The sequence below is a fragment of the Lysobacter solisilvae genome (genome assembly GCF_016613535.2).
GTDB classification, from domain to species: domain Bacteria; phylum Pseudomonadota; class Gammaproteobacteria; order Xanthomonadales; family Xanthomonadaceae; genus Agrilutibacter; species Agrilutibacter solisilvae.
On sequence record NZ_CP071518.1, the window covers coordinates 345,195 to 400,789 of the forward strand.

Annotated in this window: 52 protein-coding genes and 3 pseudogenes (2 of these 55 cut by a window edge); 24 read left to right on the plus strand and 31 right to left on the minus strand. The window is 70.6% G+C overall.

What is annotated here, in order from left to right:
* The 3 genes in view from I8J32_RS01535 to I8J32_RS01545 are tightly spaced (at most 45 nt apart) and all read right to left on the minus strand, a layout consistent with a single transcriptional unit that may run on beyond the window.
* Positions 1-783, minus strand: the 5' portion of a protein-coding gene (locus I8J32_RS01535) for a TonB-dependent receptor (protein WP_207526723.1). 753 nt of this gene lie to the left of the window's left edge; only the first 783 of its 1,536 coding nucleotides appear in the window; the start codon lies at positions 781-783; its stop codon lies off the left edge, out of view.
* 45 nt (positions 784-828) lie between these two features.
* On the minus strand, positions 829-2,046 hold the full coding sequence (locus tag I8J32_RS01540) for an SO2930 family diheme c-type cytochrome (RefSeq protein WP_200614365.1): 1,218 nt from the start codon (positions 2,044-2,046) through the stop codon (positions 829-831).
* Entirely contained in the window at positions 2,043-3,281 is a 1,239-nt protein-coding gene (locus I8J32_RS01545) for a parallel beta-helix domain-containing protein (RefSeq protein ID WP_245156385.1), read from the minus strand. The genes I8J32_RS01540 and I8J32_RS01545 overlap by 4 nt, the downstream gene beginning before the upstream one ends.
* 116 nt (positions 3,282-3,397) lie before the next feature.
* Between I8J32_RS01545 and I8J32_RS01550 the strand changes: the two genes are divergently transcribed.
* A complete protein-coding gene (locus tag I8J32_RS01550; RefSeq protein WP_200614368.1) occupies positions 3,398-4,504 on the plus strand; it encodes an AraC family transcriptional regulator in 1,107 nt (368 codons plus the stop codon).
* A gap of 63 nt (positions 4,505-4,567) precedes the next feature.
* On the opposite strand, the gene I8J32_RS01555 is transcribed toward I8J32_RS01550, so the two are convergent.
* The 5 genes from I8J32_RS01555 to I8J32_RS01575 all read right to left on the minus strand — a co-directional run bounded on the left by I8J32_RS01555 (position 4,568) and on the right by I8J32_RS01575 (position 9,682).
* Positions 4,568-4,951 carry a RidA family protein gene (locus I8J32_RS01555; RefSeq protein WP_200614370.1) on the minus strand — a complete coding sequence of 128 codons (384 nt, stop codon included), beginning with the start codon at positions 4,949-4,951 and terminating at the stop codon, positions 4,568-4,570.
* A gap of 83 nt (positions 4,952-5,034) precedes the next feature.
* Positions 5,035-7,215 carry a RelA/SpoT family protein gene (locus tag I8J32_RS01560; protein ID WP_200614371.1) on the minus strand — a complete coding sequence of 727 codons (2,181 nt, stop codon included), beginning with the start codon at positions 7,213-7,215 and terminating at the stop codon, positions 5,035-5,037.
* Between the two features lie 341 nt (positions 7,216-7,556).
* A complete protein-coding gene (gene rpoZ, locus I8J32_RS01565; protein WP_200614372.1) occupies positions 7,557-7,856 on the minus strand; it encodes a DNA-directed RNA polymerase subunit omega in 300 nt (99 codons plus the stop codon).
* A gap of 219 nt (positions 7,857-8,075) precedes the next feature.
* A complete protein-coding gene (gene gmk, locus I8J32_RS01570) occupies positions 8,076-8,693 on the minus strand; it encodes a guanylate kinase (RefSeq protein WP_200614373.1) in 618 nt (205 codons plus the stop codon).
* A gap of 128 nt (positions 8,694-8,821) precedes the next feature.
* Positions 8,822-9,682 carry a YicC/YloC family endoribonuclease gene (locus tag I8J32_RS01575; RefSeq protein WP_207526724.1) on the minus strand — a complete coding sequence of 287 codons (861 nt, stop codon included), beginning with the start codon at positions 9,680-9,682 and terminating at the stop codon, positions 8,822-8,824.
* 120 nt (positions 9,683-9,802) lie between these two features.
* Between I8J32_RS01575 and rph the strand changes: the two genes are divergently transcribed.
* From rph to pepQ, 8 genes are all read left to right on the plus strand, one after another.
* Complete coding sequence (gene rph, locus I8J32_RS01580) at positions 9,803-10,531, plus strand: ribonuclease PH (protein WP_200614375.1); 729 nt, start codon at positions 9,803-9,805, stop codon at positions 10,529-10,531.
* A gap of 133 nt (positions 10,532-10,664) precedes the next feature.
* On the plus strand, positions 10,665-11,057 hold the full coding sequence (locus I8J32_RS01585) for a VOC family protein (RefSeq protein WP_200614376.1): 393 nt from the start codon (positions 10,665-10,667) through the stop codon (positions 11,055-11,057).
* Between the two features lie 2 nt (positions 11,058-11,059).
* A complete protein-coding gene (gene rdgB / locus I8J32_RS01590; protein WP_200614377.1) occupies positions 11,060-11,656 on the plus strand; it encodes an RdgB/HAM1 family non-canonical purine NTP pyrophosphatase in 597 nt (198 codons plus the stop codon).
* Between the two features lies 1 nt (position 11,657).
* Positions 11,658-11,963: an antibiotic biosynthesis monooxygenase family protein gene (locus I8J32_RS01595; protein ID WP_200614378.1), complete on the plus strand. Its 306-nt coding sequence runs from the start codon at positions 11,658-11,660 to the stop codon at positions 11,961-11,963.
* Between the two features lie 110 nt (positions 11,964-12,073).
* A complete protein-coding gene (gene hemW / locus I8J32_RS01600) occupies positions 12,074-13,186 on the plus strand; it encodes a radical SAM family heme chaperone HemW (protein ID WP_245156467.1) in 1,113 nt (370 codons plus the stop codon).
* A 211-nt stretch (positions 13,187-13,397) separates the two neighbouring features.
* Positions 13,398-15,854 carry a DUF1631 family protein gene (locus I8J32_RS01605; RefSeq protein ID WP_200614381.1) on the plus strand — a complete coding sequence of 819 codons (2,457 nt, stop codon included), beginning with the start codon at positions 13,398-13,400 and terminating at the stop codon, positions 15,852-15,854.
* Complete coding sequence (locus I8J32_RS01610; RefSeq protein ID WP_200614383.1) at positions 15,851-16,207, plus strand: PilZ domain-containing protein; 357 nt, start codon at positions 15,851-15,853, stop codon at positions 16,205-16,207. The genes I8J32_RS01605 and I8J32_RS01610 overlap by 4 nt, the downstream gene beginning before the upstream one ends.
* A gap of 143 nt (positions 16,208-16,350) precedes the next feature.
* On the plus strand, positions 16,351-17,709 hold the full coding sequence (pepQ, locus tag I8J32_RS01615; RefSeq protein WP_200614384.1) for a Xaa-Pro dipeptidase: 1,359 nt from the start codon (positions 16,351-16,353) through the stop codon (positions 17,707-17,709).
* A gap of 59 nt (positions 17,710-17,768) precedes the next feature.
* Here the strand turns inward: pepQ and I8J32_RS01620 are convergent, their stop codons facing one another.
* The 3 genes from I8J32_RS01620 to I8J32_RS01630 form a co-directional block, all read right to left on the minus strand.
* A complete protein-coding gene (locus I8J32_RS01620) occupies positions 17,769-18,206 on the minus strand; it encodes a hypothetical protein (protein WP_207526726.1) in 438 nt (145 codons plus the stop codon).
* 184 nt (positions 18,207-18,390) lie between these two features.
* Positions 18,391-18,828, minus strand: coding sequence for a hypothetical protein (locus I8J32_RS01625; protein ID WP_200614388.1), 438 nt, complete (start codon positions 18,826-18,828; stop codon positions 18,391-18,393).
* A gap of 116 nt (positions 18,829-18,944) precedes the next feature.
* Positions 18,945-19,616 (minus strand): hypothetical protein, encoded by a 672-nt coding sequence (locus I8J32_RS01630; protein ID WP_207526727.1) that lies wholly within the window; start codon positions 19,614-19,616, stop codon positions 18,945-18,947.
* 275 nt (positions 19,617-19,891) lie between these two features.
* On the opposite strand from I8J32_RS01630, the gene I8J32_RS01635 reads away from it, so the two are divergent.
* The 5 genes from I8J32_RS01635 (at position 19,892) to pdeM (ending at position 26,175) form a co-directional block, all read left to right on the plus strand.
* Positions 19,892-20,212, plus strand: a complete 321-nt coding sequence (locus I8J32_RS01635; protein WP_245156386.1) for a hypothetical protein — start codon at positions 19,892-19,894, stop codon at positions 20,210-20,212.
* Positions 20,213-20,407: 195 nt separating this feature from the next.
* Positions 20,408-21,430, plus strand: coding sequence for a ligase-associated DNA damage response exonuclease (locus I8J32_RS01640; protein WP_200614391.1), 1,023 nt, complete (start codon positions 20,408-20,410; stop codon positions 21,428-21,430).
* Positions 21,430-23,028 carry an ATP-dependent DNA ligase gene (locus I8J32_RS01645; RefSeq protein WP_200614393.1) on the plus strand — a complete coding sequence of 533 codons (1,599 nt, stop codon included), beginning with the start codon at positions 21,430-21,432 and terminating at the stop codon, positions 23,026-23,028. Before I8J32_RS01640 ends, I8J32_RS01645 begins: the two co-directional genes overlap by 1 nt.
* A complete protein-coding gene (locus I8J32_RS01650) occupies positions 23,025-25,547 on the plus strand; it encodes a ligase-associated DNA damage response DEXH box helicase (protein ID WP_200614394.1) in 2,523 nt (840 codons plus the stop codon). Before I8J32_RS01645 ends, I8J32_RS01650 begins: the two co-directional genes overlap by 4 nt.
* The gene (gene pdeM / locus I8J32_RS01655; RefSeq protein ID WP_200614396.1) at positions 25,540-26,175 is read left to right on the plus strand and encodes a ligase-associated DNA damage response endonuclease PdeM; all 636 of its coding nucleotides are present in this window, start codon (positions 25,540-25,542) and stop codon (positions 26,173-26,175) included. Before I8J32_RS01650 ends, pdeM begins: the two co-directional genes overlap by 8 nt.
* A 56-nt stretch (positions 26,176-26,231) precedes the next feature.
* On the opposite strand, the gene I8J32_RS01660 is transcribed toward pdeM, so the two are convergent.
* Positions 26,232-26,561, minus strand: a complete 330-nt coding sequence (locus I8J32_RS01660) for a thioredoxin family protein (RefSeq protein ID WP_200614398.1) — start codon at positions 26,559-26,561, stop codon at positions 26,232-26,234.
* Positions 26,562-26,694: 133 nt separating this feature from the next.
* On the opposite strand from I8J32_RS01660, the gene I8J32_RS01665 reads away from it, so the two are divergent.
* Together I8J32_RS01665 and I8J32_RS01670 are read left to right on the plus strand one after the other, a co-directional pair.
* Entirely contained in the window at positions 26,695-26,994 is a 300-nt protein-coding gene (locus tag I8J32_RS01665; RefSeq protein ID WP_200614400.1) for a hypothetical protein, read from the plus strand.
* Between the two features lie 4 nt (positions 26,995-26,998).
* Positions 26,999-27,220, plus strand: a complete 222-nt coding sequence (locus tag I8J32_RS01670; protein WP_200614401.1) for a hypothetical protein — start codon at positions 26,999-27,001, stop codon at positions 27,218-27,220.
* Positions 27,221-27,260: 40 nt separating this feature from the next.
* Here I8J32_RS01670 and I8J32_RS01675 read toward each other — a convergent pair whose 3' ends face one another.
* From I8J32_RS01675 to I8J32_RS01700, 6 genes are all read right to left on the minus strand, one after another.
* Positions 27,261-28,673 (minus strand): EAL domain-containing protein, encoded by a 1,413-nt coding sequence (locus tag I8J32_RS01675; protein WP_200614403.1) that lies wholly within the window; start codon positions 28,671-28,673, stop codon positions 27,261-27,263.
* Positions 28,619-28,897, minus strand: coding sequence for a hypothetical protein (locus I8J32_RS01680; RefSeq protein ID WP_200614405.1), 279 nt, complete (start codon positions 28,895-28,897; stop codon positions 28,619-28,621). The genes I8J32_RS01675 and I8J32_RS01680 overlap by 55 nt, the downstream gene beginning before the upstream one ends.
* Positions 28,898-29,013: 116 nt before the next feature.
* A complete protein-coding gene (locus tag I8J32_RS01685; protein WP_200614406.1) occupies positions 29,014-29,163 on the minus strand; it encodes a hypothetical protein in 150 nt (49 codons plus the stop codon).
* A 307-nt stretch (positions 29,164-29,470) separates the two neighbouring features.
* The gene (locus I8J32_RS01690; protein WP_200614408.1) at positions 29,471-30,532 is read right to left on the minus strand and encodes a hypothetical protein; all 1,062 of its coding nucleotides are present in this window, start codon (positions 30,530-30,532) and stop codon (positions 29,471-29,473) included.
* Between the two features lie 38 nt (positions 30,533-30,570).
* A complete protein-coding gene (locus I8J32_RS01695; protein WP_200614410.1) occupies positions 30,571-31,278 on the minus strand; it encodes a helix-turn-helix domain-containing protein in 708 nt (235 codons plus the stop codon).
* Positions 31,279-31,345: 67 nt separating this feature from the next.
* Complete coding sequence (locus tag I8J32_RS01700) at positions 31,346-31,813, minus strand: FUSC family protein (protein ID WP_200614411.1); 468 nt, start codon at positions 31,811-31,813, stop codon at positions 31,346-31,348.
* Between the two features lie 132 nt (positions 31,814-31,945).
* Between I8J32_RS01700 and I8J32_RS01705 the strand changes: the two genes are divergently transcribed.
* Positions 31,946-32,449 (plus strand): hypothetical protein, encoded by a 504-nt coding sequence (locus tag I8J32_RS01705; protein WP_200614413.1) that lies wholly within the window; start codon positions 31,946-31,948, stop codon positions 32,447-32,449.
* A 456-nt stretch (positions 32,450-32,905) separates the two neighbouring features.
* Here the strand turns inward: I8J32_RS01705 and I8J32_RS01710 are convergent, their stop codons facing one another.
* Entirely contained in the window at positions 32,906-35,122 is a 2,217-nt protein-coding gene (locus I8J32_RS01710; RefSeq protein ID WP_207526728.1) for an NEW3 domain-containing protein, read from the minus strand.
* 545 nt (positions 35,123-35,667) lie between these two features.
* Between I8J32_RS01710 and I8J32_RS01715 the strand changes: the two genes are divergently transcribed.
* Both I8J32_RS01715 and I8J32_RS01720 read left to right on the plus strand, forming a co-directional pair.
* Positions 35,668-36,549, plus strand: a complete 882-nt coding sequence (locus I8J32_RS01715) for an ABC transporter ATP-binding protein (RefSeq protein WP_200615569.1) — start codon at positions 35,668-35,670, stop codon at positions 36,547-36,549.
* Positions 36,546-38,213 (plus strand): ABC transporter permease, encoded by a 1,668-nt coding sequence (locus I8J32_RS01720; protein ID WP_200615568.1) that lies wholly within the window; start codon positions 36,546-36,548, stop codon positions 38,211-38,213. Before I8J32_RS01715 ends, I8J32_RS01720 begins: the two co-directional genes overlap by 4 nt.
* A gap of 31 nt (positions 38,214-38,244) precedes the next feature.
* Here the strand turns inward: I8J32_RS01720 and I8J32_RS01725 are convergent, their stop codons facing one another.
* The 5 genes from I8J32_RS01725 to I8J32_RS01745 form a co-directional block, all read right to left on the minus strand.
* Complete coding sequence (locus I8J32_RS01725) at positions 38,245-39,396, minus strand: serine hydrolase domain-containing protein (protein ID WP_200615567.1); 1,152 nt, start codon at positions 39,394-39,396, stop codon at positions 38,245-38,247.
* A gap of 81 nt (positions 39,397-39,477) precedes the next feature.
* A complete protein-coding gene (locus tag I8J32_RS01730) occupies positions 39,478-40,131 on the minus strand; it encodes a glutathione S-transferase family protein (RefSeq protein WP_200615566.1) in 654 nt (217 codons plus the stop codon).
* Between the two features lie 200 nt (positions 40,132-40,331).
* Complete coding sequence (locus I8J32_RS01735; RefSeq protein ID WP_200615565.1) at positions 40,332-40,724, minus strand: DUF3574 domain-containing protein; 393 nt, start codon at positions 40,722-40,724, stop codon at positions 40,332-40,334.
* A gap of 70 nt (positions 40,725-40,794) precedes the next feature.
* The gene (locus I8J32_RS01740; protein ID WP_207526729.1) at positions 40,795-41,166 is read right to left on the minus strand and encodes a hypothetical protein; all 372 of its coding nucleotides are present in this window, start codon (positions 41,164-41,166) and stop codon (positions 40,795-40,797) included.
* Positions 41,167-41,447: 281 nt separating this feature from the next.
* Entirely contained in the window at positions 41,448-42,524 is a 1,077-nt protein-coding gene (locus tag I8J32_RS01745; RefSeq protein ID WP_200615563.1) for a DUF2268 domain-containing putative Zn-dependent protease, read from the minus strand.
* A gap of 99 nt (positions 42,525-42,623) precedes the next feature.
* Between I8J32_RS01745 and I8J32_RS01750 the strand changes: the two genes are divergently transcribed.
* Complete coding sequence (locus I8J32_RS01750; protein ID WP_200615562.1) at positions 42,624-44,099, plus strand: FGGY family carbohydrate kinase; 1,476 nt, start codon at positions 42,624-42,626, stop codon at positions 44,097-44,099.
* Between the two features lie 579 nt (positions 44,100-44,678).
* On the opposite strand, the pseudogene I8J32_RS18010 reads toward I8J32_RS01750, so the two are convergent.
* Positions 44,679-44,990: pseudogene (locus I8J32_RS18010) on the minus strand (GIY-YIG nuclease family protein); the annotation flags it as partial.
* Between the two features lie 412 nt (positions 44,991-45,402).
* On the opposite strand from I8J32_RS18010, the gene I8J32_RS01760 reads away from it, so the two are divergent.
* Positions 45,403-46,572: an alpha/beta hydrolase family protein gene (locus I8J32_RS01760; protein ID WP_245156387.1), complete on the plus strand. Its 1,170-nt coding sequence runs from the start codon at positions 45,403-45,405 to the stop codon at positions 46,570-46,572.
* Positions 46,573-46,747: 175 nt separating this feature from the next.
* Here the strand turns inward: I8J32_RS01760 and I8J32_RS01765 are convergent, their stop codons facing one another.
* The 6 genes and pseudogenes from I8J32_RS01765 to I8J32_RS01790 form a co-directional block, all read right to left on the minus strand.
* Positions 46,748-47,323 (minus strand): lipid-binding SYLF domain-containing protein, encoded by a 576-nt coding sequence (locus tag I8J32_RS01765; RefSeq protein WP_200615560.1) that lies wholly within the window; start codon positions 47,321-47,323, stop codon positions 46,748-46,750.
* A 341-nt stretch (positions 47,324-47,664) separates the two neighbouring features.
* A pseudogene (locus I8J32_RS01770) lies at positions 47,665-48,187 on the minus strand (REP-associated tyrosine transposase).
* Between the two features lie 230 nt (positions 48,188-48,417).
* Positions 48,418-50,513: pseudogene (locus I8J32_RS01775) on the minus strand (M13 family metallopeptidase).
* Positions 50,514-50,957: 444 nt separating this feature from the next.
* Positions 50,958-52,031 (minus strand): aspartyl protease family protein, encoded by a 1,074-nt coding sequence (locus I8J32_RS01780; protein WP_200615557.1) that lies wholly within the window; start codon positions 52,029-52,031, stop codon positions 50,958-50,960.
* Between the two features lie 84 nt (positions 52,032-52,115).
* On the minus strand, positions 52,116-52,577 hold the full coding sequence (locus I8J32_RS01785; protein ID WP_200615556.1) for a DUF3617 domain-containing protein: 462 nt from the start codon (positions 52,575-52,577) through the stop codon (positions 52,116-52,118).
* Positions 52,574-53,071 carry a YybH family protein gene (locus I8J32_RS01790; RefSeq protein ID WP_200615555.1) on the minus strand — a complete coding sequence of 166 codons (498 nt, stop codon included), beginning with the start codon at positions 53,069-53,071 and terminating at the stop codon, positions 52,574-52,576. Before I8J32_RS01790 ends, I8J32_RS01785 begins: the two co-directional genes overlap by 4 nt.
* 219 nt (positions 53,072-53,290) lie before the next feature.
* Between I8J32_RS01790 and I8J32_RS01795 the strand changes: the two genes are divergently transcribed.
* The 3 genes from I8J32_RS01795 to I8J32_RS01805 all read left to right on the plus strand — a co-directional run.
* Positions 53,291-54,418, plus strand: a complete 1,128-nt coding sequence (locus I8J32_RS01795; RefSeq protein ID WP_200615554.1) for a sensor histidine kinase — start codon at positions 53,291-53,293, stop codon at positions 54,416-54,418.
* On the plus strand, positions 54,415-55,167 hold the full coding sequence (locus I8J32_RS01800; RefSeq protein ID WP_200615553.1) for a LytR/AlgR family response regulator transcription factor: 753 nt from the start codon (positions 54,415-54,417) through the stop codon (positions 55,165-55,167). The genes I8J32_RS01795 and I8J32_RS01800 overlap by 4 nt, the downstream gene beginning before the upstream one ends.
* 61 nt (positions 55,168-55,228) lie before the next feature.
* Positions 55,229-55,595, plus strand: partial view of a hypothetical protein gene (locus tag I8J32_RS01805; RefSeq protein ID WP_200615552.1) — the 5' portion only. 515 nt of this gene lie beyond the right edge of the window; only the first 367 of its 882 coding nucleotides appear in the window; its start codon is at positions 55,229-55,231; its stop codon lies beyond the right edge, outside the window.

Genomic DNA, 55,595 nt, shown 5'->3' on the forward strand with positions numbered 1-55,595 from the left:
GTGGTCCCAGCTCAGGTAGGCGGTGGTGTTGTCGCCCGCGCGCACCTGCCAGGCCGCGCGCGTGGCCCAGTTGTCCTCGCCGCCCAGGTCCTCGCCGGTGACGCCGTCCTCGATCCAGCCGTCGCTGTGGTTGACCAGCGCGTTGAGGCGGAAGGCGGAGTTGTCACCGGTGGGGATGTTCCACATCGCCTCGGCGTAGGTCTTGCCGTAATTGCCCACGCGCAGCCTGGCGCGCGCCTCGGTCTCGTTCTGCGGCCGGCGGGTGATCAGCGAGATCGCGCCCGCGGCGGTGTTGCGCCCGAACAGCGTGCCCTGCGGCCCCTTCAGCACCTCGATGCGCTCCACGTCCACGAACGGCAGCAGCACGCCACCGCCGCGGCCGCCATACACGCCATCGACGAAGATGCCCACGGCCGGATCGGTGCCGATGCCGAAATCATCGGTCTCGATGCCGCGCAGCTTGAACGAGGGCTGCGTGGGCTGCACCGAGCTGACCGCCAGGCCGGGGACGAAGCTGTCGATGTCGCCGAGGTCCTCGGCGGCGATGTCGTTGAGCATGCGGGCGTCGACCACCTGCAACGCGATCGGCACGTCCTGCACTTCCTGCTCGCGGCTCTGCGCGGTGACGGTGACGGTGTCGAGATCGGTGGCGGTGCGTTCGACCGCTCCCGCCCCTGGCGTCGGCGCCTGCTGGGCCAAAGCGCGCGGCGCCAGGCCAAGCGACGCACATCCGAACAACGCGTAGGCCAGCGAAAGCGCGAGCCGGTTCTTGCATGGCGACATCGGATTATCCCCCCAGGACGTCCATTGAGTTGTTGGTTCTTTTTATTACGGACGCAGCGCGGTATTGACCGGCCGCGACGCCCCCGCATCGCCCGCGCCGCTGCACTGGCCGACCCAGTCGCGGATCCAGTCGCGGACCAGCGCCACGCCTTCCTCGTCGACGGTGGCGCGGCCGACCTCGGGCATCATCGCGCCCGGGTCGAGACTGTCCATGCGATAGACCAGGATCGAGTCTTCCGGCTTTCCCGGCACGATGTCGAACGTGTGATCGCCGGTGCCCTGGCCGGCCGCGATCGGCGGCTTGCATCGACCCAGGCGGATCGGGTCCTGCGTGCCTGCATCGAGCCACAGCCCGGAGGTATCGGCCGGACCGCGCGGACTGTGGCAATGACCGCAGTTCACGTCGAGGTAGGCGCGCGCCCGGTCCGCTAGCGGCGCGGCCGCATCATCCAGCCGCGCATTGCGCGCGATGCCCGACGCCGGCAGGCCGTCGAGGCGTCCCAGCGCCGCCATCCTCGTCAACTGGTTATCGCCCGGATGCCAGGGATCGTCGCGATTGAGGTGCCGGGCGCGCGGCCCGATCGGCTGGATCGCGCGGGTGCTGTTGTCGGTGGCGTGGCAGCCGGCGCACTGGTTCGCATCCGGCACCTGGTAGTCGAACCGGTGGGCGGGACGACCGTCGGCCACGCGCATCTCCAGCGGCACGCTGTCGCCTGCGCGCGCAAGCACCGCGTCGGTCTGCTCCGCGTTCCACACATAGGGCAAGGCAACCCAGCCATCCTGGCGCCGCACCAGCAAGCGTGTTTCGATCAGTCGCATGCGCGTGAGATCGAGCCCGTCGCGGCTTTCTCCCGGCTGCGTGGGCGCACGCAGTACCGCATCGCTGTCCCCGGCGGCGCGCGGGTAGTAGAAGGTCTTGCTGATGATGGTGCCGACCGGGAAGTCGAAGGCCTCCGTCGCGTCGTACTTCGCCTTCGTGCCCGGCGGCATCCAGATCGTGCGCAGCTTGTGCGCGTAGTCGCTGAACAACGCGGTGTTGAGCGCGTAGGGCTCCACCCCGGCGTTGAGGCGCAGGTGCCCGCCATCGGCGACCAGCACGTGCCAGTCGCTCAACCGGGCCGGCTGCCCCTGCGCGTGGAAGCTCACCGGCGCCGGCGACGGGGCCGAAGCCTTGCCGCAGCCGACGATCGGCAGGACGAGCGCCGACAGCGTGATCAACGTCGCGGCGCGCACGGCCACGCCGGAAAGCACAGACCACTTCATGCTGCGGGCGCCACCTTCGCAGTGGCCGCCACGCCGGTCGTGGGGAGGCTCACCTGCGGCAGCCGCGGCAGGCTGCAGCGCATGGCATCGCCGGCCATGCTCGGGCTCTTGTACTTGTTCGGCCCATCGGCGTTGAGCACGCCGGATGCGCCCTCCACGCAGATCTGCGGGCCCTGGCTGCGCTTGGCGTTGGCGAACCCATCCCACAGCACGTCGGGCAGACGGCCCGACAGGCCGAACATCGCCACCCGCAGCGCCTTCAGGTCCAGGCCGTCGGGGGAGTCGCCCCCGCCCTGGAAGCGGTTGCCATGCACGTAGACCTCCTCCGGGTACGGGTCGTAGTCCTTGGACACGCCGTACTTGTTCATGTACCCGGTCGACCAGTAGCTGGAGATGATCACGTTGGCGGTCTTGTTGTCGCCGATGTCGTTGTCGAAGATCTCGACCTTGTCCGCCGAGTTGAGCACGATGCCCGACCCCGCCGGCACGCTCGCCACCGCGGCGCCCTTGCGGGCGAAGTTGTCGGTGTTGTTGCCGACCACGCGGTTGCCGAACACGCGCGTGCTGTGGCCGCGGCGCGGCAGGTTGGGCATGTCGAAGACCAGGATGCCGCCGGTGTTGTCGATGGCGGTATTGCCATAGACGTCGGCGAACTTGCTGTTCTCGATCTCGATGCCGGCCACGTTTCGTTCGGCGCGGTTGCGACGGACGATGATGGTCTCGGACTGGCCGACGTAGACGCCGGCGTCCGAAGCGCCGATAACCACGCAGTCCTCGATCAGCACGTTCTTCGTCTGCACCGGGTACAGACCATAGGCGCCGTTGTCGGTGTGGGGGCCGCGGGTCCATTCCACGCGCACGCCGCGGATGGTGATGTTCTCGCCTTCGTTGACCTTGAGGCCGTCACCCTTGCTGTCCTCGATGGCGAGGTTCTCGATGGTGAAATCGCTGGCGTTGACCAGCAGCCCCTCGGCGCCGCTCTTCTGGTTCCTGAAGCTGAGCACCGTCTTGTCCATGCCGGCGCCGCGCAGGGTCACGCCGTCCACGCGCAGGCTCAGGCTGCGGTCGAAGGCGAACGTGCCGGCCGGGATGTCGATGACGTCGCCCGGCTTGGCGTCGAGCAGGCGCTCGATCAGCACCTTCTGGTAGTCGCGGTCGACCGCCACGGGCGCGGCCTTCTGCTGGCAGCCCGCCAGCGCCGCCGCGCACGCCAGGACCGCACTTGTCCATGCCATCGACCGCATCCGCATGCTCCCGCCCCCGAAAGTGATGCGCCAGTCTGTGACCAGCGGACCGTGCGGTGGAGGGCAAAGCCGGCATACTGAGGGGGGCAAAACGGACAACCACCACCATGGAGCATCCGGACACGGCGCCGCTCGACGCCGGCTTCGACGAGCTGCAGGCCGTCGGCAGCGATCCGCGCCTGAGCGCAGCCAGCATCAAGAGCACGATCGTCGCCGGCCTGATGGCGATGGCCCGCGAACAGGGCCAGCCGTGCGAGCCGTGGTTCGCCGGGTCACGGCTGAGCCCGACCCAGTTCGAGGGCGGCCCGGCCGAATCCCTGCCCTGCCTTTCCTACCGCCAGGCCAGCCAGATCATCCGCCGCGCACTGCGCAGCCTGCCCGGACAAGGCCATGGCCTGGCGCTGGGGGCGCGCCAGGACATCGGCAGCTTTGGCCTGCTCGGGCTGGCGATGCTGACCGCGCCGGATTTCGAACAGGCACTGCGCCTGGCCATCCGCTATGCGCCGATCACCGGCGCGATGGTCGAGCTGTCGGTCGAGGATGTGCCCGAAGGCCTGGCCGTGGTGGCCACCACGCGCGACCACGACCGCGAGCTGGAGCCGTTCCTGTGCGAGGAATTGTTCGTCAGCTCGCTCGGGCTGTGCCGCGGCCTGCTCGGCCCGGGATTCCGTCCGCGCGTGCTCGAACTGGCCTACCCGCCCCCGGAATACGCCGACCGGTACGCGGCCGCGTTCGAATGCGAGGTGCGCTTCCACGGCCGCGGCCACCGCGTCGTGATCGATCGCGCGTGGCTGTCCACGCCGATGCCCGCACACAACGCGGCGACCGCGCGCCAGGTCCTGGCGCTGTGCGATGGCCAGATGCCCAGCGCCGGCGCCCACAGCGAAATCGCGGTACTTGTCGAGCGCCTGCTCCGCACCCGCCTCGCCGACAACCCGCGACTGGTGGACATCGCCGCCGAGCTGCACCTGACCGAGCGCACCCTGCGCCGCCAGCTGCAGGCGGCGCAGACCAGTTTCACCGCCATCCACGACCGCGTGCGCAGCGAGTCGGCGCGCCGCCTGCTGGGCGAGGCGCGCCTGAACATCGCCCAGGTCGGTGTGGCGGTCGGCTTCCGGGATGCACGCGAGTTCCGGCGTGCGTTCAAACGCTGGACCGGCGTGGCGCCGCAGTCCCTGCGGCGGACCGCGCGGGCAGCACCGGCTGGCGGCTAGTCGGTCGCAGCAGCCGCCGGCCACGCGGGTGCGCGGGCGGGCGTGGGCAGGTGACGCCGGCGATCAGTCGAGGACCATCACCGCATCGACCTCGAACTGCGCGCCACGCGGCAGGCCGGCCACCTCGACGGTGGAACGCGCGGGGTATGGCGCTTCGAAGTATTCGGCCATCACCGCATTGACCGCGGCAAAGTCGCCCAGGTCGGTCAGGTACAGGCCCAGTCGCGCGATCTGGCCCAGCGAGCCATCGGCGGCTTCGCAGACCGCCCGCAGGTTGTCGAAGGCGCGGCGCGCCTGCGTGCTGATGTCGCCCTGCACCAGCAGCCCGCTGTCGGGATCCAGCGGGATCTGTCCCGACAGATACACCGTGTCGCCGACACGCACGGCCTGGGAGTACGGGCCGATGGCGGCCGGAGCGCGGTCGGTGTGGATGATGTCGCGGGACATGGGAGCGGGCCGGAAAGGGTGAGGCGGGCATAGTGGAGCGGGAACGGGGACCTTGGGAAGACCCGCGCGCCCGGTCGTCCCGCTCAGATGCGCGCCACGCCCAGCACCACCTTCAGGCGCCGCACGCGGCGCATCACCTCGGCCAGGTGCTTGCGGTCGCGGACTTCGATCTGGAAACGGATCGCGGAAATATTGGTGTCGCGTTCGATGTATTCCAGTCGGTCGATGTTCGACTCGGCCTCGGCGATCGCGGCGGCGACCTGCGCCAGCGCGCCGGGCCGGTTGTCCAGTTCGATGCGCATGGCGGTGGGGAAATCGCCGGTGACCTTGCGGTCCCAGCCGATCGCCACCCAGCGATCCGGGGACTTGCGGTATTCGGCCAGGTTCGGGCAGTCCAGCCGGTGCACCACGATGCCCTTGCCGGTGGTGTGGTACCCCATGATGTCGTCGCCGGGGATCGGCAGGCAGCATTGGGCGAAGCTGATCACGCCGCGCTCGGCGCCGGTGATCAGGATGTTCTCCTCGCTGCGCGGGATCGGTTCGACCACGCGCGCGGTTTTCTGCCGGGCGGCCTTCTCGCGCACGAGGGCCTGGGCGACCTGGGCCGGCATGCGGTTGCCCAGGGCGATGTCGGCCAGCAACGCCTCCAGGCGCGGATAGCGGTGCTCGTGCAGGAACGCGTCCACGCGCTGGGCCGGCACCCGCTCGAGCGAGGTGGCCTGCGCCTCCAGCGCGCGATCGAGCATCCGGTGGCCCAGCTGCACCGCGTCCTCATGCTCGAGCTGCTTGAGCTGCTGGCGGATCGAGGTGCGCGCCTTGCCCGAGACCACGAACTCCAGCCACTGCGGCTTGGGCGCCGACGACCGCGCGGTGATGATCTCCACCCGCTGTCCGCTGGCCAGCTTGTTGCGCAGCGGCACCAGCTTGCCGTCCACGCGCGCGGCCACGGCATGGTTGCCCACGTCGGTGTGCACGGCGTAGGCGAAGTCCAGCGCGGTCGCGTTGCGCGGCAGCGCGAGGATGTCGCCCTTGGGCGTGAACAGGTAGACCTCGTCCGGGAACAGGTCGACCTTGACGTTCTCGAGGAACTCCAGCGAAGAGCCCGTGGCGCGCTGGGATTCGACCAGGTTGTTGATCCAGCCCTGCGCGCGGCTCTGCGCGCCCGAGGTATTGCCGCCGTGCTTGTACGACCAGTGCGCCGCGATGCCCTTCTCGGCGATCAGGTCCATGTCCTCGGTGCGGATCTGCACCTCGATCGGCGAGCCGTACGGACCGAACAGCACCGTGTGCAGCGACTGGTAGCCGTTTGCCTTGGGGATGGCGATGAAATCGCGGAAGCGCGCGTCGAGCGGCTTGTACGCGGCGTGCACGACGCCCAGCGCGTGGTAGCAGTCGGCCACCGTGCCCACCACGATCCGGAAGCCGAACACGTCCATCACCTGGGTGAAGCTTTTGTGCTCGGCGTGCATCTTGCTGTAGATGCTCCAGGGCGATTTCACCCGGCTCACCAGGCGGTGCTGAAGTTTCTCCTTGGCCAGCTTCTGCGCCAGCTGCGCCTCGATCTGGACCATCGATTCGCGCCGCATCACCGGCTGGGTGCGGATGCGTTTTTCCAGCACGGCGTGGCGCCAGGGGTGCAGGGCGCGGAAACCCAGGTCCTGCAGCTCGGCCTTGATCAGGTTCATGCCCAGGCGCTGGGCGATGGGCGCGTAGATCTCCAGCGTCTCGGTGGCGATGCGGCGCCGCGCCTCGGTGCTCTGCGCGCCCAGGGTGCGCATGTTGTGCAGGCGGTCGGCCAGCTTGATCAGGATCACGCGCAGGTCGCGCGACATCGCCAGCAGCATCTTGCGGAAGCTTTCGGCGTTGGCTTCCTGGCGGTCGCGGAACTGCAGCTTGTCCAGCTTGGTCACGCCGTCGACCAGCTCGGTCACCGTCGCGCCGAAACCGGTGGTGATGGCCTCCGGTGTGAGGGGCGTGTCTTCCAGCGTGTCATGCAGGATCGCCGCGACCAGGGTCTCCACATCCAGCCCCTGGTCGGCCAGCACCTTGGCCACGGCCACCGGGTGGGTGATGTACGGCTCGCCCGACTTGCGGGTCTGGCCGGCATGGGCCGCCGCGCCGATGGCCCAGGCCCGGTGCAGTTGCTCGCGCTGCGCCAGCGGCAGGTAATGGGCCGCCTGCTCCAGCTCGCGCACATAGTCCGGCGGCGCGTCGTCGGACGCACCGGGCAGTGGCGATGCCAGCACCGTCTCGGAAGGGGTCATGACCTGAATATACGGGCCGCGGCGGCTGACGCAATGCCGCGACCTCACCCAATCAGCCCTCGCCCGCGTGAACGGGTGGGCCATCCCCCGTCAGGACGTGGTGTCGACCAGGTGTCGACGTGGCGGGGTGCAACGCCGCCGACGCTTGCATTGGCCTTGCCGGTGCTGGATCCGTTCACGATTCAGGCTCGCGTGCGGCACGGCCCACGGGACGCGCGGCCGGGGGCGACCCGCGATCAAGTTCGGCCCTGCGGGTCATTCCCGACGCCGTCCGTCCCAAACGACACGACCCCGCCGGAGCGGGGTCGTGAAAACGTGCGATGCGGTGACCGATCCCGGGATCAGTCGTCGCCCTTCGACATGTCGTCGTCGGCGACCACTTCGGCCGCGGCCCATTCCAGGGCTTCGCGTTCCTTGCGCTCGCGCTCGGCCTTCTCGACGGCGTCGATGTAGTCGGTGTCGAGGCGACGGGAGGCGATTTCGCGCAGGGCCAGCACGGTCGGCTTGTCCTGGGCCTCGCTGTTGTCGAGCAGCGGCTCGACGCCGTTGGCGAGCTGGCGCGCGCGCTTGGCAGCCATCATGACGAGTTCGAAGCGGTTATCGACCACTTCCAGGCAATCTTCTACGGTGATGCGGGCCATGGGACTCCCGGGCGGCGCGAGGGCCGTCCATGCAGGCTTTTGAGGGGGGAGGGATTGTAGGCGGCCGGGCGGCTCCGGCGCAACTGTCGCCTTATGAATCAGCGATTTAGCTCGCTCCATGGCCTGAAAACAGGGCCGGGCGGGGCCTCGGCCGCCCCGGCGAGCCCGTCATCGGGCCCCAGGGGCCGGCTCCGCGCCTGCCCCGCGCGGCCGCGGACCCTACTCGTCCGCCAGCAGCTGGGTGATCAGCCGCGAATGCCGCGCGACCTGGGCTTCGCGCCGCAGGCGGCTGGTGGTGAAGATCGCGCACATCTCGTCCACCGCCACGGCAAAGTTCTCGTTGACGATGACGTAATCGAATTCGATGTAGTGGGACATCTCCTCGCGCGCGGCCGCCAGGCGCTGGGCGATGACCTCCTCGCTGTCCTGCCCGCGCCCGCGCATGCGGTGCTCCAGCGCCTGGCGCGACGGCGGCAGGATGAAGACGCTGACCGCGTCGGGCACCTTGTCGCGCACCTGGCGCGCGCCCTGCCAGTCGATTTCCAGCAGCACGTCCATCCCCGAGGCCAGCTGCGGCTCGACCGACTGCCGGGCCGTGCCCTTCCAGTCGCCATGCACGAGCGCGTTCTCGAAGAAGTCGCCCGCCTCGACCATGCGCTCGAATTCCGGCGCGCTGACGAAGTGGTAATGCTCGGCATGCCGCTCGCCCGGTCGCGGCGCGCGCGAGGTGAACGAGATCGACAGGCAGATGTTCGGATCGCGCGCCAGCACGGCGTTGACGATGCTGGACTTGCCGGCACCGGAGGGCGCCGCGACGATGTAGAGGGTTCCGCGCATGGGGGCAGGAGTGAGTGATCAGGAGTGAGAAGTGAGTGAAGGCCGTGCGTAAACCGGGTGCGGAGGAGGGCCAGGTGGAAGGACGAGGCTTTGCACTCGTTTCTCACTCCTGATCACTCACTCCCGCCCTACTCGATGTTTTGGATCTGTTCGCGCACCTGGTCGATCAGGACCTTCAGTTCGACCGCCGCCGCCGAACTGCGCGCATCGACCGACTTGGAACCCAGGGTGTTGGCCTCGCGATTGAATTCCTGCAGCAGGAAGTCCAGACGGCGGCCCACCGCTTCCTTCAGCTTGAGCACCCGGCGCGCCTCGGTGATGTGGGAGGTGAGCCGGTCGAGCTCTTCCTCCACGTCCAGCTTCTGCAGCCACAACACCAGTTCCTGCTCCAGCCTTCCCGGTTCCAGCGGCTGCGACAGCTCGCCCAGCCGCGTTTCCATCTTCAGGCGCTGCCCGGTACGGATCTGCGGCATCAGCGCGCGCACTTCCAGGGTGATGCGATCGATGCCGTCCACCCGCTCGGAGATCACGGCCGCGAGCTTGCCACCCTCGCGCTCACGCGCGATCACGAACTCGTCGAGCACCTCGTCCAGCAGCGACAGGGCCTGCTCCTGGAGCAATGCCGTATCGGCGGCGGGCGCCTGCAGCACGCCGGGGAACTGCAGCAACTGGGTGAAATCGGTATGCAGGCCGGGGAAACGCGCGGTCAGGTCGATGGCCAGGTCGCTCAGTTCCCGCAGCCGGGCCGGATCCACCTTGAGGCCCGCGCCGCCTTCGGGGGCACGCAGGCGCAGGGTAAGGTCGAGCTTGCCGCGCGAGATGCGTGCGGCCACGCGTTCACGCAGCGCGGGCTCCAGCGCGCGCAGTTCGTCGTGCAGGCGCACGCCCACTTCCAGGAAACGGTGATTGACCGAGCGCAGTTCGCAGCCGAGGGTGCCCCACGGGGTGGTCCGCTCCCCGCTGGCAAAGGCGGTCATGCTGCGAATCATGGGGGAGTCCTGCGGCGCGGCCGGTACGGCACGGGCCGCGCAGTATGCCACGCGACCCGGCAGGGGCCCGTCCGGGCCGGGCGCGGGCGGTTAAGGCCGCCGGTAACGTAAAATGCGCCGATGAACGAAATCGCCAGACCCAGCGGCCGGGCCGCCGACCACCTGCGGCCGGTGCGCATCGAACGCGGCTACACACGCCATGCCGAAGGTTCGGTCCTGGTCAGCTTCGGCGAGACACGCGTGCTGTGCACGGCCAGCGTCGACGAACGGGTCCCGAACTTCCTCCGCGGCAAGGGCGAGGGTTGGGTCACCGCCGAGTACGGGATGCTGCCGCGCTCCACCAACACCCGCAACGATCGCGAGGCCGCACGCGGCAAACAGGGCGGACGGACGCTGGAGATCCAGCGCCTGATCGGCCGCGCGCTGCGCGCCTGCGTCGACCGGCGCGCGCTGGGCGAACGCACCGTCACCCTGGATTGCGACGTCCTGCAGGCCGACGGCGGCACCCGCACCGCCGCCATCACCGGCGCCTATGTCGCGCTGGTGGATGCGATGCGCTGGCTGCGCACGCGCCGCCTCATCGCGAACGACCCGATCGTCGGCGCGGTCGCCGCGGTGTCGGTCGGCGTCTATCGCGGCGTGCCCGTGCTGGACCTGGACTACGCCGAGGACAGCGATTGCGACACCGACATGAACGTGGTCATGAATGATGGCGGCGGATTCATCGAGGTGCAGGGCACGGCCGAAGGCCACGCGTTCCGGCGCGAGGAACTCGACGCCCTGCTCGGCCTGGCCGAGTCCGGCATCGCCCAGCTGATCCGGATGCAGCGCGAGGCGCTGGCCGGTTGACGATCCAGGCGTCGGTCATGCGACGGACGCCTTCATTTTCCGGTGCGGCCCCAGGCCCTGCCGGTGTTCACTGCTACCGCCTTGCGCGCCGTTGGGCGCGACGCCCTGGCGTTGATCCTGGAAGAAGACACCGATGACGCAAAACCTGGCCAACATCGCCCTGGTCGTGGGCGATTACGACGAAGCCATCGCCTGGTACACCCAGGTGCTGGGCTTCACCCTGCTGCAGGACACCGACCTGGGCGACGGCAAGCGCTGGGTACGCGTGGCGCCGCCGGGCGCCTCGGGTACGGCGCTGCTGCTCGCGCAGGCCGTCACCGAGGCCCAGCGCACGCGGATCGGCGACCAGGTCGGCGGCCGCGTCGGCTTCTTCCTGCACACCGATGACTTTGCCACCGACCACGCGGCGATGAGCGCGCGCGGCGTGCGCTTCGCCGAGGATCCGCGCGAGGAGAGCTACGGCACCGTCGCGGTGTTCGTGGACCTGTACGGCAACCGTTGGGACCTGGTCCAACTCAAGGGCTGAGCATGAAACTGGTCGTGGCCAGCTCCAACCCCGGCAAGCTCGCCGAGTTCCGCGAGCTGCTGGCACAGGCCGGCATCGGCCTGGTGACGCAGGGCGAGCTGGGCGTTCCCGACGCGGAGGAAACGGGGCTTACCTTTGTCGAGAACGCGCTGCTCAAGGCACGCAACGCCGCGCGACTGACCGGCCTGCCCGCGCTGGGCGACGATTCGGGGCTGTGCGTGGACGCGCTGGGCGGCGCCCCGGGCCTGTATTCGGCCCGTTACGCCGGCGCGCATGGCGACGCGCAGGCCAACATCGCCAAGCTGCTGGAAGCGATGAAGGACGTTCCCATGGAACGCCGCGGCGCGCACTTCTACGCGGTGATCGTGCTGCTGCGCCATGCCGACGATCCGCAACCGGTGATCGCCGAAGGCCGGTGGTCCGGACAGATCCTGCATGCGCCGCAGGGCGACGGCGGATTCGGCTACGACCCGGTGTTCCTGGATCCGGACAACCGGATCTCGGCCGCGCAGTTCGATCCGGTGATCAAGAACCGGCTCAGCCACCGCGGCCGCGCGCTGGCGAGCCTTCGACAGAAGCTCGACGGCCTGGAGTGGTGAGGTGTACGTGGTGATCTGGGAGTACGAAGTCCGTCCCGACGCGTCGATGCGCTTCGAGGCGATGTACGGCCCGCAGGGCGAGTGGGTCGCGCTGTTCCGCCGGTACCCGGGTTTCATCGCCACCGAACTGTTGCGCGGCGACGGCGATCGTTACCTCAGCATCGACCGCTGGGAGAGCGGGCAGGCATACGAGCGGTTCCAGCGCCAGGCGCAGGAAGACTACGCCCGCCTCGACGCGGCGGGCGACGCGCTGACGCTGGCCGAACGGCGCATCGGCGCCTACACGGGCGCGGGCGACCGCCCATGAGCACGCCCTCGCCCGACCTGCCGATCCATCCGGAGCAACCCTCCCCGCACGGCCATGCCACTCCCGCGCCGCTGCCGCTGAGCCCGCCGCCGCTGTCGCTGTACGTGCACATGCCCTGGTGCGTGCGCAAATGTCCGTACTGCGATTTCAACTCGCATGAAGGCAAGGGTGCGCTGCCATTTGACGCCTATGTCGACGCGCTGCTGGCCGACCTGGACCACGACCTGCCGCTGGCCTCGGGACGCACGGTGCACAGCGTGTTCTTCGGCGGCGGGACCCCGAGCCTGTTCCGGCCCGAGCACGTCGACCGCTTCCTGCAGGGCGCCAGTGCGCGCCTGCGCTTCGCGCCGGGCTGCGAGATCACGCTGGAGACCAATCCCGGCACCGCCGAGCATGGCCGCTTCGAAGGCTATCGCGACGCGGGCGTGAACCGCCTGAGTTTCGGCATCCAGAGTTTCGACGACGGCTGCCTGCAGCGGCTGGGCCGCATCCACGACAGCGGCGAGGCCCGCGCGGCGGTCCGCATGGCGCAGGATGCCGGCCTGTCGAACCTCAACCTGGACCTGATGTACGCCCTGCCGGGCCAGTCGCTGGCGATGGCGCTGGACGACCTGGAGCAGGCCTTCGCACTGGAACCGGCGCACATCAGCCATTACCAGCTCACGCTGGAACCCAACACGGTGTTCGCCGCGCGACCGCCGGCGGGCATTCCCGACGACGACGACAGCTGGGACATGCAGGAGCATTGCCAGCAGCGGCTGGCCGCGCGCGGCTACGCTCAGTACGAGGTCAGTGCCTATGCACGGCCGGGCCGGCAGTGCGCGCACAACCTGAATTACTGGCGCTACGGCGACTACCTGGGCATCGGCGCCGGCGCGCACGGCAAGCTGACGCTGGGGTTCGACCAGGCCATCCTGCGGCGCTGGAAGCTCAAGCACCCCACCGCCTGGATGGCGGCGGCGGGCAGCGCGCAGGCCATTGGTGGCGACGACCGCATCGATGCGGACCGGCGTCCGTTCGAATTCATGCTCAACGCGCTGCGGCTGGCCGAAGGCTTCGACCTGGCGCTGTTCGAGGCCCGCACCGGCCTGCCGCGCGACGCGATCGCAGCCGCGCTGGCCCGGGCGCAGGCCCTGGGCTGGCTGGCCGTGGACGGCGATCACGTACAGCCCACCGAACTGGGGCGACGGTTCAACAACGACGTGGTATCGCTGTTCCTGTAGTGGCCGACAGGCGCGCTCCACGCGGGCACGGACGGCACTGCGAAGGGCCTGCTGGCGCATGGACGCGCTCCTGCGCCGCACGGGCGGATGCCCGCCGCGGCCCGGGCCGGTTACATTAGGGCCGGGCCGGCCCCTGCTGGCAGTTCTGCCGGGGCGTGAATACGATCACGATCATCTCGATCCGGGCGACCCCGGGAAGGCTGGTATGGCGGTGACCTTTGGTTCCCATGTCTCGTCCCCGCGCCAGACGCTGGCTTCGGCGGCACTGCCGCGCCGCGTCCGGCGATCGCTGGAACAGTTGTACGCGCTGGTGTCGGACGAGATGGCCCGCGCCCTGGAGCGCATGCTGGCCGAGTTCGAGCAGCAGTTGTTCCGGCTGGCCGACCAGGCCGCCAACCCCGGCCTCCAGCAGGCCCACTTCGAAACCCTCCGGCTGGTGCGACAGAACCGCGCGGACCTGATCCCGCAGTTCCTCAGCGCGCTGGAGACCTCGCTGGCAACCATCCGCACACCGGTGTCGGCCGAACCGGCCGACAAGGGCCACCTGCACTTCGGCGAACTGCGCCTGGTGGAGGAGCACGAACTGGACGAAGGCAGCGTGCTGCGCGCGGTCGCCGCCCGCCACGAGGCCCGCTCGAGCCTGGCGCTGCACCTGCTGGGCCAGCGCTTCGGCGTGCTGGCAGGCGCGCCCGCATACGACTCCGAACGCCTGCCCGTCGGCCCGCAGCAGCTGGGGCGCATCCTCGGCCAGGCCAGCCACGTGCTGCAGCTGGACCTCCAGCCCCGCCTCGAACTGTTCCGCTGCTTCGACAATTACGCGCTCAACGGCTACACGCAGCTGGTCGAGGCCATGAACGGCACCCTCGCCCGCGAGAACGTGCTGCCCAACCTCGCCTACGTGCCCATCCGCATCCGCCCCACGCTGCAGTCCGAACTGACGGGCGACGCCGGGCGCGAACGACGCGAAAAAGCCTATGGCCCGCCCGAACCGCCGTTGTCGGGATCACGCCCGCACACGGGCTGGTTCGGTGGGTCCGAACCCGATGACATGCCCGGCGACGGCGAGTTTGAAGGCGGCGTCGGGACGGGTCGCGGTCGCGGTGGCAATGGCGGTCCCGGTGGTGGCGGCGGCGGTCCCGGTGGCGGCGGCGGTGGCGGTGGCGGTGGCGGCGGCGGAGGTACCGGCGCTGGCGTCGGCGCCAGCGGCTACGCCGGTCCCACCGCGCAGGACAGCCAGGCCTTCGCCCTGCTGCAGGAAATGCTGGCCTCGCGTCGCGACCTGCTCGGCAAGCTCGGGCCCGGCCGCAAGCGCAAGCCCAGCCCGATCGAACGGGCGCAACTGAGCACCGACGACGTCGAACAGGCGCTTTCGCGACTGCAGTCGATGGGTCGCGACAGTGGCGGCGCCTCCGGCCTGGCGCGCAAGCCGCGCACCGTGCACGACGTGCGCCAGGCGCTGCTGGCCCAGACGCGGCAGTTGCGCGGTGAGGCCGCCGCGCTGTCCAACGACGACAACGACGCCTTCGAACTGCTGTCCATCCTGCTGGCCGAGATCGGGCGCGAGTTGCGCCAGGACGCGCCCAGCAACCGCCTGCTGCACGACCTGGTCGTGCCGCTGCTGCGGCTGGTACTCAAGGACCGCGGCTTCTTCGTCCAGCACCAGCATCCGGCACGCCAGCTGCTCAACGCCGTCGCCGAATCGGGCGCGTCGTGGATGTCGGACGAGGAGCTCGACCCGCAGCTCACCGACCATCTGAAGCATGCCGTCGATGACGTCGTCGCCCACTTCGAGGGCGACACGAATGTCTTCGAGGCGGCCAACAGCCGCATCCAGCAGCACCTGCAGACCATGGCCCGCCGGGCCGAAGTCAGCGAGCGCCGCCATGTCGACGCGGCGCGCGGCAAGGAAAAGCTCGAACTGGCCAAGCGCCGCGCCACGGAAGCCATCGACGAGGCCGGACGCGACCAGAACCTGCCGCGTTTCGTGCGCACGCTGCTGGCCAGCTCGTGGACCGACGTGCTGACCCTCACGCTGCTGCGCAGCGGCGAGGACTCGGAGGACTGGAAGGAACTGGAAGCCGCAACCCGCGCGATCGTCATGGCCACCAGCCTGGACGCCGCCGTGCCTCCGCCGCCGGCACTGGCCGGGCAGATCGAGCGCGCACTGGCGTTCGTGGGCTACCACGACGAGGAAGCGGCCGACATCGCCCGCCGCCTCACCGCCCGGGTCGACGAGGAATCCAACGATCCGGCCTCGCGGACCGAGCTGGCCATGAAGCTCAAGTCGCGTGGCCGCCTGGGCCAGGAGTCCGGGCCGGAGAAATCCGATCTGCCCCCGCGCTCGGGCCCGGAGCAGGCCGCCTACGAATACCTGCGCACCCTGCCCTTCGGTACCTGGTTCGAGTTCGTCACCAACCAGCAGGGCGACGTCGTGCGCCGCCGCTTGTCCTGGTACAGCCCGATGACCGACCACGCCCTGTTCGTGAACCAGCGCGGCCAGCGCGTGGGCGAGCAGTCGCTGGACAGCCTGGCGCGGATGCTCGCGCAGCAGCAGGCCCACGTGGTCACCGCCGATGACAGCAGCCTGGTCGACCGCGCCTGGCACACCGCCCTCGGCGCGCTGCGCAACTTCGCCCGCACCGAGCCGAACGGAGACGCCGACGCATGAAGGAATTCAGAAGGAGCCGGCGGCGCCAGCCCACCGACACCATCCACATCACCGACACGATGACCGAGGCGGTGATCGGTCACCTGGGCAATATTTCCGAGACGGGCATGCTGGTGATGGCCAGTGCCCCGCTCGTGGCCGACGCGCTGTACCAGCTTCGCTTCATCCTCTCCAACGGCGGCGGCGGCCCGCAGTCCAAGGTCCCGCTGGAAGTGGGCGCGCACCTGCTGTGGCGCGACGAAGCCAGCGCGCCGGGCCAGTCCTGGGTCGGTTTCCGGTTCATCACGATGAGCGACGAGCAGATGCAGCACCTGCGTCGCTGGATCGACGCGCCGGGCAGCCAGTACGCCTGACCGGCGCTTTTTTCGCCACGCGCCCGGCACGGCGCAGTGGGCCCACTACGGTGCGACCGACGTGAAGGCACCGCCACGTTGCGCACGGTACCGCTCAGGTGCGCGGGCCTAGAATGGGCCAACCCCACACGGTTGGTCCGCGCATGAATGTCGCCACTGCTCCCGCCTCCCGCAACGCCGTCCCCCTCGCAACCCTCTACGCACAGCACCTGCAGGTCGTCCGCGACCGCGCCGATGCCGCGTTGCAGCGCGGTGGCTACGACCACCTCGTCGTGCCCAGCGGCACCAGCCATTACCAGCTGTTCGACGACCGCGACTATCCCTACGCGGTCAATCCGCAGTTCAAGCACTGGGCGCCGCTCACCCGCAATCCGGGCAGCTGGGTGATCCACACGCCGGGCCAGCGGACGAAGCTGCTGTACCTGCAACCGTTCGACTACTGGCACGCGGTGCCGCAGGCGCCGTCGGGCCACTGGGCCGAACACTTCGACATCGTGGTCATCCGCAAGCCGGACGAGGCCCTGCAGCACCTGCCCCGCGACGCGGCGCGCTGCGCGATCCTGGGCGAACCGCTGAGCGCGCTGGGCGCATTCGTGCCCAACAACCCGCAGGCGGTGGTCGACTACCTGGAATACCACCGCGCGTTCAAGACGCCGTACGAGCTGGCGCTGATGCGCCAGGCCTCGCGCATTGGCGTGCGCGCCCATCGCGCCGCCGAGCGCGCATTCCGCGCCGGCGCGAGCGAGTTCGGCATCCACCTGGTGTACTGCCAGGCCGCGATGCAGGACGCCAACGACCTGCCCTACAACAACATCGTCGCGCTCAACGAGCACGCCGCGATCCTGCACTACCACGATCGCGACCGACTGCCGCCCGCGCAGTCCCGCAGTTTCCTGATCGACGCCGGCGCCAGCCACCTGGGCTACGCCAGCGACATCACCCGCACCTACGCCCAGGACACCTCGGGCGACTTCCAGGCCCTGGTCGACGCGATGGACGCCGCCCAGCAGGCGATGTGCGCGCAGGTCCGTGCCGGCTTCGACTACCGGCAGCTGCACCTGGATGCGCACCTGGCGATCGCGCGCATCCTGCGCGACTTCGACCTGATCAACGTCGCGCCCGACGTGGCGGTGGAGACCGGCGTGAGCAGCGCGTTCTTCCCGCACGGCATCGGCCACGGCATCGGCCTGCAGGTGCATGAGGTGGCCGGTTTCGCGGCCGCCGACCAGGGCGGCGGCACCATCGCCAAGCCGACGGGCCATCCCTACCTGCGCCTGACGCGCGTCCTCGAGCCGGGCATGGTGGTCACCATCGAGCCGGGCCTGTACTTCATCGACATGCTGCTGGACGAACTCAAGGACAAGGGACTGGGCCCGAGCGTCAACTGGGACCGCGTCGCACAGTTGCGGCCCTACGGCGGCATCCGCATCGAAGACGACGTGGTGTGCACCGACGACGCGCCGGAGAACCTCACCCGGGATGCGTTCGCCGCACTGGGCTAGCCGGCACGCGCTGGCCCCCGGGGCCCAGGGCCATCGACGCGCGGGCAGACGCCCGCGCGTCAGCCGCGTCCCAGCGCGCGCCGCGTCGCCAGCGCGATCGGCAAGCCGAACAGGAACAGGTGCGAGGCCAGGTTGGTTCCCGTGGCCAGCGCGGTGAACCGCACCGGGTGCGGGAACGCCGACAGCGGCAGCACGATGAAGTTCATCAACGCGAACATGCCCAGGCCGAAGGCGAGGCCGGCCTCGATCGGGTGCGTGCGCAGCACCGGCAGCCAGCGCCGGGCGACGGTGTAGAACACCGCGGCCGCCGCGAGCGAGATCAGGAAATGCAGGCCCAGGCCGAGCAGCGCGGTGTTCCAGCCGCCGTCGTAGGCGGCGCTGCCGAGCAGGCCGCTGGCCACCAGCTGCAGGAGTTTTTCCGGCGGCATCCCGCGCCAGGCGGCGAAGCTGATGGCGTAGGCGATGTCGAACGTGCCGGCCAGGCCGCCACCGACCAAGGATGGCGAAGGCCGCAGGGTGACGTTGCATGGAGCGCTCTCGCTTCGAATCCGCCGCGAGTGTGCCTGCGCGACGCACGGGCCGTCCTGAGGATGCTTGGCCTGTACGCGGCGTGCCGCGCCGCATGACGACAACGGCCACGCACGATGGAGGATGGATGGACGCGACACGGCGTCCGCGGCCTCAGTTCAGGCGATCGGCGTCGGTGGAAGCGGCCATGGGCTCCGCGCCGGGCGGCGCTTCATCGCGCGAAAGGCGCTCGTCTTCCAGTTGCTGGAGGTACTCCTCCAGCGTGAGTCCGAGGGCGGCCGCTTCGCGTGTGGCCATCGCTTCCAGCGAGGGCGAGAAGGTCAGCGTCACCGGCTGTCCTGCGGCCTCGCGCAGCGCGACCAGGTGGCGCAGCACGGCCAGGGTCAATGCCGCGCTGTCGGTGCGGGCGACGACCTGCCCGCCCACGACGGTCAACCACTGGCCGTCGCGCCAGCCCGCGCCACCGACGGCCGCGCCCTGGGCGTCGGCGAGCTGCGCATGCGGCTGGATCGGCTGGCCGAGGCGACGGATCGGGCGGTCGGGTTCTTTCTTGCGGCGCGCGTCGCGGCGTGCCTTGGACTGTCGGGACATGCTGGAACCTGTAGGTACGCCCCGCTCTGACACGGGGCTGGAAAGCCGGGGCAGCCGCCGCGGGTGGCTCGCCCTCGACCACCTTACCGCGCCCCGGGGCTTGCGTGCCGCCTGGCCTATTCCTCGGTCAGCATCGAACAGATGCCGCCGATGCAGGCGCCGCTCTGCATGTCCAGCAGCGGGGAATGGCCCTCGCTGCCGTGGGGATAGGGCGCGCCGGGCTGGATCAGGAACAGCACGGCGTCGGCCCCGCTCAGGCCGTCGGGAATCTCGAAATCGCGGGTGATCACGTAGGCCTTCATGTAGCGGGTGCGCTCGTCGAATACCGCGCCGGCCTGCCCGTTGCGCGACTTCCAGGCGGCCAGGTCGCTGGACGTGGCCAGGCGCAGCGTGCCGGCCCGCAACGCCTCCACCACGGCTTTCTGCGGCGAGGGCCGGACGGCGGCCCTAGGGGCCGTGACGGCCGGGCTGGCGGCACTGTCCGGCCGCTGGCGCACCACCCGGTAGGGTTCCGGTCGCGGCGGCGGGATGACCTGGATGACCGTCATCGGCGCCGCCGGTTCGACCGGGGCAGGCGCCGGCTCGGGCACCTCCACCGCCGGGCTGGTGGCGACGGACGCCGGGGGCGACGACGGCGACGGCGCCATCGGGGCGGGAAGCGCGACCGGGGAGCCCGCGACGGGTGCGTCCGGGGCCGCCCAGCCGCGCAGCGTAGCCACCGCGCGGGCGAGCTCGTCCGGGAATGCGTGGGCCAGCGCCGCGGCGACGCCCACGCCCGCGGCGAGCATCAGCCAGCGCGAGGGCCGCCGCCTGTGCGATGCCGATATCACGGCCTCGGCGCTGGTGGCACGGGGTCGGTGGCGCGGGGTGTACGACACGAGGCAGGGTCCAGGAGCGCGGGGGCGCCACGGCCCCGGGGGCGCACAGGATACCGGCGGGCCCAGCGCCGCCAGCGTGCGCGACGTGGCGACATGCGCCGCACGCCGGGGCTGCACAACGGCTTTCCGTGGGCCGCCCGCCTGTCACTCCGCGTGCTTCACGCCCGCGCCCCCATCCTCGCCACATGGACAATCCCGACCTCGTCGGCTGGCTCGCCTCCGCCATCCTGATCGCCACCCTCGCCCGCCAGACCTGGCGCCAGTGGCGCGAGCCCGACCCGCGCGGCGTGTCGCACTGGCTGTTCGCCGGACAGATGGCGGCGTCGATCGGCTTCATCGCCTACAGCTGGCTGCTGCACAACTGGGTGTTCATCGTGACCAACACGCTGATCCTGATCACCGCCGCGATCGGCCAGTGGGTCTTCCTGCGGGCGCAGCGCCGCGTGGCCGCGAAGACCGGCCACACGCGCGGGCACGACCACCGGGCCGGCACGCCGCCCGCCTGATCGATGTCCGATCTCCGATGTCCGCTGCCACGCGCGCGCGCCGCGAACCTCGCCGCGGCCTTCGTTCGCCGGTCGTGACACGGCGGTCGTGACTCCCGATCGTGACTACCGATCGTGACTGCCCGATCGTGACTGCCCATCGTGGCCGCCCGATCATGACGTCCGCACCACCGCCGCCCCGCGACACTGCCCGGCATGTCAGCGTCCCTTGCGACCGCGCGCGGCGAACACTCCGACCTGGTCGTCCTGCGGCCCGAGGGCCTGTACTGCCCCGCCGGCGGTTTCCACATCGATCCCTGGAGGCCCGTGCCGCGCGCGGTGATCACGCACGGCCACGGCGACCACGCGCGCACGGGCATGGGCGAGTACCACGCCGCGGCCGCAGGCATCCCCATCCTGCAGTGGCGGCTGGGCGAACAACGGCTGCACGCGCACGACTACGGTGAAGCCTTCACCCTGGGTGCCGCGCGCGTGTCGCTGCACCCTGCCGGGCACGTGCTCGGCTCGGCCCAAGTGCGCATCGAAGTCGATGGCGAAGTGTGGGTGGCCTCGGGCGACTACAAGCGGCAGCACGACCCGACCTGCGCGCCCTTCGAAGTCGTGCGCTGCGACACCTTCATCACCGAGGCGACGTTCGGACTGCCGGTGTACCGATGGCCGGACACGGGCGAGGTCGCGCGCGAGATCGTGGCGTGGCGGCAGGAGTGCGCCGAGCGCGGCGAGGCGGCGGTGCTGCTGTGTTACGCGCTGGGCAAGGCGCAGCGCTTGCTGGCCGAACTGGCCCGCCATACCGACCGACCGGCCTACCTGCACGGCGCGGTCGCCGCCGGCGTGGAGGTCTATCGGCGATGCGCGGTGCCCATGCTGGACACGCGCACCGTCGCCGACGAGGCCAAGGGCGCGGACTTCGCCGGCGAACTGGTCCTGGCTCCACCGTCAGCCGCCGGCAGCCCGTGGATGCGGCGTTTCCGCCGCGCGCAGACCGGCTTCGCTTCCGGCTGGATGCGCATCCGCGGCAATCGCCGGCGCCGCAACCACGACCGCGGCTTCGTGGTCTCCGACCACGCCGACTGGCCCGACCTGCTGCGCACGGTCCGCGAAACCGGCGCCCGCCGCGTCATCGCCACGCATGGCAACACCGATGCCATCGTCCGCGCACTCAATGAGGAAGGCATCGCCACCGGCGTGTTCGCCACGCATTACGGGGCCGAGGACTGATGCGCCGCTTCGCCGACCTCTACCGGCGACTGGATCGCAGCACCGCCACCCTCGACAAGCGTGCCGCGCTGGTGGAGTACTTCCGCGACGCGCCACCGCGCGACGCGGCCTGGGCCCTGTGGCTGCTCGCCGGCGGCAAGATCGGCGGCGCCCGCGCGAAGATCGCCGGCACGCAGGAACTGCGCGACTGGGTCGCGCAGGCCAGCCACACGGCGCCATGGCTGGTGGAGGAGAGCTACCACCACGTCGGCGACCTGGCCGAAACCCTGAGCCTGCTGCTCGACGATCCCGCGCAGACCGACGAAGCGCCACTGCACGTGTGGATCGAGGACCGGCTGCTGGCCGTGGCCGGCGCCGACGCGGACACGCGTCGCGAAGTGGTGACCGGCGCCTGGGCCCGCCTGGCCTTCGACGAACGGCTGGCCTTCAACAAGCTGCTTACCGGCGCGCTGCGCGTGGGCGTGTCGCAACGGCTGGTGCAGCAGGCGCTGGCGGAGCTGAGCGGCGTCGACATCGCGCGCATCGCCCAGCGCATGCTCGGCGTGTGGACGCCTTCGCCGCAGTTCCTGCGCGACCTGCTGTCGCCGGAGGAACTGCCGGGCGACCGCGCGCAGCCCTATCCCTTCTTCCTCGCCTCGCCGATCGACGTCGATCCGGCGACGCTCGGCCCGGTGGAGGACTGGCTGCTGGAGTGGAAGTGGGACGGGATCCGGGTGCAGCTGATCCGGCGCGGCGCCGACATCGCGCTGTGGTCGCGTGGCGAGGAGCGCCTGGACGGGCGCTTCCCCGAGATCGAACACGCGCTGGCGTCGCTGCCGGCCGATGCGGTGATCGATGGCGAACTGCTGGGCTGGCGCGAGGGTGACGCGCCGCTGCCGTTCACCGCACTGCAGACCCGCATCCAGCGCCGGCGCCCGGGTCCGAAAGTGCTCGCCGATACGCCGGCGCGCGTGCTCGCCTACGACCTGCTCGAACTGGACGGCGTCGACCTGCGCGAGGCGCCGCTGGAAACGCGCCGGGCCCGGCTGGAAGACCTGCTGGCCGCCCACGGCGACCCGCGGCTGGTGACGTCGCCGCGCGTGCGCGTGCCCGACTGGGACAGCGCCGGAGTGCTGCGCGGGCAGGCGCGCGAACGGGGCGTGGAAGGCCTGATGCTCAAGCGCCTGTCGTCCGGCTACCAGGCCGGGCGACGCCGCGGCGACTGGTGGAAATGGAAGATCGATCCGCTCACCGTCGACGCGGTGCTGATCTACGCGCAGGCCGGGCATGGCCGCCGCAGCGCGCTCTACACCGACTACACCTTCGGCCTGTGGGACGCCGACGCGCTGGTGCCCGTGGCCAAGGCCTATTCGGGCCTGGACGACAAGGAGATCCTGCAGCTGGACCGCTGGATCCGCGCGCACACCATCGAACGCTTCGGGCCGGTGCGCTCGGTCGAACCGCTGCACGTGTTCGAGCTCGGCTTCGAGGCGGTCAACCGCTCGGGCCGGCATCGGTCCGGGATCGCCGTGCGCTTCCCGCGCATCCTGCGCTGGCGTCACGACAAGCCCGCGCGCGAGGCCGACCGCCTCGACACCCTGCGGGCGCTGGCGCGATGAACGCCGTGCCGCGCGACGCCGCCGCCGGCCGCGTCCGCCGTCCCGATGTGTCACCCCGGGTGCTGGCGCCACTGAAGGACTGGTTCGCCACGCGCGGCTGGCGGCCGCTGCCCTTCCAGCGGGAAGTGTGGGCGCGCTGGCTGGCGGGTGAATCGGGCCTGCTGCACACCCCCACCGGCAGCGGCAAGACCCTGGCGGCCTTCGGCGGCGCGCTGCTGGAAGCCCTGCGCGATCGCCCGGACAGCGCGCCGCCGGCGCCGGGCAAACGCCCGCGGCGCGCACCGGCCCGTCCGCTCACGCTGCTGTGGATCACGCCGCTGCGTGCGCTGGCCGCCGATACGCTGCGCGCCCTGCGCGAGCCGGTCGACGCGCTGGGACTGGACTGGCAGGTCGGCCTGCGCACCGGCGATGCCAGCGCACGCGACAAGCGCCTGGCGCGCGCCGGACGCCTCGACGTGCTGGTCACCACGCCCGAGTCGCTGGCGCTGCTGTTGTCCTATCCCGACACCGCCGCGCAGCTGGGCGCGCTGCGCGGCGTGGTCGTCGACGAGTGGCACGAACTGCTCGGCAACAAGCGCGGGGTACTGCTGCAACTGGGGCTGGCCCGCCTGCGCGCGCTGGCGCCGGCGCTGCGGGTGTGGGGCCTGTCGGCGACGCTGGGCAACCTGGACGAAGCCCGCGACGCCCTGCTGCCGCACGCGCCGCAGGCCGCGCTCGTGTCGGGCCTGCCGCCGCGCGCACTGACGCTGGAAACCCTGCTGCCGGAGGCCGGCGAGCGCTTTCCGTGGGCGGGCCACCTGGGGCTGGTGCAGCTCGAACGCGTCGTCGCCCGCCTGCTGTCGACGGGCACCAGCCTGTTGTTCTGCAACACGCGTTCGCAGGCCGAACTGTGGCACCGCGCGCTGGCGGCGGTGTGGCCGGAAGACGAAGGCACGCTCGCACTGCACCACGGTTCGCTCGACCCGCGCCTGCGCGCCGCCGCCGAGCAGGGCCTGCGCGAAGGCAGCGTGCGCTGCGTGGTGGCCACCTCCAGCCTCGACTTGGGCGTGGATTTCCCGGCCGTCGACCAAGTGCTGCAGGTCGGCAGTCCCAAGGGCATGGCGCGCCTGCTGCAGCGGGCCGGGCGCGCGCGCCATCGGCCGGGCGAGGCCGCCCACGTGGTGTGCGTGCCCACGCACGCGCTCGAGCTGGTGGAGTACGCCGCCGCGCGCGAGGCCCTGGCGCACGGCCGCATCGAACCGCGTCCGCCGCCGCGCCTGTCGCTGGACGTGCTGGCGCAGCACTGCGTCACCCTGGCGCTGGGCGGCGGCTTCCGCGCCCCGGCGCTGCTGCGCGAGGTCCGCGGCACGCACGCGTTCGCCGCGCTCGACGACGCTGCCTGGCAGGGCGTGCTGGATTTCATCGTCCAGGGCGGACGCGCGCTGTCGAACTACCCCGACTACCGGCGCGTGACCGTCGACGATGACGGCGTGTACCGCGTCGAGGACCGCAAGGTCGCCTACCGGCATCGGCTGTCGATCGGCACCATCACCAGCGACGGCAGCGTCGCGGTGAAATTCCTGCGCGGCGGCGGGCTGGGCAGCGTCGAGGAGGGCTTCATCGGGCGGCTGCGTCCGGGCGACCGCTTCCAGTTCGCCGGCCGCACGCTGGAGCTGGTGCGGCTGCACGAGATGACCGCGCACGTCCGACTGGCCAGGCGCGCCGATGGCATGGTGCCCAAGTGGCAGGGCGGCCGGCTGCCGCTGTCGGGCGAACTGGGACGCGAAGTCGAACGCGTGTTCGCCGGCCCGCGGGACGCACCGGAACTGCGCGCGATCGAACCCCTGCTGGCGCTGCAGCAGCGCCTGTCGGCGCTGCCCGGGCCGGACCATCTGCTCGCCGAATGGGTGCGCGCCCGCGACGGCCGCCACCTGTTCCTCTATCCCTTCGCCGGGCGCGCCGTGCACGAGGGGCTGGCTTCCCTGCTCGCACTGCGCTGGGGCCGCATCACGCCGAACACGTTTTCCTTCTCCGCGAACGACTACGGCCTGGTCTTGTCCGGCCAGGCCGATGCCACGATCGACGCCGGCATCCTGCACGCGCTGCTGTCGCCCGCGGACCTGGTCGACGACCTGCACGCCAGCCTCAACCTGGCCGAACTGGCGCGCCGGCAGTTCCGCGAGATCGCACGCGTGGCCGGACTGCTGCCGCCGTCGCTGCCCGGGCGCGCGCCGCGTTCCCTGCGCCAGCTGCAGGCCTCCAGCGGGCTGCTCTTCGATGTGCTCACCCGCTACGACCCGGACCACCTGCTGCTCGCGCAGGCCCGGCGCGAAGTGTTCGCCCAGCAGCTGGAGGTCGTGCGCCTGGCCGCCGTGCTCGCCGATTGCGCGCAGCGCCCGCTGACGTTGCGGCAGCCGCGCTCGCTCACGCCCCTGTCCTTCCCGCTGTGGGCGGAGAGCCAGCGCGGCCACCTCAGCACGGAGGACTGGAAAGTGCGCGTGGCCCGCGCCGCCGCGCAGCTGGACAGGCGCCATGGCTGAGCGAATGGACATCGTGCTGGGGGGCGAGCCGATGCAGCTGCTGGGCGATCGCGCGCTGTACTGGCCCGCGCGCCGGCGTGTATTCGTCTCCGACGTGCACCTGGGCAAGGCCGACATCTTCCGCCGCGCCGGCATCGCGCTGCCCAGCGGCGGCACCCGCCACGACCTGGAGCGGCTGGCCGCGATCGTGGCGGACACGCAGGCGCTCAGCGTCTGCGTGCTCGGCGACCTGCTGCACGGACGCGCCGACGATCGCCGCTGGCGCGAGGGCTGGGAGGCCTTCCGCGCCGCCCATGCGGCGACGGCCTTCGAGGTGCTGGCGGGCAACCACGACCGGGCGCTGCGCACGGCGGGCCTGGACCTCACCCTGCTCGGCGACACGGCGGAGGAAGGGCCCTTCAGCCTGCGTCACCAGCCCGACGACGCCGCGCCGGGCTACGTGCTGTGCGGCCACGTGCATCCCCGCGTGGCCGCACCCGGCCTGCCCGGCCGCTGGCCGGCCTTCTGGCTGCGCGCACGCGGCTGCGTGCTGCCGGCCTTCTCGGCGTTCACCGGCGGACGCGAACCGGAGCTGGCAGGCGGCGACCGGCTCGTCGCGTGTGTGCAGGGGCTGTTGCTGGCCTTGTGAGCGTCGGGGCCCACGGCGTGCTGCCACCGCGGCATCCGCGGCGCCCAGCGGCGTAACTACACCGGCCGCGCGGCCCCCAGCAGTTGCGCCAGGTCTTCCTCGCCCTCGGGCCGCACGACGCGGCCCAGTTCCTCGCCGTCGCGCATCAGCACCAGGCTGGGCCACAGCTTGATGCGGAAGGAACGGCCCAGCGGCCGGCCGCTGCCGTCCTCGATCTTCAGGTGGGCCACGTCCGGATGGGCCTGCAAGGCGCGCTCGATGAGCGGCTGGGCGGAGGTGCAGTAGCCGCACCACGGGGCGCCGAACTCGACGAGGGTGTAGCCCGGCCGTGCGTCCAGGTCGGCGCGCGCGGGTTCGGTCGGGGCGTAGTCGCGGGTGTAGGCCATGGTCGTTCCTCGGGATGAGGCACCCTAGCGCGGCCGCCGTGATGGGCTCGCCGAGCCTGGCCGGAGTCCCGGGCATCACACCGTTTATACCGGCAAGGCCGGAGCTTGGCCCGCAATACGAGGGAGACAAGCGATGGCCGAGACACGCACCCTGGACCCGGATGCCCTGCATGCCCGCCTGGAACAGTTCGAACAGGAGCTGCCAGGCCTGCACGCACGGCATCCCGGCACGTTCGCGTTCGCCAACATCTGGGCCGAACGCTACGAAGCGATCCTCGCCCAGACGCCCGAGCACCTGAAGCCCTCCATCGAGCGGCGCCTGGAACGCATCGGCATTCGCTGGGGCGTCATGCCCGGAGTACGCGTGACCCGGCAGATGCCGTCCATGCCATCGGTGTTTCTTCGGCGACGCTCGCCGTTCGCCATCGGGTGAGGCCATGACCACCACCTCGCAATTGACCATGCTCACGCCGGACGAACTGTCCTGCCTGCGCGAGTGCGCGCAGGGCCGCAGCATTCCCGAAGACGCGCAGCTGCTCGCCGCGCTCGCGGCCAAGGGCATGCTGTACGACCACGAAGGCCGCTATACCCTCACCCCCGCCGCGCAGCACGTGCTGCATGCCGGCGAGCCGGGCACGGTGCCGGGCATCGACAACTGAGCCTCGCGGCGGGGCCGCATGCCGCCGGTCCGTCCCGCCATCAGGCCTCGTCGCGCAACTCGCCGAGCACCGAAGGCGCCCGCTCGCACGCCGCGGCGCGAGGCGTCTGGGCGTGCACCAGGGCCAGGAAGTCGTCGCCGCTCATGGGCTGCGCGAAGAAGTAGCCCTGGCCGTACTCGACCCCCCAGGACCGCAGCACCTGCACCTGGCTGCCGCGCTCGATGCCCTCGGCGACCATCCCCAGCGACATCCCGTGCGCCATTTCCACGATGTGCGCGGCGATGTGGTTGGTGGCCGCGACGGCATCGATCGAGTCGACGAAGGCCTTGTCGATCTTGATGGTGTCGACATCCAGCCGGACCAGGTCCGACAGGCTGGAGTAGCCGGTGCCGAAGTCGTCGATCGAGACCCGGAAGCCCTGCCCGCGCAGGCGGTTGACCACCACGCGCGCGTGGCCGATATCGGCGAAGCCGCGTTCGGTGATCTCCAGCACGACCTGCGAGGCACTGGCGCCGCTGCGCGCCAGCAGCGTGTGCAGCCGCTGCTCGGTGTCGTCGGAATGGAAGTCCCCCGGTGAGAGGTTGAGCGACAGGTAGGGGGTGTCCTGGTGGCGGGCGAGCACCGCCAGGGTCTTCTCGACCATCCGGAACATCTCCGCAGTGACGAGCCCGATCAGACCGGCGCCCTCGGCGGCCCCGATGAAGCGGTCCGGCGCCACCAACTGGCCGTCGCTGCGTCGCCAGCGGATCAGCGCTTCGGCGCCCACCACCCGCTGGTCCGCCAGCCGCACGATGGGCTGGAACAGGGGGAAGAACTCCCGCCTGCGCAGCCCGGACCGGATGGCCGCCGGCAGCGACATCTGTGTCGCCGCCACCCGCCACAGCAGCCACGCCAGCAGAAACCCGCCGCCCATGCCGATGGGGGCCAGCAACCACGTCGCCGAGGCCAGTTCCTGCTGGTAGTCGGCCTCGTCCAGCGCCGCGACGGCGGCCAGGTCCATGGTGTCGGACCGCACCTGGGCGATCAGCCGGTCACCGATCAGCACGGTCCGGTGGCCGCCGGGTTTGAGTTCCTCGCGGCGGGGCATCCACCGGCGCTCGAAATGCCGGCGCGAGGACAGGACGCGCTGCCCCGCCAGGGAAATGATCGCCAGCGACACGTGCCGCGGAATCGTCGTATCCACCGGGAGCGCCTTGTGGACCACGGCGATGAATTTTCCGTTGCCGATGCCGATGAAGCGCTCTTCGGCGGCGAAGGGCAGCCGCAGGTTGAGCCACTGGTCGTAGCCGTTGCTGGTGACCAGGTCGGGCGGACCGATGCGCGCGGGCGTCTGGCCCGCCGACGAGCAGACGATCCGCCCGTCCTCGAGCACGCCCACCAGCTGGACGTAACTGTGGATCACATCGCTGCGCTGCAGGCGCTGCCGCTCCACCGGGCCGCAACGGGCCTCCACCCCTCCCGCTCCAGCGCGGTGAAGGCGTGCAGGATCTGGTCGCCGGTGTCCTCGCTGCGTCGAAGCACATCGGCGGCGTAGGACAACGCGCGCTGTTCCTGGCGGTGGCGCGCCTGCCCGCGGGCCAGGAACAGCGCCATCACCACGGGTATGAGCGCACCCGCCAGCACGGCCAGGAACATCCACGGCATCAGGTTGCGGCGGTTCAGCGCGTCTGCCTGCATACCTTTCCCCTCGGCAAGGGTTCCTGGCTCACTCCTTTTCCCGTCGGTCACAGCCGGCGGGGCGGGCGACACACACGCACACTCATCAAACGTGCAAGGTGGACTTCATGTGGCCATCATGGAATATCACGCACCGCGACCAGGCCCGTGGCCGGGCGATGCGTGAGCGAGCCCAGGCCGTGCGCGGACTGCCGCAGCTCGCTGCGCGCCGCCACTGGGCGGCCGCGCGCGGCCTGGTGCTGCTGCGTGTTCGAAGCCTGGTCCATGGACCGTGAATCGCAGGTCACGCCATGAGGATCCGTCGCGTCGGCCCAACACGCGATGCGTGATCCCGGCATGTGCAAAGCCGCCGGTCATCGGCGGCAGTGCGAAGGACAGCATCGGGCGGGTCATCGACATCCTCCTAGGCCAGGCAGGGACATCGTGGACCGCGGCTAGCGCACTGGCAACCGGCGCACCCGCGGACGCCGCGCGTCCGGTGGGTGAGGTGCGCCGTCGCACCGGGGCAGTCGTGCCCGGCAATCGTGCCCCGGCGATCGCGCCCGACGATCTGCCGCGGCGAGGAGCCGGCGGTCAGGCGCCGCCCGATCCGGCCATCTTCGCGACGCGGGCCTTCGAGTCGTCCAGCAGCGCGTCGCGCGCCGCGGCCTGCAGCCGCGCCAGCGGTGCCTGGTCGGGGGCCATGCCCAGTCGCGAGGTCAGCTCGCGCACCAGCCGCGCATTGGCGTAGGGATGCGGCGCGCCGGGATCGTCGCCTTGCGCGGTGATGAACCCCTGCAGGCGCTTGCGACCGAGCGCCTCGCCGGCGTAGACCAGCTCGACCAGCTTCGCGCGGTATTCCAGTTCCCAGTTCTCCAGCGACCCGAAGCGGCGCTTGTCGGCGAAGTGCTGCGCCTCGTGCGCCAGGAACACGACGCGAAACGCTTCGCTGTCCAGGCCTTCCTTGTACGAGGGCACGACGGCGAACACCGCCTCCTGCGTCGCCCAGCCACCGTTGGATCCGCGCTCGCAGCGGCCGTACGCGCTCCAGCCCAGGCTGGCGAAATCGTCGAGCAGCTGCGCGTTGACCGATTGCACGCCCTCGGGCAGCGCGACCGGATACTGGCGCGTGGTCTGCGTGCGCCACAGCATCAGCTCGCGCAGCGGCGCGGTGAGCCCGAGCAGCGCGTGGTAGCCGTGCGCCTGCAGCTGCGCCTGCAAGGGCGCTTCGAGTGCGTCAAAGTCCTTCGCCGTCCGGCCGTGTTCGCCCAGCAGCGTGCGCAGGCGCTCGAACAGGTCGGCTTCCAGCGCCGTGCGCCCGGCGGGCGCTGCCAGCGCGCGCCACCAGTACTGCTGGTAGGCGGCCAGGACGTCGCGGACGAAGGGGTCCTCGATGGCGGCGGACGGCGGCGGCGGCGAGCTGCGGTCGAACCGCTCGATCATGCAGGCGCGGTAGGCGGCGTCGGTGTCGTCGAAGGCCTCGACCGGCACCGCGCGCAACACGGCGAGGGCATTGCGGCTGTCGCCACGCAGGACGGCGCCGGTGGATTGCGAGATGGCCTGCCTGGCTTCGGGGGAGGATTCCTTCGCCGCAAGCGCGGGGCCGGCGAGCAACAACAAAGTCGAGAACGCGGCGGTCAGGAGCGGGTGCGGCATGGTCGTGGTTCCGGGCAGCCCGGTGCGGGCCGAGGGTACTAGCAGACCGCAGCGGCCGCGGGCGCGTCTTGAACGGATTTGATCTGCTGGCGCAGCGCCGCCGGCGGGAGGCCGGCGTAGCGGCGCGTCACCCGGGTGAAATGGCTCTGGTCGGAGAAGCCGCAGCGCAGCGCGATGTCGCTCAGCTCACCCTCCCCGTGCAGCAGCGACAGCGCCCGGCGCCAGCGCAGTTCGCGCCGCAGCAGTTGCGGCGACATGCCGTGCGATCGCGCCAGCGCGCGGCTGGCATGGGCCAGGGAGACGCCCAGTTGCCGGCACAGCGCGCCGATGGGCAGCTCGCTGTCGGCCAGCGCCTGCAGCAGTGCGGGCTGCCAGTCCGGCAACTCGACCGGCGTGCAGGGCATGGCCTGCGCGAGGAGTGCCGCGAGCGAGCAAGGCTCGCGCTGGAACATCGCGCGCGCCTCGTCCAAGTGCGGCACGCGCCAGGCGCGCAGGCCGTCGGGCGCCACGCCGTCCGGCAGCGGCATGTTGATCACCCGCGCGCCGCGGCGGCCGAAGCGGTTGCCGTGGGCGTGATAGGCCGGATGCAGCAGCAGGGTGCCCGGCGTGCACTCGAATGCGCCATCCACGCAGGCTTCCAGGTGCTGGCCGTCGATCACCAGCGCCGCGTAGCCGCGTCCGTGGCGATGCGTGGGCAGTACTGCTTCGCCATCGTGGCGGGTCTCGAACCAGCAGGGCGCGTCCATGCAGCCATCCTAGGGCCGGCGGGCACGCCTGCATGTCCCAAAGGTTGGCCGCAGCGGCCGGCGCGGGTTACTTGCCGTCGTCGGGCGGCCGCATCAACGGGACCAGGCTCACCAGGATGGCCATCGCGATGCCGAGCGCCGTTTCCAGCAGCCGGAAATACGCATAGGTCCACGGCTCGACCGCGTGTTCGAGCAGGATGATGCCGCAGACGTAACCGCTCACCTTGGCCGCGCCGCGCAGCTTCAACACGTGGCACAGGAACATGGCCGCCGCGATGCCGATCCCGATGGCCACCGGCCCGTGCGGGAAATAGCTCAGAAGGGCGCCCAGTGTCGCCCCGAGCACGGTGCCGACCATGCGCCACACGCCGAGCTGGCGGGTCTGCGCGGGCACCAGGTCGGTCACAATCACCGCCCCGACCAGGGCGTACATCGGGTGCTCCAGCCGCAGCCACTGCGCCAGCGCCACCGCCAGCGCCGCGGCGAGCGCGGCGCGCAGCGGCAGTTGCAGGTGGGGAAGGACGGAAGAAGCCATGCCACTCCTGCGTGCCACGCACGCCCGCTTGGGCCCGATTGTTCGGCCGCGCGGGCGCGGTGGCAAGTTTCCACGCCGTTCACGCCGCCGGTGCCACAAGAACTCCCTCGCCAACGGACGAACGGATCCCCCATGCGCCTGGTCCTGCTGCTGTTGCTGGTCGTGCTCGCCGGCTGCCGCACGGCCACGCCGCCGCCGGTGGCGCCCGAGCCGACGCCGGTGGTCGAACCGCCGCCGCCGCCCACGACCACGCGCGGCGAGTTCCTGATCGAGGCGGACAAGCTCGATACCTGGAACGCCATCGGCCAGATCGCCGTGCGCACGCCCGGCGTGGAATACGAGGGTCGCGCGCAGATGCTGGACCTGTACGTGCTGCGCTATCGCGGCGTCGGGTTCATGGTCCTCACCAAGGCCGTGCCGCATTCGGAAACGATCCCGCGCCTGACCACCAGAGTCACCGCCACCACGCGCGGCGGCCAGCCGATCGACGACGACGCCGTCGCGGAGCTGCTGGTCCTGTTCCAGCAGGCGCTGCCGGCCGAGATAGACAGCGTGCGCGCGCGGCAGGCGGCGGAGAAGGCGGAGAAGGCGGCCGCGGGGAAGAAAGTGAAGAAGAAGAAGAAGAAGAAGTCGTGACGGATCTGCCCCTCCCCCGCTTGGCGGGGTGGGGGTGGGGCGCAGGTCGCGACGTATTGCCCCCTTCCCCGCTTGGCGGGGGAGGGTTGGGGTGGGGGCGCAGGTCGCGGCGTATTGCCCCCTCCCCCGCTTGGCGGGGGAGGGTTGGGGTGGGGGCGCAGGTCGCGACGCATCCGTGCAAACAGGTGGGGCGAATTTGCGTTGAGGGTTCGACGAAAGGAAAAAGCTCTTGTCGGATTCGCCGCGATCGTCTGCCCCCATCCCAACCTTCCCCCGCATAGCGGGGGAAGGAGCCGTTTCGCGGCGACCTGCGGCCCCCATCCCAACCTTCCCCCGCAAGCGGGGGAAGGAGCTGATCCTCGGCGACCTGCTGCCCCCATCCCACCCGCAAGCGGGGGAAGGAGCCAAAAAAAAAGCCCCGGACAAGTCCGGGGCTCTTGAATCACATCGCTTGGATCAGCGCGCGACCGAGAAGCTCGTGGTCGCGTTGGCGGTCTGGGTGCCGCTGGTGGCTTTCGCGGTCACCTGGTGGGTGCCCAGCGAAGCCTTGCCCTTGGACGTCGCGAACGAGGCACGGGCGTAGCCGCTGGCATCGGTCGTGGCCGTCAGCACGGAGCTGCCGCCATTGGGCTTGACGATGGTGAAGCTCACCTGCGCGCCGGACACCGCGACGCCGTTGGCCAGCACGCGCGCCGTGATCGAGGCGACCTCACCCGGGAGGTAGACCGACTTGCTGGTGCTGACCGTCTCGGTGATCGGCGCCGGAGCCGGGGTCTGAGCGGCGGCCACCTGGTAGGTGCTGGAGGCGTTCTGCGTATGCACGCTGCCTGCCGCGCTGCTCGTGCCCACGCCGATGCCGTAGCTGCCGGCGGCGGCGGTGGCCGGCGAGGTCACCGCCAGGGTGACGGTGCTGCTGACACCCGGAGCGAGCGAGATCGAGGTGGTCGACAGCGTCCCGGTCCAGCCCGACGGCACGCTGCGGGCCAGGCTGAAGCTGGCATTGGCGCAGGCGCTGCTGTCGTTGTTCTTCAGGGTCACCGAGTAGGTGTTCTGCGTACCGGCGGCGACCGTGCCGGTGGGACCGGTCATCGTCAGGGTCGGCGCGGCGTGCGTGCACACCGGGGTCGGCTCCGGCGGCGTGGTGCCACCGGCCTGCATCTCGTAGGCGCCCACGTCATTGGCAGTGCCCGAGGGGCGCGGCGCGAGGACGAAGTCGGTGTTCATGCCGGTGATCATCGCCACCTTGTCCGCGACCGGGCTGCCGGTGAGCGGCTCGGCGTCGAACGCGGCCAGGGTCATGCCGGCCAGCTTGGGATCCTGCGTGCAGGTCGTGCCGGTCGGGCAGGTACGGACCTTCCAGCCCATGTTGCCGGTGAACGACTTGGCCGCCGGAGCGCTGCCGCCCGTCATCAGGGTCTGCGTCGTGGTGCTGGCGTAGTACGGGAAGCCGACGACCAGGTTGTTCTGGACGTAGATCTTGTCGGTGGTCGCGCCTTCGCCATAGGCGATCTGCGCATCGCCTTCGCCGGCGATGGTGTTGTGGCGCACCGTTGCGGTGTCGTTGCCGGTCAGGATCAGCAGCAGCGAGGAACCGTAGGCGCGGCACAGATCGGCCTCGGCCATGTTGTACTTGCCGCGGAAATAGGTGCAGTGACCGACCAGCACCGAGTTCTCGATCAGCGAGTTGCCCTTGATCTTGACCTGGTTGCCGGCGTTGGCGACCGAGTGGATGCGGCGCAGCGTGACGTTGGTGCCGTCGGCGCCGTCCATGTAGCGCAGGTCCAGGCCGTCGGAGGTGTTGTGGTGGATGAAGGCGTCTTCGATCAGCCACTGGCCGCCGGTGTCGACCGTGCCGAAGCCGTCGCCATAGCCGCCGGTGGACTGCGCCCAGCACGCCCAGACTTCACCCGTGGCGACTTTCTCGCCACAGCCGTTCCACGCGATCTCGATCTCGCGCATCACCATCGCGCCGGAGTTGTAGCCGCCCGTGCTGACGTTGCCGTCCCAGCCCGCGCTGCCGTTCTTGTTCATCTTGACGCGCTCGAGCGTCCAGTTGTTCAGGCCGCCGGCGTTGAAGGCGTTCTTGCCCATGCCGTGGATGTTGAGGTCGTGCAGGTACACGTTGCCCGAGGCAGCGGCGTACACGCCCACGCGCGCCCACGGCATCGTGCTGGTGCAGGTGGCGGCGGTATTGGAATGGTTGTAGACGCAGTCGCTGTTGTCGGTGATCTCGAGGTTGCCGATCTCGACGTTCGAGCTGCCGTCCAGGTTGATCACGCGATGCGTGCCGGCGACGCCGACCAGCTTGGTGCCGGCCTTGCCGAGGATGCGGGTCTTCGCGGTCGTGGTGCCGCTGGGGACCTTCTGCATGTAGCCGCCGCTGCCGATCTGGAAGCTGCCGGCGCCGATCATCAGGGTGTCGCCACCGACGATGCGCGCGGTGCCCGAATTGGGCAGGGCGATGTTGGGATTCTTCCACGCGCAGTTCTGCGCGGTGCCGCTGCCCGGATAGGCAGCATCGGCGCGACCGTTGCACTGCGTGGCGTCGCCGCCGTCGGTGCGCACGTAGAAGGTGGTCGCATGGGCAGAGCCGAACGCGAAGCCGACCGTCGGCAGCAGCAAGGAGAGGATGGCTTTGGGCAGCTTGCGGCTGCGGATCGAGACAACAGGCATGGATCGAGGGCTCCGGGAAAACTCGCGGGGGAATTTGCTCGGGCACTCCCTCAAGGCCGGGCGGAGCGGACTGTAGGAATGGGGGGACGGCGCTTTTGTGCGGGCAGCCACACTTCTGGCCGTCGGGCCCGTGGGCGGTCCCAAAGCGAGACGCAGTCGAAGGAAATGCGGCGTTTCTCGTTCAGGCCGCGCAGGTGAACGTGAAAAATGAACGGGGCGGGTGGCTCGACCGTAGCCCGGGTTGCGCAGCTTCCGGCCCGTTTTGGGGCGCAAATCGACGGTGAGGGGCGCAGGGGCGTGGAATCGGACGTGCCAGCTACCGCCCGATGGCCGTCCAGGGATTCCTCACACTGCCCCACTCTCCGGACGGCTGCACGAATGAGGTCGCGTCCGCCGCCCCCCACCAAGCGTCCAATGCCGCGATCCCCGCCCCGGCCCACCCGGCTGCCCGTTGGCCGGGCCGCCCCCCTGCCGCAAGTCCCGTGTTCTTTGGTGTGTTACTTCACTACACTACCAAGACAATCACCCTAGCAGGGACGAAGGACATGGTCGAACTGGCATTGGAATCAGTGGGTTACCGCTACCGGGGCGGCCACCAGGCCGTGACGGACGTGGGGCTGCGGCTGGGCCCCGGCATCGTGGGGCTGCTGGGCCCCAATGGCGCCGGCAAGTCCACGCTGATGCGCGTGCTGTCCACGCTGGCCCGCGCCACCGCCGGCCGGGTGCTCTGGCGGGGCGAGGACATCGCCCGCCGCCCCGACGCCCTGCGCGCCGAGCTGGGCTACCTGCCGCAGGACTTCGGCGTCTATGAAGCCCTGTCCGCCCGCGAATTCCTGGCCTTCCTGGCGGCCGTCAAGAGCCTGCCCGCGCGGGCCGTGGCCGGACGCGTCGAGGAATGCCTGGAGATGGTCGGCCTGCATGACGTCGCCGATCGCCGGCTGGGCGACTACTCCGGCGGCATGCGCCAGCGCGTGGGCATCGCGCAGGCGCTGCTGAACGACCCGAGCCTGCTGATCGTCGACGAACCCACGGTCGGCCTGGATCCGGAAGAACGGCTGCGCTTCCGCCACCTGCTGGCCGAGCTGGCGGGGCAGCGGCTGGTGATCCTGTCGACCCACATCGTGTCCGACATCGAAGCCAGCGCCGGCGAACTGGCGATCATGGCCGGCGGACAGCTGCGCTTCCACGGCACGCCCGAGGTGCTGATCGCGACGGCGCAGGGCCATGTCTGGGACTGGACGGTCCCGGCCGAACGCCTGGCCGACGTCCGCGCGCAGTTCCGCGTCAGCCGTGCGCAGCGACGCGCGCATGGCGTGGAAGTGCGCGTGGTCGGCGAGCGCGCGCCCTCGGCCGACGCCACCGCGGTCGCGCCCGACCTCGAGGACGCGTACCTGTGGCTGCTGCATCGCACCGGAGCCGACGCATGAACCTGCTGCGCGCGACAGGCGCGATCCTGCGCGCCGACCTGCTCCAGCGCCTGCGCTCGCCGCGTTACTGGCTGGTCATGTTCTCGCTGGGCGCCTTCATGTGGTGGTGCCTGCCGCCGGCCGATGCCGACTACATGACGGTGGTGATCGGCGACAGCGTGCGCGGGCGTTATTCGAGCGCGTGGGTCGGCATGGCCGTGGCCCTGGTGTACAGCCCGCTGCTCTCGCTCGCCGGCTTCTACCTGGTCCGCGGCACCCTCACGCGCGACATCGACACGCGCGCCTGGCAACTGCTGGTCACCACCACGATGAGCCGCCGCGCCTACCTGATCGCGAAATGGCTCAGCCACCTGGCGGTGTTCGCCGGCGTGTTGCTGGTCGGGCTGGTCTTCGCCCTGGCGCTGCAGGTGGTGCGCGGCGAAGACCGCCACATCGACCTGCTGGAACTGCTCAAGCCGGTGGTCCTGATCACCATGCCCGCGCTGGCGGTCACGGCCACGCTCGCGGTGTGGTTCGACCTGGTGCCGTGGCTGCGGCGCAGCGCGGGCAACGTCGTGTTCTTCTTCGTGTTCTTCGCCCTCGTGAGCGTGGGCACTTCTCAGGCCAACCGCACGCCGGATGCGACGCCGCCCTTCCCCGGCGACCTGCACGGCCTGGTGGACGTCGAATACGACATGAGCCACCGCTGGCCCGCGGCCAGCGCGGTGCTGGCCGAGGAAATGCGCGTGCGTGCCGCCGCAGAGGCGAAGGCGAAGGCGAAGGCCAAGGCGAGCGCGGAGAAACCAGAACCGGGCAGCCGCGCCGAGCCCGGCGGCGACGCCGCGAACATGGAAACGCCCGGACTGAGCATCGGCAAGCTTGAACTGGAAGGCCGCCGCCCGACGCTGGTCGACTGGCCGCGCTGGCAGGTCAGCGGCGAGATGCTGGTGGGTCGCGCCTTCTGGTTCGGCGGCGCCTTCCTGGTGCTGCTGCTCGCCACGCCCCTGCTCGACCGCTTCGCCTCGCGCACCAGCGCGGTGCGGACCTATCGCGGCGCGTCCCTGCGCTGGCTGGACTGGCTGCTGCGGCCGCTGCAGCACGGCAGCCGCGGCGCCCTGCTGGCGTCGGAACTGCGGCTGGTGCTGCGCTCGCGGCGCTGGTGGTGGTGGCTGGCGATGGCGATCGTCTCCATCGTGCAGCTGGCCGCGCCCAGGGAAGGCCTGGCCATCGCCATCCTGGTCGCCTGGATGCTGTCGCTGGACGTGTTCTCGCGGCTGGTCCTGCGCGAACACGACACCCGCACCGCGGCCCTGGTGTTCACCGCGCCGGGCATGCGCACCACGCTGCTGGTCACCCGCGTGGTGATGGCGATCGGACTGGCCTGGCTGGTCACCCTGCCCGCGCTGCTGCGCCTGTCCATGCAGGACCCGGTCGCCGCCGCGGCCACGGCCGTCGCCGGCGCCTCGCTGGCACTATGGGGACTGGCACTGGGCGCGCTGTTCCGCAACGCCCGCCCGTTCGAGCTGAGCATGCTCGCCGCCGGCTACATCAGCGTGCAGGGCGCGCTGGTGCTCAACACGCTGGTGGCGTCGCAGACGACGCTGGCCTGGCACGCGGCCTCGATACCGATGGCGCTGGCGTTGCTGGTGACGGCCTGGCGGCAAGGCCTGGCCGCGCGCGCCTGAAGGGCGGGCGCGGCCGTGGAGGTCGCGCCCGCTACTCGCGCACGCCGACGCACGCGAAGGCCAGCCGCTCGATCTCGTCGCGGGGCAGGTCGGCCGACTCGCTGTTGATCGCCAGTGCGATGGTGACGCCGGTGAGGGGGTAGTACGCGAGCCAGGTCGAGAACCCGGGCATGTCGCCGGAATGCCAGATGCGGTGCCCGAACGGCGAGGCGTTGATGAACACCCCCATTCCGTAGTCCGCGTCCAAGCCCTCCTGCCACGCCTGCGGCATGCCGAGTTTCGTCGTGCGGCCGTCGTCGAGGTGGCCGGGCGAAGTCATCGTGCGCAACAGCTCTTCGTGCAGGATGCGTCCACCGTGCAGCGCCTGCGTCCAGCGCGCCAGGTCGGCGAGCGTCGTGCGCAGGCCGCCGGCCGCACCCGGCACCGTGGGACTGAGCCAGCGCGCATTGGCGAATCCGCCGGGGGCCTGCTTGTCCCGGCGATACCCCTGCGTGCGCCCGGGAACCACCTGCGTGGGATCGTCGAAGGCGGTGTCGGTCATGCCCGCGGGCGCGAACAGGCGCCGGGCGAACACCGCCTGCAGCGGTTCGCCGCTGACCTGCTCCACCACCTTGCCCAGCAGCACGTAGTTGCTGTTGCTGTAACGCCAGGCGCTGCCGGGTTCGAAGGCCAAGGAAGGCTGGAGCCCCGCGATCCACTGCACCATCTCGTCGGGCGTGCGCGCGACCGCGCCGCTGGTGGCCTCGGCCGGATCCTCGGCATAGTCCGGCAGGCCGCTGGTCTGCAGCAGCAACTGCCGGATCGTCACCCGGCTGGCCTGCGGCAGCGTCGGGACGTACCGGTCCAGCCGGTCGTCCAGCCGCAGCTTGCCGTCCTGGACCATCAGCAACACCGCCGCGGCGGTGAACTGCTTGGTCACCGAGGCCAGGTTGAACACCGCCTGCGGCCTCATCGGGACGCGATGCTCCAGGTTGGCCAGACCGTAGCCACGCACGTAGTCCGGCTGGCCACGGCGATAAATGCCCACCAGCATCCCCGGGCTGCCCTGCTGCATCGTTTTCGCGGCCGCGGCGTCGATCGCTTCGTCCGCGTGCGGGCAGAGCAGGCCAGGCGCGGCGGCGCTGGCGAGTGCGGGCAGCCAGGCCAGTGCCAGCAGGACGCCGCGGGCGCGGGAGAGATTCATGTGCGGCTCCGGATGAAGGCCCGGGAATGGAAACACGGCGCCACGGGCCGCGTCTGCGGCGCCGGCGGGGCCCACCCTGAATCAGTAATCGTCCAGCCGCACCGGCGGCAGCGAGCGCGCCTGGTCCATCCATTCGCGCACGTGTCCGCGCGCCAGCAGCGCCTGCGTCCAGTGCGCGGTGCGCGGCCACTGCGTCAGGTCGGGCGCGTGCGCGAGCAGGCGCACGACGGTCGGTACGAAGCCGAGGTCGGCCAGCGACAGCGCGCCGGCGAGCCATGGGCCACCGCTGCGGGCCAGCGCCTGCTCCCAGGCCTCGAAGATGCGCGCGGCTTCGGCGTACTCGGCTTGCGTCATCGCGCCGCGGTCCGGGTAGAACGCGCTCTCGAACGACAGACGCGCACACAGGCCTGACAGGCCCGCGTGCTGCCAGGCCAGCAGCGCGCGCGCCTGGGCGCGCGGTCGCGCCTGCGTCGGCCACAGCGCGCCGCCGGCCAGGTCGTTGGCGTATTCCATGATCGCCAGCGAATCGAAGATCACCGCGTCGCCGTCAACCAGCACCGGCACCGCTCCGGGCGGGGAGAAGCGCTGGATCCGCGCCAGGTTGTCCAGCCGCTGCGGGCGGCGGATGTCCACGACTTTCTCGTCGAATTCGACACCGGCTTCCTTCAGCGCCAGCCAGGCGCGGAAGGCCCAGCTCGATGCGTTGCGCGTGCCGGTGTAGAGGATCCGGGTCATGGGAATTCCTGGGCGTCGGGGGATGCGAGATTGCCCGCCCATCGCCGCTTGGGAAAGCCCCGCTGCGTCGCCCAACGTTCGCGCGACTCGGAAACGGGACGGGAACGATGCGGGTTGAATGACGCGGGTCGAAGGCGCGGAACGAGTGGATGAATGAAAAGACGCTGATTGCGCGCGCCCAGCGATCGGGCGCCCGCGGACTACAGGCTCATGCAGGCCGGCGACCGGACCCGAAGCACCGCTTCCTGCTGGAACCGCCTCTTGTAGGCATCGACGATCTCCCCGATGGCCGTTTCGCTTCCCGCCCCCGGCGGATGGACCAGGCTGAGCACGTACGAGGGCTCGCGGACCAGGCTTCCCGCGTCCGACCGCCATTGCCCGGACGCCTGCCAGGTGGTCAGGCCCGCCGGAAAGCGCGGTGTCACGGTGTCGGCCAGGAAGTCCGTCCAGTCCTGCGGCGTGACCTGTCCCGCCGGCTTGTCGGCCCCGAAGTAGAGCAGTTCCTGCACGGCCCCGTGCTGGCCCGGCAGGCACGCGGACGGGCGCATCGACGCGCAGCCCGCGGTCGTGGCCACGACCAGGGCCACGGTCACCGCACGGCACGTTCTCAACGCCCGCACGCTCCCTCCCCTGCGCGATGCCTCGACGCGGTGCCGGCGCCCCTCACTCGGCATCGGCCGACATGCGCACGCCCTCGACGCTGTTCTCCACGACCGTGACGATGAAGTCGCGTTCGCCGCTGTGCTTCTTCACCAGCACATCCTCGCCGTCGTCGACTTCCACGTGGTAACGCTTGCCGACCTGCGCCCGCAGCGCGTCGCGCACGTCGCGGGCGACGCCGTTCTCGCTCCGTCCCTTGGTGACGGCCACGGTGGCGGTCAACGGCTCGCCCTCGGACGGCGCCAGCTGGAGGACGATGCGGCCGTCGGATTCGGCGTTGCCGCTGAACTGCAGGCGCCACTTGTTCTCCACGCCCGCGGCGCAGGCCAGCGATGCAGCGAGGAAGAGGCCGAGCCCGAAGAATGGCGTGCGCATGGGGCACCTCCGTCGATGGCATTCGCGAGCGCAATAGCGCTGCGCGGGTTAAGTGGTGGTGAACCCAGTTGCGCGGGACGCTTCGGGGCTAAGGAATCTGCTGGCAATCCGAGTTGTTCGCCGTGCGTCGCGCGCGGCTGCGCGTTCGCGGTCTGCGCGGGGTTTCCATTTCCCCTGGCGCGGTTCCGATGACTGATAGGGCGGGTCTCGACCCGCCGCGCCTTCCGCCGCGGCCCAACTCCGAGAGTCCGCCGCGTCGTCAAGGCGGGTCGAGACCCGCCCTATGGGTTCTTGGGTTCTTCGCCGTGCGTCGCGCGCGGCGGCGCGTTCGATGTCTGCGTGGATTTGGGCTTCACCTTGCGCGGATGCCACCCGCTCGCAGCGAGAAATGCCGGCGCGTCGCGCATCTGGAGGATCTCGCGCAACGCCTCGCGCTTGTCGGGCGCACGCTGGTAGTACGCCTTGGCGATGCGGTAGCCCACCCAGTAGCCCAGCTCGCCCGGCTGTTCGGGCGTGCTGTTGCCGATCCAGTCCGACAGGTCGGTCTTGGCCTGGTCGGCGACAAACCTGGTTTCGATCTGCGCCTCGCGTCCGGCGACCAGCGCCGGCAGGTACGCGTACGCCACGCTGCCGGAGATCAGTTCGGTCGCGAACTCGGCCGAACCTTCCATCAGCGAAGCCTCCAGGACCGTGGGGTTCTTCGCGTCGGTCATCTCCGTGGCCTGCTGCACGTGGACGAATTCGTGCGCGATCACGTGCACGAAGCGGTCTTCCACATCGGGATTGAGGAAGTCCGTCGCGCACAGCGCCTCCAGGCCGATCTGCACGCCGGTGACGGGGCTGCCGATGCCGACCGGCCTGCCGCGCCCCACCGCGATGGTCACCGGCGGAAACCGCGCCGCGGGATACAGGCGGCCCAGCTCGGCCATCGCATCGCCCAGGCGTTCGCGCACGCGCGGCAAGGCGTCCGCGCAGCGCCGGGCCTGCGCGAAGGTGGCGGGCGTCTTCGCGATCGCTTCGGCGATCCGCACGCCGGTGGTCCGGCGCTGCTCGGCGAACACGCGCAGGCCGGGCGAGCCGCCGTCGATGTACTGCTGCAGTTGTTCCGCGGTGGGTTGGCCTGCCGTGGCGTCGTAGAGCCGGTAGAAGCGGGCGACGTCGTCGATCTCGATGACGGGCTCGTGGACGGGACGGGCGGAGCCCACCGGGCGCGTCGACTGCGCGGTCGGCGCGCACGACGCCAGGACCGTAACGGCGGCGAGGGCCGCGGTGAACGCCGAGACGCGGCGTGTCGAGGACAAGGGCTGGCAGGTCGATCCGTCGGACACGTTCGCGGCCTCCATGGAGTTGCGCCGCATCCTAAACCGTTCGCGGCGGCCGGTCGCGGTGCATCCGTGGATCGCAGCGTCATTGCGGAATCGTGTTGCACCTCGCGCCGATGCGTGCACCATGGCCCCATGGATCGGCGCCGATGGTCACTGGCTTTGGATCAGGGCGGCAGCGCCAGTCGCGCGCTGGTGTTCGATGGCGAAGGCCGCGAGCAGGCCTGCGCGCGCGTGGCGGTCGCCGATCGCCGGCCGCATCCGGGCTGGGTGGAGCAGGATCCGGACGAGGTCGTCGACTCGCTGCGGCAGGTCGCGGCATCGGCCCTGGGCCAGCTGGACACGGCGCAGCGCGCGCGCGTGGAATCCTGCGGCCTGAGCTGCCAGCGCTCCAGCATGGTCTGCTGGGACCGCGAGACCGGAATGGCCTTGTCGCCCATCCTGAGCTGGCAGGACACGCGCGCCGCGCAGTGGCTCGCCGCGCAGGCGCTGGATCCCGAGGCGATCCGCGCCAGCACCGGGCTGTATCCGAATGCGCATTTCGGCCTCAGCAAGATCCGCTGGTGCCTGGATCACTTCGACGCGGTGCGGCGCGCGGCCGCGGACGGCCGCCTCGCCATCGGCCCGCTGGCGGCCTTCCTCGCCTTCCGCCTGCTCGAGCAGCGCCCCTGCGTGGTCGACCCGGCCAACGCCTCGCGCACCTTGCTGTTCGACCTGGCCAGCGGCGCCTGGCATCGCGGGATGCTCGAACGCTTCGCCATCGATCCGCAGTGGCTGCCCTCGGTCGTGCGCAGCGATGCGGCCTTCGGCGATCTGGTGCTGCCGCTGGAGGGCTCGCCGTTGAGGGACGAGCGATCGAAAGATCAGCCCTCGCACCGCCTGCCCCTGCGCCTGCTCAGCGGCGACCAGTCGACGGCCGCGTTCGCCTTCGGGCAGCCGCGCGAGGATGTGGTGTATCTCAACGTCGGCACCGGCGCCTTCGCCTACCGCCTGGCCGCGCAGCTGCCCGCCGGCTCGCGCCTGCTGCGCAGCGTGATCCACTGGAGCGACGCGCCGCAGTACGTCGCCGAGGGCACCGTCAACGGCGCCGGCGCGGCGCTGGCCTGGCTGGCGCAGCAGCAGGGCGTGGACGATGTCACCGCCGCGCTGGAGGCCGAATGGCCGGACCCGGGCGACACCGTGTTCCTCAACGGCATCGGCGGCCTGGGTTCCCCGCACTGGCAGGCGCAGTTCCCCTCGCGCTTCATCGGCGCGGCCACGGCGGCGCAGCAGCGCGTCGCGGTGGCCGAGAGCATCGCGTTCCTGGTCCAGCGCAATCTGAGTCTGTTGCGGGAGATCGGCCCGCCCTGCACGCACGTGCTGGTCAGCGGCGGCCTGTCGCACTCGGACCGCTTCTGCCAGACCGTCAGCGACATCAGCGGCCTGCCGCTGCACCGGCCCGCGCAATGCGAAGCGTCGGCGCGCGGCAGTGCGTTCCTGCTCGCGGGCCGGCCCGCCGACTGGGCCGCGCTGCCGGAACAGCGCTTCGAACCGCGGACCAATCCGGCGTTGCACGCCCGCCATCGACGCTGGCGCGACGAGATGGCGGTGGCGCTGGGCGGTTTGGGTTGATCTTCCCTCCCCCGCTTCGCGGGTGTTCGGCTCCCTCCCCCGCTTCGCGGGGGAGGGTTGGGGTGGGGGACAGGTCGCGGCGCATCTCTGCAAGCAGAGTGAATCCACTGATCTTTGCTCTGGTGCTGACATCCAAGAGCTTCGTCCTGTGCGCGGCGATCTGCGGCCCCCATCCCAACCTTCCCCCGCGAAGCGGGGGAAGGGGCTGAGCACCCGCAAGCGGGGGAAGCAGCAGATCGCCGCAAGCGGGAGCAATCGTCGCACCCGCGCCTCAGCTACCCACCCCCGCAACTCCGCCAACTCCCTCTCGAATCTCACCGCCACTTCCTCGTCGAACACGCAGTGCGCGTCGACCAGGTCTTGCAGCGCCTCCCGTTCCGCCGAGGTCAGCACACCGTCGGCGAGGCTGCGCAATGCGTGGTCCAGCAGCGAGGCCAGCCGGTCGGTCCGGGCGCGCATGCCCGGGCCGATCCAGCGGCGCGCCGGCAGATGCACCACGTGGCCCTGCTGCGCGGCCTCCCGGGCGAACGCGAGCACCGTGTCGTAGGCGCCCCGGTACCATTCGGTGCGGCCGCCGAACTGGTCGCGCATGGTCAGCGGCGCGGGACAGTTGTGCTCGCGCAGCAGGCGGTGCAGCGCGGTTTCCATCGCCTGGGCGTCACGACGCAGCTCGGTCTGGATCAGCAGGCTCTGGTCCAGGTCAAAGGCCTCGAACCAGCGGCGATGGAACGCCGACCAGCGCGCGATCGGGTCGTGGGTGAGGCCGACCTTGAGGATGTCCTCGGGGCCGCTGCACGCAGCCACGTAGACGAAGCCGCGCCCGTCGCTGCGCAGGGGCGTCTCATCGTCGGGCAACGTCGATCCGCCGGGTTGTCGGGGGTTGCGGGCCATGACGGACAGCGTGGCACGGACGCGGTCGCGGTCAGGACAACGGCGCGCAAGGTGCAAATGCCGGCGCGGCCGCGGCAGGTGCAACCGCCAACTGCAATTGGCTTGAACGCGCCGCCGCGCGCTGCGAAATTCCCCAACCACAGCGAACCCCCCGCCGCCCCTCCATCCACGAAGCCACTACACCCGCAGCGCATCGCGCCCCTCTCGCCACCCCCCACCACCTTGAATCCCCCCGCTCCCCACCCATCTCCGCTCATCCCACCGTAGACAGGCCACAGCCCCCATGCGCGATGCTTCTGCAGGAAGTCTTTGCACCGCCGTTCTCACCCTCGGTCTGTCGTGGGCGTCAAACGTCTCCGCCGCCACTTGCCCGGTAGGCGTCTACGGACCGGGCGATGGCGACTTCGTGGTCGTGACCTCGCCCGCCTCCCTGCCGCCGCCCGCGCAGCGCTACCTGTTCCGCGACGGGCGCCGCGGCAGCACGACCGACGCGCAGGCGCTGGTCCGCTGCGAGCAGGACACCGCGCTCGTCGGCGGCGAGGGCGCGCGCGCGCAGGCCTGGCCCCGGCTGGCGCTGCTGGAAACCGACAGCACGTTCTCCAGCCACGGCGCGCAGCTCGCCGGCCGCCTGATCGAACCCGCATCCGCCACGGCAAAGGCGCCGCTGGTGGTCATGGTCCACGGTTCCGAACGCACGCCGTCCACGCGATCGGCCTACGCCTACGCGCTGGCGGCGCAGGGCATCCGGGTCTTCGCTTACGACAAGCGCGGCACCGGCGAATCCGAAGGCGAGTACACCCAGAACTTCGAGCTGCTGGCCGACGACGCCGCCGCCGCGCTGGACCACGCGCGCACCCTGGCGGCGGGCCGCTTCGGCCGCGCCGGTTACTACGGCGGCAGCCAGGGCGGCTGGGTCGCCCCGCTGGCCGCGACGCGCTCGAAGGCGGATTTCGTGGCGGTCGGCTTCGGGCTGGTGGTCTCGCCCATCGACGAGGACCGCGAGCAGATGCTCAGCGAAGCCAGCGCGAGCGGCTGGCCGGCCGACGCCGTCGCCGACATCGACCGGCTCTCCCGGGCGACGTCGAAACTGGTGACGTCCCACTTCAGCGAAGGCTACCAGGCCCTGGCGCAACTGCGCACCGAGCTGCAGGACAAGCCATGGACGCAGGCCGTGCGCGGCGAGTACAGCGGCGACATGCTGCGCAGCAGCGACGCGGAACTGCGCCGGGTCGGCCGCGCCCGCTTCGACAATCTCGAACTGATCTGGGACTACGACGCCGCCGCGGTGCTGCAGCGCCTCGAGCAGCCGCTGCTGTGGGTGCTCGCCGAGGACGACCAGGAAGCGCCGATCGAGAATTCGCGCCGCGTGCTGTCGCGCCTGGCCGACGCGGGCAAGCCGATCGATGTCTACCTGTTCCCCGGCACCGACCACGGCATGTTCGAGTACGCGGTGCAGCCCGATGGCAGCCGCCGTTCGACGCGCATCACCGATGGGTACCTGCAGCTGCTCGGTGACTGGATGAAGGGCGAGGTGCGCGGCGGGTATGGGCGTGGGCGCGTGTTGAGTGCGCCGAAGCGGTAGCGGCTGAGGTTGGCGGCGGCGCGCTGGAGTTCGCAGCGCGCTGCGGCGCGTTCAAGGTCTGTCGCGGGTGCGTGTTGCTCGTGGCGCGGCGCGCTGGAGTTCGCAGCGCGCTGCGGCGCGTTCAAGGTCTGTCGCGGGTGCTTGTTGCACGTGGCGCGGCGCGGCGCGCGCGCACTCAGTTCAGATCCTTGTCCTTGTAGTACTTCGTGCCCTTGATCCCCAGTTCGGCGGCCAGTCCCTTCTCGGTGTTCTGGTAGACCCACACCCCCGGCGCGACCGACACCGCGCCATCGATGGCCTTGCCGCCGGCCTTGGCCTTGGCCGACGCCGTCGCCTGGCCGCCGGCTTCCCAGCCCTTGGTGAAGTCGGCCATCGCCTGCTGGGTCTGGAAGACGAAGATCAGGTCGAACTTCTTGATGCCGAACCCGAACCCGGCCGAGCCTTCGACGAAGCGCATGAAGGTCTGCTGGCCGGAGGGCTTGGCGACCATCAGTCCCCTGCCCAGGCCGCCGCCGAGCGGCCCGATCTTCAGGCCCCAGCGACTGAAGGTCGCGTAGCCCTTCGAATTGGCGATGACCTTGCGCGCGGACGGCTTGGCGGCGTAGAGGCGCTCCAGGACCTGCTGCGACTGTTCGCGCACCTTGGCCCGGGCATCGTCGTCCCGGTCCGACGCCAGGGCCAGCCCGGACATGAGCAGCAGGCAGGGCAGGAAAAACCTGAGGGCGCGGGCGGCAGTTCCGGTGGTGGTCATGGCGATCCTTCCTCGACAGTGGGAATCCCCATGGCCTCGCCGACATGGCCGGCACGGTCGAGGTGGGGAGGTGAACCGACGGGGGACTGCCAGGGTGTCGCCGGCCCTTTCGGGCACGGACGACGCGCGTGCACAGGCCCGCTCTCTCATAAGCCAACGCCGGCGCATGGATACGGCGGCCACGGGGATGCCGGGGCGGATCGCGACCGACTGAGCCCCCTCCCCCGCTTGGCGGGGGAGGGTTGGGGTGGGGGACAGGTCGCGATGCCGTTGGGAGAAGAGCGTATCCAGCGACTTCGCTTCTGGCGTTCAGCGGGAAGTCGTAGGCTGGGTTAGCTCCATCAACCCAGCCCCTGCGTATCCGCCCGCCCCCACTCTGCCGGGTACATGCCACGGGCCACCCAATGCTGAAATGACGAGTGCCGCCACTGCCCCGCCGCCTGCACATACCCATGCTTCACGGGATTGAAGTGGATGTAGTCAAGGTGGCTCCGGAAATCTTCCGCATCCCGAATCAAATGCTCCCAGTACCGCCGCTGCCAGATGCCGCGCTCGCCCTTGCGCCTCCGGCTCTCCGACCGGGCTTCGGCGGGGGGCTATCGCCCGCGAGACCCTCGACTTGATCAACCGCCAACGGGTGGCGTAGTCGGCGTCGCCTTCAGGCAAGCGCCACAGGCAGTGAAGGTGGTCGGGCAACACCACGATGGCCTCGACCGTGAAGGGACGCTCGGCGCGAGTTTTTCGGAACGCGTGCCTCAGCGTCTCGATCCGACGTATGAGGAACGGGTCATCGCAACGGTTGGCCAGGACCAGCGTGAAGAAATAGAGGCCACCTGGGGCCCGCGTCCGCAGATAGGTGCGCATGCCCGACAGCGTGGTCGGGCGATGTGATGAGCGCCGTAGGGCGAGGCCGGCCTGGCGGGTCAGCCGAGGGCTTGATGTGGCGTGGCTCCGAACGCTGGGTTGGTGGAGCCAACCCAGCCTACGTCGCTACGGAGTCCCGCCATGCACACCGTAGGCTGGGTTGGCTCCATCAACCCAGCCCATCGTGCGGGACCAGCGTGGAATTCATTCCGCTCGGCCCATTGTTCGGCTTACCAGATCTTCACCCGATCCGCCGGCGCCACAGGTACAGCTGCTCGCCCGGCTTCGCGCCCCAGGCGTCGTACCAGGCGTCGATGTTGCGCACGGTCTGCGCGCGCCAGCGGCCCGGTGCGTGGCCGTCGGTGAGCACGCGCTGGCGCAGTGCGGCGTCGCGCATCTTCGAACGCCACGACTGCGCGTAGGCGAGGAAGAAGCGCTGGTCGCCGGTGAGTCCGTCGATCACCGGCGCGGGCTTGCCGCCCAGCGACTTCTGGTAGGCCAGGTAGGCGATGGTAAGGCCGGAGACGTCGGCGATGTTCTCGCCCAGGGTCTGCTCGCCGTTGATGTGCAGCCCGGGCAGTGGTTCATAGGCGCTGTACTGCGCGGCGAGTTTCGCGGTGGCGTCCTTGAAGTGCCTGGCATCTTCCGGCGTCCACCAGTTCTCCAGGCGGCCCTGCGCGTCGAACTCCGCACCGACGTCGTCGAAGCCGTGGCTGATCTCGTGCCCGATGATCGCGCCGATCGAACCGTAGTTGGCGGCGGCGTCGGCCTTGGGATCGAAGTACGGCGCTTCAAGAATGGCCGCCGGGAAGTTCATCGCGTTCTGCAGCGGCAGGTTCACCGCGTTCACCGTCTGCGGCGTCATCCACCATTCGCCGCGGTCCACCGGCTGGCCCAGCTTGGCGAGCTGGTGCCGGTACTCGTGCTCCTCCGCGCGCAGGCGGTTGCCGAGCGGATCGTCGGCGCGGATGTCCAGCGCGGAGTAGTCGCGCCACCTGTCCGGATACCCCACGCTCACGCGCATCGTCTGCGCCTTGGCCTTGGCCTTGGCCTTGGTTTCGGCGGTCATCCACTCCAGCGTGTCGACGCGCTCACCGAAGGCGGCCAGGATGTTCTTGACCATGTCCTCGACCTGCGCCTTGGACGAGGCCGGGAAATACTTCTCGGCGTAGAGCTTGCCCACGGCATCGCCCAGGGCGTTGTTGGTCGCATCCAGTGCGCGCTTCCAGCGTTCCTTCTGCTTGGGCGTGCCCTGCAGCGTCGTGCCGTAGAAGCCGAAGCTCAGGTCCGCGTAGGCCTTGGGCAGCAGGCCCGCGCTGTGGTCCAGTGCGTGGAAGGTCAGGTAGTCCTTCCACAGCTGCAACGGCTGGCTGCGCACCAGCGCCGACATGCGGGTGATCGCCGCCGGCTGCCAGGCGACGACGGTCGACTGCGCGCCGAGCCCGGCGGCATTGAAATAGGTGTTCCAGTCCAGTCCCGGCGCCTTGCGGGCGAAGTCGGCCATCGCCCACGGATTGTTGGCCTTGTGCACGTCCTGCGTGTCGACGATCGGGGCGTGTGCCTGGGCGATTTTCGTCTCCAGCGCGACGATGCCCTTGGCCTTGGCCTCCGCGTCGGTCACGCCGGCCAGGCTGAGCATCGCGGTCACGTACTCGAGGTACTTCGCCCGCGTGTCCGTCATTTCCTTGTCGCCGGACAGGTAGTACTCGCGATCGGGCATGGCCAGCCCGCCCTGCATCAGCGTGGCCACGTTGTGCTCGGGGTCCTGCAGCCCCTGCGCGACGAACAGGCCGAACAGGTTGGCGGTGTGGTAGTTGGTGGCGTTGAGCGGATCGACGTCGGCGCGCAGCCCCTCGCCGAGCACGCGGGCGAGATCGGCCGGCGTCGCGATCGCGTCGATCTTCGCCAGTTCCGGCTTCAGCGGCGCCAGGCCGCGCGCCTCGATGCCGGCCTCGTCCAGGTAGGCCGCGTAGAAGTCGGCGATCTTGCGCGCCTCGCTGCCGGCGGCGGCGTTGCTGGCGGCCAGTGACTTGATCAGCTCGGCATTGCGCTGCTCGGCCTTCTTCTGCACTTCGAAGCCGGTGCCGATGCTGGAGCGGTCGTCGGGAATTTCCGCGGCCTTGCGCCAGCCGCCGTTGGCATAGGCGTCGAAGTCGTCGCCAGTCTTCACCGACTTGTCGAGGCCGGCCAGGTCGACGCCGGAGATGGGCGCGGCGGGCGCCGCCTGCGCCGGCTTCTGCGGTGCGGTGGCGGTGTCGGTGGAAGGCGTGCACGCGGCGAGGCTGCAGGCCAGGGCGAGGAAAAGGACGTTGCGCTGGAGGGACATGGGCTTGCTCGGATCACCGATGAAGCGGGGATCGTGCCCGGATGGGGCTCAGGCGCATGTGCAGGAAGGCACGTTGGGCTGAATGGGGGCGCGAGGCGCCAGACGCGGTCAAGGTGGATTGGCGCATAGGGCGGGTCTTGACCCGCCACCTGGTCGCCAACAAGGAGGCGTGCCCGGGGGACAAGGCAGGGCTTGCCGATTTCCATCGGCGCGTCTGCGACAACAAACAGCGCCAGGCGTGGGTTGAGTGACGCGGCGATCGGCTGCCCCCATCCCAACCTTCCCCCGCAAGCGGGGGAAGGGGCTGATTCGCCGCGATCGGCTGCCCCCATCCCAACCTTCCCCCGCAAGCGGGGGAAGGGGCTGATTCGCCGCGATCGGCTGCCCCCATCCCAACCTTCCCCCGCGGAGCGGGGGAAGGGGCTATCAGCGACGCGGCGATCGTCAGCCCCCATCCCAACCGTCCCGGTCAGCAGGCACAGCCTGCTGGCGTTCGATGACGCGCGGACCAGTGGTCCGCAAACGCGTTCTCTCACCCCCCGCAGAGCGGGGGAAGGAGCCGATTCGCGGCTCCAGGATGATGCGTTCGCGCGCGTAATCGAACACCACATTGAACCGCGCAAGGAACCGCGCCCCGATGCGGCCGTTCTGCCCGGAGGCGATGACCTCGCGGCCGGTCGCGTATTCCACCGGCGTGGTGGTGGTGGCGCCGGCCAGGCCGAGGTCGATGGGCGCGCCGACCGCGTAGGTCGCGCGGCCGCCGACGAAGCAGGCCTCGCGCGGGCGTGCGCCGGAGGGCGCCTTGATGGCCGGGCTCGAGCCGGGAAACAGCGTCAGGTCGATACCCGCGCCGCTGTCGACGTGCAGGCGTGCGCGATAGACGGCGTCCGTCGACGAGGCCACGGTCGCTTCGACGAAAGGCTGGCGGCCCTCGATCTTCGCCGGCACGATCCGGCCGCGGCCGGTGTAGTGGAACGTCGCCGGATCATGGAGCGTGACGGTGCCGCGGTCGCGATTGACCTCGACGGTGAAGCGCCGGAACAGGTCGTGGCCGATCACACCGTTGAACGGCGCGACGGCCTTCTGCCCGCCCGTGCAGTCCAGCGTGTCGGCCGGGATGGCCAGCGCCGTCTGGTCTTCCAGCGCCAGGCCTCCAAAGTCGATCGTCAGGCCGTCCTGCCGGGCGCCGACGGGCGCGGCGAGGTTGTCGCTCGCGCCCAGGCGGTGCACGCCGCCCATGTCCAGTTGCAGCGGCGCGGTGCGCTGGTCGGCGATCAGCGCCACGACCGAGGCGCCGGTGTCGAGCACGAAGTCGACCGAGGCGCGGCCGTTGACGCGCGCCGGCAACAGCACCCAGCCGTCGACGTCCCTGTAGGGCAAGGTCAGGGGCAGCGGCTTCGCCAACCTGACGGGCGTGCCGTTGTTGGCCAGATACAGGCCCGCCAGCTCCACCTGGTTACAACCGGACAGCAGCAGGCAAACGGCGAGTGCAAGCGTGCACATGATCGGGCGGCGCATGGTGATGCTCCTGGCAAGTCAGGGTGGAAGATGGGCGAGCTGCCGAGTCGGCCGGAACGGCATCGGCGCGCGACCCGTTTCGGTTCAATCCTTGTCGCTGCCGGCCGGGCAGTTCGCGGCGACGCGGCGGCTGGACATCACCATCCGCATCGCGACCGGCTCCGCCCCCGGCATGGGCTGCATCGTCATGCTCATGTCCATCGTCATGGTGGTCGGCGAGTACGTGCCGCTTTGCTTCAGCGTCGAGCGGAAACCCTGGTTGTTGCAGGTCCCGGCAATGGCGAAGCGCCCGCCGGCGATGCTGCGCTGGGTGAACTTGCAGCTCGTGTCCTCGACCACTTCGGCCAGGCGCCACTCCAGCGATTCCTGCCTGGCCTCGGCCGCCGTCAGGCATTCGCGTGTCGTCTCCACGCCGGCGCCTTCGCTGGGATAGCTCACGCGCACCTCGTAGAGGCCGGGCAGGAACGCCGCGTCGGCGCAGGCCACTTCCGCGGCGCACAGGGTCAGCCCGCCCAGCAGGCCGGCGATCAGCGTCTTCCGGTTCATCGTGCGGCTCCCTGCGGCTGCGATGCCGGCATCGGATTCGCCACCCGCTGCGCGCGCACCGCGCGGAAGCGCCAGCCCTCGGCCTGGCGCGACGACAACGTCTGGTTGTGGAATTCGGCCAGCACGTCCCGGCGGCCCTGCGCATCGTCGCGCTCGATGCTCACCCGCGTGTCGACCAGCGCCAGGTCCGGCGTGAGCATGTCGATGTGCTCCACGTGCGTGACGTGCCGCGCCCCGGCGGGCCGACGGCCCATCGTTTCGACGAAGTAGCGCTGCACGGCGTCGCGGCCCTGCACGACCGGGCGGCCGTCCATGCGCAGGCTGCCGTCGACGGCGTAGAGGGCCGAGACCGCGGCGGGATCGCCGGCATCCCAGACCGCGTCGAGGTCGGCGGCGAGCCGGGTGAGCGCGACGCGGTCGGCGTCGCCGGGCGTTGCCGGGCAGGCGGCCTGGGGCAGGAGGGCCGTTGCCGCGGCCAGGAGCAGAATGCGCATCATCGATCGTGTCCTCGGGTGGTTCGGATGGCGACACGGCTGTGCCGATGAGAGGATGCTAGGAACGCCCGCGGCGCTTCGCGAGCGCATTTCGACGGGATCCCGCCGCCCGTCGACCAGGCCGGCAGGCGTCGACCAAAGCCCGGAACGGCGGGACGAAATCCGGGCCCGGGCGGCTGCGTTTCGCTAAGGTGGCGTGCGTCGGAACGAGGGGTGGCGATGGCAAGGTTCAGCGCGGATACGCGGCAGGCAGCCTGGCTGGGCTTCAGCGTGTGGACCTTGTCGTGCGGGCTGTTCGTCCTGCCCACCTGGCTCGGCGCGGGCGCGCTGCCGGCTCGCTTCCTCGAGCACGTCGCCGTGCTGTACGTGGTCGGCATCGCGCTGACCACGCTGGTCCATCTGGCCGCCGTGCGCGTGCGGCAGCGTGCGATCGCGACCAAGCTGGTGGCGATGTTCCTGGCCGTAGCCGCCGCCGCCGTGGTGCTGGGCGTCGCGGATTTCCTGGCCTCGTGGTGGCTGCGGCTGGCGCCGGGCGACGATCCGTTCGCGCTGGTCGCCAAGACGCTCAACAACATCGTCGGCTACTTCTGGCTCTACGGCCTGATCGCCGCGATCCTGGTGGTCATCCAGGTCAACCGCACCGTGCGCGAACGCGAACGCGAACTGGCCGATGCGCGCGCGGCCGAGATCGAAGCGCGCGCACTGGCGGCGAAGGCCGAGGCGGCGGCGAGTGCCGCGCGCCTGGCGGCGCTGCGGTACCAGCTCAATCCGCACCTGCTGTTCAACGCGCTCAACGCCGCGTCCTCGCTGGTGGTCACCCACCGCAACGAACAGGCCGAGGCGCTGCTCGCCAAGCTGTCGGCCTTCCTGCGCCAGACGCTGGTCACCGATCCGCAGGGCACGGTGACCATCGGGCAGGAACTGGCCACCATCGAGACCTACCTCGACGTCGAGGCGGTGCGCTTCGGCGAACGGCTGCGGGTCGCGCTGGACTGTCCGCCCGAACTCGAGGACTGCCTGGTGCCCGGCTTCATCCTGCAACCGCTGGTGGAGAACGCGGTGAAGTACGCGATGGCGCCCACGCGCGACACGGTGACGCTGCGCATCACGGTGGCGCGCGAGCACGACGACCTGGTCATCACCGTCGAGGACGATGGCGACCCGGCCAAGGTCGCCGACGTGCGCCCGGGCACCGGCGTGGGCCTGGCCAACGTGCGCCAGCGCCTGGAGGTGCTCTACGGTGCGCGCGGCACGCTGCGCGCGCAGCCGCTGCCGCACGGCTTCCGCGCCAGCGTGCGCCTGCCGCTGGCCACGCAGCCCACGACGTTGCGCGCGGAGGCCGGATGAGCCGCCTGCGCGTGCTGCTGGTGGATGACGAGCCGCTGGCGATCGACCGGCTGGTCGCCTTGTTCCACCAGCTGCCCGACGTCGAGGTGGTCGGCACTGCGCGCGACGGCAAGGAAGCCACCGACGCGATCGCGGCGCTGAAGCCGGACCTCGTGATGCTCGACGTGCAGATGCCGGAGAAGAGCGGCCTGGCGGTCGCCGCCGACCTGGCGCTGGCCGACCGCCCGGAGATCGTGTTCGTCACCGCCTTCGAGCAGTTCGCGCCGGACGCCTTCGAGGTCGATGCCACCGACTACCTGCTCAAGCCCGTGCGCTTCGACCGCCTGCGCCAGGCGATCGAACGCGCCAAGCGCCGTCGCACGCTGCAGCAGGCGGCCGCAAAACCGGCGGCCGCGCCCGATGCGGGCAGCTATGACGATGCGATCTGGGTGCAGGTGCGCAACGGCTCGCAGCGGGTCCCCATCGACAGCATCGACTGGATCGAGGCCGCCCGCGACTACGTGATGCTGCACACCGCCATGCGCAGCCACATCCACCGCGCGACGATGAGCGCCCTGCAGCGCTCGCTGGACCCGGCCGGACTGATGCGCGTGCACCGCTCCGCCTTCGTCCGCCCCAGCCTCGTCTCCGGCGTGCAGCGGCACGCCAACGGCAGCACGACGCTGACCCTGCGCGACGGCGCCACGGTGCCGGTCGGTCCGAATTACCTGGACGTGGTGATGGAGCGGTTGAAGGTGGGCAGGGGCTAGGGATGCGCCCTGAAGGCGAAGGTCCGCTCTTGACGCTGCGTTTTTGCGGTACAGGCTGCCGATGAAGAGTTCCGTTGCCATCGTCGGCGCTGCTCGCAGCAGAATCTCCGCGGCCCTCCTGCAGTGTGGGTCCGACATCCTGGACTGCGAGGAGGAACTGAGGCGCTCCGGTTTCAGTGCCTTCGATGAGGTGCAACGCCTGAACCGAAGCCTTGCCTGCACCCAGCAAGAGTTGGATGACTTCGAAACCTTTCGCATCGAGCGTGCAAAGGAGGCGCTCAGCTCGAATGTCTTCCCAGGTGGTGAACGCATGGCCGGCGATGGCTACCGGTCTGCATTCCTGGAATCGCTACGGGCCGCCGGAGGACCGGTCGGACTCCCAGGGAAGCTCAGGCAGATTATCGAAGAGGACCCGGACAGACACGAGG

Excerpts from the sequence above, each read along its gene's own strand:
- I8J32_RS01540 (WP_200614365.1), bottom strand. The coding sequence starts at position 2,046 with ATGAAGTGGTCTGTGCTTTCCGGCGTGGCCGTGCGCGCCGCGACGTTG.
- I8J32_RS01545 (WP_245156385.1), bottom strand. The coding sequence starts at position 3,281 with ATGGCATGGACAAGTGCGGTCCTGGCGTGCGCGGCGGCGCTGGCGGGC.
- I8J32_RS01550 (WP_200614368.1), top strand. The coding sequence starts at position 3,398 with ATGGAGCATCCGGACACGGCGCCGCTCGACGCCGGCTTCGACGAGCTG.
- I8J32_RS01555 (WP_200614370.1), bottom strand. The coding sequence starts at position 4,951 with ATGTCCCGCGACATCATCCACACCGACCGCGCTCCGGCCGCCATCGGC.
- I8J32_RS01560 (WP_200614371.1), bottom strand. The coding sequence starts at position 7,215 with ATGACCCCTTCCGAGACGGTGCTGGCATCGCCACTGCCCGGTGCGTCC.
- rpoZ (WP_200614372.1), bottom strand. The coding sequence starts at position 7,856 with ATGGCCCGCATCACCGTAGAAGATTGCCTGGAAGTGGTCGATAACCGC.
- gmk (WP_200614373.1), bottom strand. The coding sequence starts at position 8,693 with ATGCGCGGAACCCTCTACATCGTCGCGGCGCCCTCCGGTGCCGGCAAG.
- I8J32_RS01575 (WP_207526724.1), bottom strand. The coding sequence starts at position 9,682 with ATGATTCGCAGCATGACCGCCTTTGCCAGCGGGGAGCGGACCACCCCG.
- rph (WP_200614375.1), top strand. The coding sequence starts at position 9,803 with ATGAACGAAATCGCCAGACCCAGCGGCCGGGCCGCCGACCACCTGCGG.
- I8J32_RS01585 (WP_200614376.1), top strand. The coding sequence starts at position 10,665 with ATGACGCAAAACCTGGCCAACATCGCCCTGGTCGTGGGCGATTACGAC.
- rdgB (WP_200614377.1), top strand. The coding sequence starts at position 11,060 with ATGAAACTGGTCGTGGCCAGCTCCAACCCCGGCAAGCTCGCCGAGTTC.
- hemW (WP_245156467.1), top strand. The coding sequence starts at position 12,074 with ATGCCCTGGTGCGTGCGCAAATGTCCGTACTGCGATTTCAACTCGCAT.
- I8J32_RS01610 (WP_200614383.1), top strand. The coding sequence starts at position 15,851 with ATGAAGGAATTCAGAAGGAGCCGGCGGCGCCAGCCCACCGACACCATC.
- pepQ (WP_200614384.1), top strand. The coding sequence starts at position 16,351 with ATGAATGTCGCCACTGCTCCCGCCTCCCGCAACGCCGTCCCCCTCGCA.
- I8J32_RS01625 (WP_200614388.1), bottom strand. The coding sequence starts at position 18,828 with ATGTCCCGACAGTCCAAGGCACGCCGCGACGCGCGCCGCAAGAAAGAA.
- I8J32_RS01630 (WP_207526727.1), bottom strand. The coding sequence starts at position 19,616 with ATGCTCGCCGCGGGCGTGGGCGTCGCCGCGGCGCTGGCCCACGCATTC.
- I8J32_RS01635 (WP_245156386.1), top strand. The coding sequence starts at position 19,892 with ATGGACAATCCCGACCTCGTCGGCTGGCTCGCCTCCGCCATCCTGATC.
- I8J32_RS01640 (WP_200614391.1), top strand. The coding sequence starts at position 20,408 with ATGTCAGCGTCCCTTGCGACCGCGCGCGGCGAACACTCCGACCTGGTC.
- I8J32_RS01645 (WP_200614393.1), top strand. The coding sequence starts at position 21,430 with ATGCGCCGCTTCGCCGACCTCTACCGGCGACTGGATCGCAGCACCGCC.
- I8J32_RS01650 (WP_200614394.1), top strand. The coding sequence starts at position 23,025 with ATGAACGCCGTGCCGCGCGACGCCGCCGCCGGCCGCGTCCGCCGTCCC.
- pdeM (WP_200614396.1), top strand. The coding sequence starts at position 25,540 with ATGGCTGAGCGAATGGACATCGTGCTGGGGGGCGAGCCGATGCAGCTG.
- I8J32_RS01660 (WP_200614398.1), bottom strand. The coding sequence starts at position 26,561 with ATGGCCTACACCCGCGACTACGCCCCGACCGAACCCGCGCGCGCCGAC.
- I8J32_RS01665 (WP_200614400.1), top strand. The coding sequence starts at position 26,695 with ATGGCCGAGACACGCACCCTGGACCCGGATGCCCTGCATGCCCGCCTG.
- I8J32_RS01670 (WP_200614401.1), top strand. The coding sequence starts at position 26,999 with ATGACCACCACCTCGCAATTGACCATGCTCACGCCGGACGAACTGTCC.
- I8J32_RS01680 (WP_200614405.1), bottom strand. The coding sequence starts at position 28,897 with ATGCAGGCAGACGCGCTGAACCGCCGCAACCTGATGCCGTGGATGTTC.
- I8J32_RS01685 (WP_200614406.1), bottom strand. The coding sequence starts at position 29,163 with ATGGACCAGGCTTCGAACACGCAGCAGCACCAGGCCGCGCGCGGCCGC.
- I8J32_RS01690 (WP_200614408.1), bottom strand. The coding sequence starts at position 30,532 with ATGCCGCACCCGCTCCTGACCGCCGCGTTCTCGACTTTGTTGTTGCTC.
- I8J32_RS01695 (WP_200614410.1), bottom strand. The coding sequence starts at position 31,278 with ATGGACGCGCCCTGCTGGTTCGAGACCCGCCACGATGGCGAAGCAGTA.
- I8J32_RS01700 (WP_200614411.1), bottom strand. The coding sequence starts at position 31,813 with ATGGCTTCTTCCGTCCTTCCCCACCTGCAACTGCCGCTGCGCGCCGCG.
- I8J32_RS01705 (WP_200614413.1), top strand. The coding sequence starts at position 31,946 with ATGCGCCTGGTCCTGCTGCTGTTGCTGGTCGTGCTCGCCGGCTGCCGC.
- I8J32_RS01710 (WP_207526728.1), bottom strand. The coding sequence starts at position 35,122 with ATGCCTGTTGTCTCGATCCGCAGCCGCAAGCTGCCCAAAGCCATCCTC.
- I8J32_RS01715 (WP_200615569.1), top strand. The coding sequence starts at position 35,668 with ATGGTCGAACTGGCATTGGAATCAGTGGGTTACCGCTACCGGGGCGGC.
- I8J32_RS01720 (WP_200615568.1), top strand. The coding sequence starts at position 36,546 with ATGAACCTGCTGCGCGCGACAGGCGCGATCCTGCGCGCCGACCTGCTC.
- I8J32_RS01725 (WP_200615567.1), bottom strand. The coding sequence starts at position 39,396 with ATGAATCTCTCCCGCGCCCGCGGCGTCCTGCTGGCACTGGCCTGGCTG.
- I8J32_RS01730 (WP_200615566.1), bottom strand. The coding sequence starts at position 40,131 with ATGACCCGGATCCTCTACACCGGCACGCGCAACGCATCGAGCTGGGCC.
- I8J32_RS01740 (WP_207526729.1), bottom strand. The coding sequence starts at position 41,166 with ATGCGCACGCCATTCTTCGGGCTCGGCCTCTTCCTCGCTGCATCGCTG.
- I8J32_RS01745 (WP_200615563.1), bottom strand. The coding sequence starts at position 42,524 with ATGCGGCGCAACTCCATGGAGGCCGCGAACGTGTCCGACGGATCGACC.
- I8J32_RS01750 (WP_200615562.1), top strand. The coding sequence starts at position 42,624 with ATGGATCGGCGCCGATGGTCACTGGCTTTGGATCAGGGCGGCAGCGCC.
- I8J32_RS01765 (WP_200615560.1), bottom strand. The coding sequence starts at position 47,323 with ATGACCACCACCGGAACTGCCGCCCGCGCCCTCAGGTTTTTCCTGCCC.
- I8J32_RS01780 (WP_200615557.1), bottom strand. The coding sequence starts at position 52,031 with ATGCGCCGCCCGATCATGTGCACGCTTGCACTCGCCGTTTGCCTGCTG.
- I8J32_RS01785 (WP_200615556.1), bottom strand. The coding sequence starts at position 52,577 with ATGAACCGGAAGACGCTGATCGCCGGCCTGCTGGGCGGGCTGACCCTG.
- I8J32_RS01790 (WP_200615555.1), bottom strand. The coding sequence starts at position 53,071 with ATGCGCATTCTGCTCCTGGCCGCGGCAACGGCCCTCCTGCCCCAGGCC.
- I8J32_RS01795 (WP_200615554.1), top strand. The coding sequence starts at position 53,291 with ATGGCAAGGTTCAGCGCGGATACGCGGCAGGCAGCCTGGCTGGGCTTC.
- I8J32_RS01800 (WP_200615553.1), top strand. The coding sequence starts at position 54,415 with ATGAGCCGCCTGCGCGTGCTGCTGGTGGATGACGAGCCGCTGGCGATC.